The 56,910-nt window shown below is 63.9% G+C and carries 54 protein-coding genes (1 of these 54 only partly in view); 18 read left to right on the top strand and 36 right to left on the bottom strand.

Annotation, left to right across the window (positions count from 1 at the left end):
• The 3 genes from LPA37_RS06620 to edd all read right to left on the bottom strand — a co-directional run.
• On the bottom strand, positions 1–1,016 hold the 5' portion of the coding sequence (locus tag LPA37_RS06620) for a GntP family permease (RefSeq protein ID WP_228975178.1). The gene continues 346 nt to the left of window position 1, outside the view; only the first 1,016 of its 1,362 coding nucleotides appear in the window; it begins with the start codon at positions 1,014–1,016; its stop codon lies beyond the left edge, outside the window.
• Positions 1,017–1,319: 303 nt separating this feature from the next.
• Positions 1,320–1,961: a bifunctional 4-hydroxy-2-oxoglutarate aldolase/2-dehydro-3-deoxy-phosphogluconate aldolase gene (gene eda, locus LPA37_RS06615; protein ID WP_090532900.1), complete on the bottom strand. Its 642-nt coding sequence runs from the start codon at positions 1,959–1,961 to the stop codon at positions 1,320–1,322.
• A 2-nt stretch (positions 1,962–1,963) separates the two neighbouring features.
• Complete coding sequence (gene edd / locus LPA37_RS06610; protein WP_228975180.1) at positions 1,964–3,826, bottom strand: phosphogluconate dehydratase; 1,863 nt, start codon at positions 3,824–3,826, stop codon at positions 1,964–1,966.
• A gap of 295 nt (positions 3,827–4,121) precedes the next feature.
• Here edd and LPA37_RS06605 point away from each other — a divergent pair, with 295 nt between their 5' ends.
• Entirely contained in the window at positions 4,122–5,006 is an 885-nt protein-coding gene (locus tag LPA37_RS06605; protein ID WP_229012102.1) for a MurR/RpiR family transcriptional regulator, read from the top strand.
• Here LPA37_RS06605 and LPA37_RS06600 read toward each other — a convergent pair whose 3' ends face one another.
• The 9 genes from LPA37_RS06600 to LPA37_RS06560 form a co-directional block, all read right to left on the bottom strand.
• Entirely contained in the window at positions 5,007–5,423 is a 417-nt protein-coding gene (locus LPA37_RS06600) for a CopD family protein (protein ID WP_229012101.1), read from the bottom strand.
• An 85-nt stretch (positions 5,424–5,508) separates the two neighbouring features.
• Positions 5,509–6,780, bottom strand: a complete 1,272-nt coding sequence (locus LPA37_RS06595) for a glutamate-5-semialdehyde dehydrogenase (protein WP_229012100.1) — start codon at positions 6,778–6,780, stop codon at positions 5,509–5,511.
• A gap of 151 nt (positions 6,781–6,931) precedes the next feature.
• Positions 6,932–8,056 (bottom strand): DNA polymerase III subunit delta, encoded by a 1,125-nt coding sequence (gene holA / locus LPA37_RS06590; protein WP_229012099.1) that lies wholly within the window; start codon positions 8,054–8,056, stop codon positions 6,932–6,934.
• A 48-nt stretch (positions 8,057–8,104) separates the two neighbouring features.
• On the bottom strand, positions 8,105–8,656 hold the full coding sequence (locus LPA37_RS06585) for an LPS-assembly lipoprotein LptE (RefSeq protein ID WP_228975191.1): 552 nt from the start codon (positions 8,654–8,656) through the stop codon (positions 8,105–8,107).
• Positions 8,657–8,738: 82 nt separating this feature from the next.
• Positions 8,739–11,333: a leucine--tRNA ligase gene (gene leuS / locus LPA37_RS06580; RefSeq protein WP_229012098.1), complete on the bottom strand. Its 2,595-nt coding sequence runs from the start codon at positions 11,331–11,333 to the stop codon at positions 8,739–8,741.
• Between the two features lie 412 nt (positions 11,334–11,745).
• Complete coding sequence (locus tag LPA37_RS06575; RefSeq protein WP_228975323.1) at positions 11,746–12,249, bottom strand: ExbD/TolR family protein; 504 nt, start codon at positions 12,247–12,249, stop codon at positions 11,746–11,748.
• A gap of 24 nt (positions 12,250–12,273) precedes the next feature.
• A complete protein-coding gene (locus LPA37_RS06570; protein ID WP_228975195.1) occupies positions 12,274–12,948 on the bottom strand; it encodes a MotA/TolQ/ExbB proton channel family protein in 675 nt (224 codons plus the stop codon).
• Positions 12,949–13,015: 67 nt separating this feature from the next.
• The gene (gene dapB, locus LPA37_RS06565) at positions 13,016–13,813 is read right to left on the bottom strand and encodes a 4-hydroxy-tetrahydrodipicolinate reductase (protein ID WP_228975198.1); all 798 of its coding nucleotides are present in this window, start codon (positions 13,811–13,813) and stop codon (positions 13,016–13,018) included.
• A 266-nt stretch (positions 13,814–14,079) separates the two neighbouring features.
• Positions 14,080–14,895 (bottom strand): outer membrane protein assembly factor BamE, encoded by an 816-nt coding sequence (locus tag LPA37_RS06560; protein ID WP_228975199.1) that lies wholly within the window; start codon positions 14,893–14,895, stop codon positions 14,080–14,082.
• A 153-nt stretch (positions 14,896–15,048) separates the two neighbouring features.
• Here LPA37_RS06560 and fur point away from each other — a divergent pair, with 153 nt between their 5' ends.
• Positions 15,049–15,477 (top strand): ferric iron uptake transcriptional regulator, encoded by a 429-nt coding sequence (gene fur / locus LPA37_RS06555; protein ID WP_228975201.1) that lies wholly within the window; start codon positions 15,049–15,051, stop codon positions 15,475–15,477.
• A gap of 122 nt (positions 15,478–15,599) precedes the next feature.
• Here the strand turns inward: fur and LPA37_RS06550 are convergent, their stop codons facing one another.
• The 3 genes from LPA37_RS06550 to LPA37_RS06540 form a co-directional block, all read right to left on the bottom strand.
• Positions 15,600–16,118, bottom strand: coding sequence for an ureidoglycolate lyase (locus LPA37_RS06550; RefSeq protein WP_228975203.1), 519 nt, complete (start codon positions 16,116–16,118; stop codon positions 15,600–15,602).
• A 13-nt stretch (positions 16,119–16,131) separates the two neighbouring features.
• Positions 16,132–17,142, bottom strand: coding sequence for an allantoicase (gene alc, locus LPA37_RS06545; RefSeq protein WP_228975205.1), 1,011 nt, complete (start codon positions 17,140–17,142; stop codon positions 16,132–16,134).
• 66 nt (positions 17,143–17,208) lie between these two features.
• Positions 17,209–18,537 (bottom strand): C4-dicarboxylate transporter DctA, encoded by a 1,329-nt coding sequence (locus LPA37_RS06540; RefSeq protein ID WP_228975207.1) that lies wholly within the window; start codon positions 18,535–18,537, stop codon positions 17,209–17,211.
• A 227-nt stretch (positions 18,538–18,764) separates the two neighbouring features.
• On the opposite strand from LPA37_RS06540, the gene LPA37_RS06535 reads away from it, so the two are divergent.
• Entirely contained in the window at positions 18,765–19,454 is a 690-nt protein-coding gene (locus tag LPA37_RS06535) for a FadR/GntR family transcriptional regulator (RefSeq protein WP_228975209.1), read from the top strand.
• A 136-nt stretch (positions 19,455–19,590) separates the two neighbouring features.
• Here the strand turns inward: LPA37_RS06535 and gap are convergent, their stop codons facing one another.
• Together gap and tkt are read right to left on the bottom strand one after the other, a co-directional pair.
• The gene (gap, locus tag LPA37_RS06530; protein ID WP_228975211.1) at positions 19,591–20,601 is read right to left on the bottom strand and encodes a type I glyceraldehyde-3-phosphate dehydrogenase; all 1,011 of its coding nucleotides are present in this window, start codon (positions 20,599–20,601) and stop codon (positions 19,591–19,593) included.
• A gap of 102 nt (positions 20,602–20,703) precedes the next feature.
• Entirely contained in the window at positions 20,704–22,722 is a 2,019-nt protein-coding gene (tkt, locus tag LPA37_RS06525; protein ID WP_228975213.1) for a transketolase, read from the bottom strand.
• A gap of 410 nt (positions 22,723–23,132) precedes the next feature.
• Here tkt and speE point away from each other — a divergent pair, with 410 nt between their 5' ends.
• The 3 genes from speE to LPA37_RS06510 are packed head-to-tail and all read left to right on the top strand — an operon-like array spanning position 23,133 to position 25,244.
• Positions 23,133–24,077 (top strand): polyamine aminopropyltransferase, encoded by a 945-nt coding sequence (speE, locus tag LPA37_RS06520; RefSeq protein ID WP_228975215.1) that lies wholly within the window; start codon positions 23,133–23,135, stop codon positions 24,075–24,077.
• The gene (locus LPA37_RS06515) at positions 24,074–24,487 is read left to right on the top strand and encodes a VOC family protein (RefSeq protein ID WP_090532732.1); all 414 of its coding nucleotides are present in this window, start codon (positions 24,074–24,076) and stop codon (positions 24,485–24,487) included. Before speE ends, LPA37_RS06515 begins: the two co-directional genes overlap by 4 nt.
• Positions 24,488–24,503: 16 nt before the next feature.
• On the top strand, positions 24,504–25,244 hold the full coding sequence (locus tag LPA37_RS06510) for a 16S rRNA (uracil(1498)-N(3))-methyltransferase (protein ID WP_228975217.1): 741 nt from the start codon (positions 24,504–24,506) through the stop codon (positions 25,242–25,244).
• Positions 25,245–25,395: 151 nt separating this feature from the next.
• Here the strand turns inward: LPA37_RS06510 and LPA37_RS06505 are convergent, their stop codons facing one another.
• The 3 genes from LPA37_RS06505 to LPA37_RS06495 all read right to left on the bottom strand — a co-directional run bounded on the left by LPA37_RS06505 (position 25,396) and on the right by LPA37_RS06495 (position 29,010).
• The gene (locus LPA37_RS06505) at positions 25,396–25,968 is read right to left on the bottom strand and encodes a barstar family protein (protein ID WP_228975219.1); all 573 of its coding nucleotides are present in this window, start codon (positions 25,966–25,968) and stop codon (positions 25,396–25,398) included.
• Positions 25,969–25,975: 7 nt separating this feature from the next.
• Entirely contained in the window at positions 25,976–26,386 is a 411-nt protein-coding gene (locus LPA37_RS06500) for a ribonuclease (protein WP_228975220.1), read from the bottom strand.
• A gap of 329 nt (positions 26,387–26,715) precedes the next feature.
• Positions 26,716–29,010 (bottom strand): NADP-dependent malic enzyme, encoded by a 2,295-nt coding sequence (locus LPA37_RS06495; RefSeq protein WP_228975223.1) that lies wholly within the window; start codon positions 29,008–29,010, stop codon positions 26,716–26,718.
• 342 nt (positions 29,011–29,352) lie between these two features.
• Here LPA37_RS06495 and thiL point away from each other — a divergent pair, with 342 nt between their 5' ends.
• Genes thiL through LPA37_RS06475 form a run of 4 tightly spaced genes read left to right on the top strand, consistent with a single transcriptional unit; the run spans position 29,353 to position 31,983 of the window.
• On the top strand, positions 29,353–30,333 hold the full coding sequence (gene thiL / locus LPA37_RS06490) for a thiamine-phosphate kinase (protein WP_228975224.1): 981 nt from the start codon (positions 29,353–29,355) through the stop codon (positions 30,331–30,333).
• Positions 30,323–30,874, top strand: a complete 552-nt coding sequence (locus LPA37_RS06485) for a phosphatidylglycerophosphatase A family protein (RefSeq protein ID WP_228975225.1) — start codon at positions 30,323–30,325, stop codon at positions 30,872–30,874. Before thiL ends, LPA37_RS06485 begins: the two co-directional genes overlap by 11 nt.
• A 25-nt stretch (positions 30,875–30,899) precedes the next feature.
• A complete protein-coding gene (locus LPA37_RS06480; protein WP_229012097.1) occupies positions 30,900–31,400 on the top strand; it encodes a CinA family protein in 501 nt (166 codons plus the stop codon).
• A 55-nt stretch (positions 31,401–31,455) separates the two neighbouring features.
• A complete protein-coding gene (locus tag LPA37_RS06475; protein WP_228975228.1) occupies positions 31,456–31,983 on the top strand; it encodes a cupin domain-containing protein in 528 nt (175 codons plus the stop codon).
• Positions 31,984–32,001: 18 nt separating this feature from the next.
• Here the strand turns inward: LPA37_RS06475 and pyrF are convergent, their stop codons facing one another.
• From pyrF to mpl, 16 genes are all read right to left on the bottom strand, one after another.
• Positions 32,002–32,817 carry an orotidine-5'-phosphate decarboxylase gene (pyrF, locus tag LPA37_RS06470; protein ID WP_228975231.1) on the bottom strand — a complete coding sequence of 272 codons (816 nt, stop codon included), beginning with the start codon at positions 32,815–32,817 and terminating at the stop codon, positions 32,002–32,004.
• 89 nt (positions 32,818–32,906) lie between these two features.
• Positions 32,907–33,959, bottom strand: a complete 1,053-nt coding sequence (locus LPA37_RS06465) for an aldose 1-epimerase (RefSeq protein WP_228975233.1) — start codon at positions 33,957–33,959, stop codon at positions 32,907–32,909.
• A gap of 154 nt (positions 33,960–34,113) precedes the next feature.
• The gene (locus tag LPA37_RS06460; RefSeq protein WP_228975236.1) at positions 34,114–35,061 is read right to left on the bottom strand and encodes an SMP-30/gluconolactonase/LRE family protein; all 948 of its coding nucleotides are present in this window, start codon (positions 35,059–35,061) and stop codon (positions 34,114–34,116) included.
• Positions 35,058–35,858, bottom strand: a complete 801-nt coding sequence (locus tag LPA37_RS06455; RefSeq protein ID WP_228975238.1) for an SDR family NAD(P)-dependent oxidoreductase — start codon at positions 35,856–35,858, stop codon at positions 35,058–35,060. Before LPA37_RS06455 ends, LPA37_RS06460 begins: the two co-directional genes overlap by 4 nt.
• 25 nt (positions 35,859–35,883) lie before the next feature.
• Positions 35,884–36,882, bottom strand: coding sequence for an L-arabinose ABC transporter permease AraH (gene araH, locus LPA37_RS06450; protein WP_228975239.1), 999 nt, complete (start codon positions 36,880–36,882; stop codon positions 35,884–35,886).
• Between the two features lie 66 nt (positions 36,883–36,948).
• The gene (gene araG / locus LPA37_RS06445; protein ID WP_228975241.1) at positions 36,949–38,469 is read right to left on the bottom strand and encodes an L-arabinose ABC transporter ATP-binding protein AraG; all 1,521 of its coding nucleotides are present in this window, start codon (positions 38,467–38,469) and stop codon (positions 36,949–36,951) included.
• Positions 38,470–38,671: 202 nt separating this feature from the next.
• Positions 38,672–39,670: an arabinose ABC transporter substrate-binding protein gene (locus tag LPA37_RS06440; protein ID WP_229012096.1), complete on the bottom strand. Its 999-nt coding sequence runs from the start codon at positions 39,668–39,670 to the stop codon at positions 38,672–38,674.
• A 129-nt stretch (positions 39,671–39,799) separates the two neighbouring features.
• Positions 39,800–40,588 (bottom strand): SDR family oxidoreductase, encoded by a 789-nt coding sequence (locus tag LPA37_RS06435; RefSeq protein ID WP_228975246.1) that lies wholly within the window; start codon positions 40,586–40,588, stop codon positions 39,800–39,802.
• Positions 40,585–41,265 carry a 2-dehydro-3-deoxy-6-phosphogalactonate aldolase gene (locus tag LPA37_RS06430; RefSeq protein WP_228975247.1) on the bottom strand — a complete coding sequence of 227 codons (681 nt, stop codon included), beginning with the start codon at positions 41,263–41,265 and terminating at the stop codon, positions 40,585–40,587. The genes LPA37_RS06435 and LPA37_RS06430 overlap by 4 nt, the downstream gene beginning before the upstream one ends.
• Before the next feature lie 30 nt (positions 41,266–41,295).
• Positions 41,296–42,384 carry a 2-dehydro-3-deoxygalactonokinase gene (locus LPA37_RS06425; RefSeq protein ID WP_229012095.1) on the bottom strand — a complete coding sequence of 363 codons (1,089 nt, stop codon included), beginning with the start codon at positions 42,382–42,384 and terminating at the stop codon, positions 41,296–41,298.
• Entirely contained in the window at positions 42,381–43,340 is a 960-nt protein-coding gene (locus LPA37_RS06420) for an IclR family transcriptional regulator (RefSeq protein WP_228975251.1), read from the bottom strand. Before LPA37_RS06420 ends, LPA37_RS06425 begins: the two co-directional genes overlap by 4 nt.
• Before the next feature lie 351 nt (positions 43,341–43,691).
• Positions 43,692–44,414 (bottom strand): monofunctional biosynthetic peptidoglycan transglycosylase, encoded by a 723-nt coding sequence (mtgA, locus tag LPA37_RS06415; protein ID WP_228975253.1) that lies wholly within the window; start codon positions 44,412–44,414, stop codon positions 43,692–43,694.
• Positions 44,415–44,462: 48 nt separating this feature from the next.
• Entirely contained in the window at positions 44,463–45,347 is an 885-nt protein-coding gene (gene aroE, locus LPA37_RS06410) for a shikimate dehydrogenase (protein WP_228975255.1), read from the bottom strand.
• Positions 45,344–47,452 (bottom strand): ribonuclease catalytic domain-containing protein, encoded by a 2,109-nt coding sequence (locus tag LPA37_RS06405; protein ID WP_228975256.1) that lies wholly within the window; start codon positions 47,450–47,452, stop codon positions 45,344–45,346. The genes aroE and LPA37_RS06405 overlap by 4 nt, the downstream gene beginning before the upstream one ends.
• A gap of 131 nt (positions 47,453–47,583) precedes the next feature.
• A complete protein-coding gene (locus LPA37_RS06400; RefSeq protein WP_228975259.1) occupies positions 47,584–48,171 on the bottom strand; it encodes a YqiA/YcfP family alpha/beta fold hydrolase in 588 nt (195 codons plus the stop codon).
• Positions 48,168–49,607, bottom strand: coding sequence for a UDP-N-acetylmuramate:L-alanyl-gamma-D-glutamyl-meso-diaminopimelate ligase (mpl, locus tag LPA37_RS06395; RefSeq protein ID WP_229012094.1), 1,440 nt, complete (start codon positions 49,605–49,607; stop codon positions 48,168–48,170). Before mpl ends, LPA37_RS06400 begins: the two co-directional genes overlap by 4 nt.
• A 175-nt stretch (positions 49,608–49,782) precedes the next feature.
• On the opposite strand from mpl, the gene LPA37_RS06390 reads away from it, so the two are divergent.
• From LPA37_RS06390 to tpx, 8 genes are all read left to right on the top strand, one after another.
• Positions 49,783–50,463 (top strand): UDP-N-acetylmuramate--alanine ligase, encoded by a 681-nt coding sequence (locus tag LPA37_RS06390; protein ID WP_228975263.1) that lies wholly within the window; start codon positions 49,783–49,785, stop codon positions 50,461–50,463.
• Between the two features lie 14 nt (positions 50,464–50,477).
• The gene (locus LPA37_RS06385) at positions 50,478–51,050 is read left to right on the top strand and encodes a TlpA family protein disulfide reductase (RefSeq protein ID WP_228975265.1); all 573 of its coding nucleotides are present in this window, start codon (positions 50,478–50,480) and stop codon (positions 51,048–51,050) included.
• A gap of 196 nt (positions 51,051–51,246) precedes the next feature.
• The gene (aroQ, locus tag LPA37_RS06380; protein WP_228975267.1) at positions 51,247–51,711 is read left to right on the top strand and encodes a type II 3-dehydroquinate dehydratase; all 465 of its coding nucleotides are present in this window, start codon (positions 51,247–51,249) and stop codon (positions 51,709–51,711) included.
• 71 nt (positions 51,712–51,782) lie between these two features.
• A complete protein-coding gene (gene accB / locus LPA37_RS06375; protein WP_228975269.1) occupies positions 51,783–52,253 on the top strand; it encodes an acetyl-CoA carboxylase biotin carboxyl carrier protein in 471 nt (156 codons plus the stop codon).
• A 127-nt stretch (positions 52,254–52,380) separates the two neighbouring features.
• Positions 52,381–53,748, top strand: coding sequence for an acetyl-CoA carboxylase biotin carboxylase subunit (gene accC / locus LPA37_RS06370; protein WP_228975270.1), 1,368 nt, complete (start codon positions 52,381–52,383; stop codon positions 53,746–53,748).
• Between the two features lie 3 nt (positions 53,749–53,751).
• Positions 53,752–54,654 (top strand): 50S ribosomal protein L11 methyltransferase, encoded by a 903-nt coding sequence (gene prmA / locus LPA37_RS06365; protein ID WP_229012093.1) that lies wholly within the window; start codon positions 53,752–53,754, stop codon positions 54,652–54,654.
• 48 nt (positions 54,655–54,702) lie between these two features.
• Entirely contained in the window at positions 54,703–56,184 is a 1,482-nt protein-coding gene (locus LPA37_RS06360; RefSeq protein WP_229012092.1) for a DUF3426 domain-containing protein, read from the top strand.
• Between the two features lie 152 nt (positions 56,185–56,336).
• On the top strand, positions 56,337–56,837 hold the full coding sequence (gene tpx / locus LPA37_RS06355; protein ID WP_228975277.1) for a thiol peroxidase: 501 nt from the start codon (positions 56,337–56,339) through the stop codon (positions 56,835–56,837).
• The last annotated feature ends 73 nt before the right edge of the window (positions 56,838–56,910 follow it).

Below are 56,910 nucleotides of genomic sequence, written 5' to 3'. Positions count from 1 at the left end.
ACGATCTGCTTCGAGATGCCGCTCTCGATCAGCACCCGGCCAAAGCCGCCACCCGCGCCGACGATCAGCGTAATGCCCGCGATCGGCGCGAGACAGTCGCCGCAGAACTTCTGGATCTGTTCACGGTTGAAGCCGCGCTTCGCACCGAACGTCCAGAAGCTGACGAGCACCGCGATCAGCAGCGCCACATCCGAGTTGCCGACAAAATGCAGCAGGCTGTTCGGCACCGTTTTGGGCGCGAACACGAGATCGGCCCAGCTGCCGATCAGCATCAGGATCACCGGCAGCAGGATCGTGAAGAGCGTGATGCCGAAGCCCGGCAGGTCGCGCTTTTCATCGGCCGATTCGTCGTGGACGAACTGCGCGGCGAGCGGATTGTTCTCCGGCAGCTTGATGTACTTGCTGATCAGCAGCGCGAACAGCGGACCGGCGACGATTGCCGTCGGCACGCCGACGATCAGCCCGTACGCAATGGTCTTGCCGATATCCGCGTGATACGCCTGCACGGCGAGCAACGCGGCGGGGTGCGGCGGAATCAGGCCGTGCACGACCGAAAGGCCCGCGACCATCGGCAGGCCGATCAGCAGCAGCGATTTGCCGGTGCGCTTCGCGACGTTGAACGCGATCGGGATCAGCAGCACGAAGCCGACTTCGAAGAACACCGGCAAGCCGACGATGATCGCGACGACCATCATCGCCCAGTGAATGTTCTTCTCACCGAACTTGTCGATCAGCGTGGTCGCGATGCGTTCCGCGCCGCCCGACTCGGCCATCATCTTGCCGAGCATCGTGCCGAGGCCGACGACGATCGCGATGTGACCCAATGTGTTGCCGTTGCCGGTCTCGAATGCCTTGACGATCGTGTCCATCGGCATGCCGACCGCGAGGCCGAGCAGCAGTGAAACGATGATCAGGACGAGAAACGGATAGACCTTGAAACGCGTGATCATCAGGATCAGTACTGCAATCGCGATCAGCGCGTAAATCAGCAGCATGCTGCCGTGGACCGCTTCCATGAAGCTCCTCCTTGTTGTTTATTCGTATGGATGCAACATGCCGCTGGCACCCGGGTTGATAGCCGGACGCGGCGGCAGTCGAAGCCGTCCGCGCGGACGCTGGATTTTACTGTCAGTTGAAGTTTTCTGTACTGGACTGTAGTAGATGGCGCCCGTGACAGGAAATCCTGAATGCAAAAAAGAAGCCTCAATGTCACGGTCGTCAGACCGTTTCAACGAGGCTTCTCTGGCGAAACCCGTGCGCGCATGCTTCGTGCAAAGTCTTTTGCATGCTGCGGCGTGCGTAAGACGATCCGCTCAGGCTCAGTGCGAAGGCGCGGCCAGCTGGCTTGCCGCACGTGCGAGGCGCGTGACTTCGTCCCAGTTCTGGGCGGCCAGCGCCGACTTCGGCGTGAGCCACGAACCGCCGACGCACACCACGTTCGGCAGCGACAGGAAATGCGTCGCGGTTTCCGCGGTGATACCGCCCGTCGGGCAGAACTTCAGCGTCGGGAACGGACCGCTGAACGCCTGCAGCATCGGCACGCCGCCGGCCTGCTGCGCCGGGAAGAACTTGACGATCTCATAGCCGAGTTCCAGCGCGACGATGATGTCCGTCGGCGTCATCACGCCCGGCAGCAGCGGCAGGCCGGCGTCCTGCGCGGCCTGGTGCATCTCTTTCGTGAGGCCCGGCGAGACGCCGAACGTCGCGCCCGCTTTCTTCGCCTTCGCGCACTGCTCCGGCCGCGTGATCGTACCCACGCCGACGACGATGTCCTCCGCCAGCTGGCTCGCGCGCTCGATCGCCTTCAGGCCGGCATCCGTGCGCAGCGTGATTTCGAGCACCTTGACGCCGCCGGCGTGCAGCGCACGCGACACGTTCTCGCCCTGTTCGACCGAATCGAACGCCAGAACCGGAATGACCGGACCCAGGCGGACGATTTCGCTCACTGTCTTTTGCGTCATGTTCATGCTCCCTGTTTCTGCAATTCGTGGATTTCACCGACCATCGGGCCGAACACCGATGCGCCAAGTTCAGCCGGCGCCGCCGAAGCACGGAAGACGCCGAACAGCTCGCGGCCAAAGCCGACTTCGTTTTCCGCCTGATGCGCCGGCTGCGCGACCGCACGCGCCGCCCATGTGGCTGCATCGATCTCGACGTCGAGCACGCCCGCTTCCGCGTCGATGACGATCGTATCGCCTGTCTGTACCTTGCCGATCGGCCCTTGCAGCAACGCTTCCGGCGATATGTGGATGACCGCCGGGACCTTGCCCGATGCGCCTGACATCCGTCCGTCGGTCACGAGCGCGACGTGGAAACCCTGATCCTGCAACACGCCGAGCAGCGGCGTCAAACGATGCAGTTCGGGCATGCCGTTTGCGCGCGCGCCCTGGAAGCGCACGACGGCCACGAAATCGCGCTTCAGCTCGCCCCGGTCGAACGCTTCCTGCACGGCTTCCTGCGAATCGAACACGATGGCCGGCGCCTTCACCTTGCGATGCTGCGCCGCAACCGCCGAAATCTTGATGACACCGCGACCGAGCCTGCCCTTCATCAGACGCAGGCCGCCATCCGGCTGGAACGGCTCCTTGATGCCGCGCAGCACGTTGGTGTCGTGGCTTTGCGCGGCACCCGGCACCCACGTCAGCTTGCCGTCGATCAGTTTCGGCTCTTCTGTGTAATGCGACAGGCCACGGCCGGCAACGGTATTGACGTCTTCGTGCATCAGACCGTCTTCGAGCAGGTTGCGGATCAGGAACGCCATGCCGCCGGCCGCGTCGAAGTGGTTCACGTCAGCCTTACCGTTCGGGTAGACCCTGGCGAGCAGCGGAACCGCCTGCGACAGCGTGTCGAAGTCGTCCCAGTCGATCACGATGCCTGCGGCACGCGCGATCGCGACCAGATGCAGCGTATGGTTCGTCGAGCCACCGGTTGCCAGCAGACCGACGATCCCGTTGACGATCGCCTTTTCATCGATGACGTGGCCGATCGGCGTGTAGTTGCCGCGTTCGGCCGTGAGGTCGAGCACGCGGCGCGCGGCCTGCGCGGTGAGCGCATCGCGCAGCGGCGTGTGCGGATGCACGAACGCCGAGCCCGGCAGGTGCAGGCCCATCACTTCCATCAGCATCTGGTTGCTGTTCGCCGTGCCGTAGAACGTGCAGGTGCCGTGGCCGTGATACGCGGCCGCCTCCGCTTCGAGCAGCGCATCGCGGCCCACTTCGCCGCAGGCGAATTTCTGGCGGATCTTCGCCTTGTCGTCGTTCGAGAGGCCGCTCGTCATCGGGCCGGCCGGCACGAAGATCGTCGGCAGATGGCCGAACTGCAGTGCGCCGATCAGCAGACCCGGCACGATCTTGTCGCACACGCCGAGGCACAGCGCCGCGTCGAACATGTTGTGCGTGAGCGCGACGGCCGTGCTCATCGCGATCACTTCGCGCGAAAAGAGCGACAGTTCCATGCCCGCGTTGCCTTGCGTCACGCCATCGCACATGGCCGGCACGCCGCCCGCGAACTGCGCGACGCCGCCGTTTTCACGCGCGGCCGCCTTGATGATGTCGGGGAAATTCTTGTACGGCGCGTGCGCCGACAGCATCTCGTTATACGACGAAACGATGCCGATATTCGGCTCGCGGATTGTCTTGATGGCGAGCTTCTCTTTACCCTCGAGGCCGGCGAAGCCGTGAGCGAGGTTCGCGCACGACAGCGCGCCGCGGGCCGGAAACTGCCCCTGCGCGCGGTCGATGCGCGCCAGATAGGCATCACGGCTGGGCTTGCTGCGTTCGATCACGCGTTGCGTGACCTTCGTCAATTGCGGATGCGGGGAAACCATCGAAGCTCCTTCGTCGCTGGCTGCGCGGGGCTCGCACGCGGCGCCAGATTGATATCGCGGGGGACGGCTTTCGCAGCCGACAATGCGATGTTAGTAGAAAAACTACACAATCGCAACGACCTGACGACTCACATTTCAAGATACCCAAATCGCCATGAGAGCCTTTCCATACGGCACTTAAGACAAAATCACACTAAACATAGGGATTACACCTACAGCGGGATATGTAGTTTTTGTACATATCCGCGCGATCGGCTATAGTCCACGCATTCTTCAGCATAGTGCGAGTTTTCCGATGATGCTGTCCCAGGTGGAGGCCATGCGCGACCAGCTGCGTCCGTCCGAGCGCAAGCTGGCCGACTACGTGATCGAGGCGCCTCGCGAGGTGCTCGATCTGTCGATGACGGAAGTAGCGGCGCGCGCGGGCGTGAGCCAGCCGACGATCGCGCGTTTCTGTCGTGCGCTCGGTTTTTCGGGTTTCAGGGAGTTCAAGATCCGGCTGGCACAGGGCATCGCCGCCGAGGTGCCCGCGGTCTACCGCGACGTGCGCGCGGACGAGCCGGCACCGGGCGTCGCCGCCAAGGTGCTCGACCGGACGATCGGCGCGCTGATCCAGGTGCGCAACAACCTGTCGTCGGATAGCGTGGCGGCGGCGATCGCGCTTCTCGCCGACGCGCGACGCATCGAGTTCTACGGCGCGGGCGGCTCGGGCATCGCGGCGCTCGACGTGCAGCACAAGTTTTTCCGCCTCGGCGTGCCGAGCGTCGCGTATTCGGACCCGCATACGTTCCTGATGTCGGCGGCGCTGCTGGGCAAGGGCGACGTCGTGGTCGCGATTTCAAATACCGGGCGCACGCGCGATATCGTCGATGCAGCGCGGTCGGCGCTGGCCGCCGGCGCGAAGGTGATCGCGATCACGCACGGCAATTCGCCGCTCGCGCGCCTTTCCACGATCGGGCTGTACGCGAATGTGGATGAAGACACGGATATCTTTTCGCCGATGACGTCGCGCGTCTCGCATCTCGCGATCGGCGACATTCTGGCGGTGGGGGTGGCGCTCAGGCTTGGGCCGGAACTGCTCGGCAAGCTCGCTGAGGCGAAGGACATATTGCGGCGACGCCGGATCGAGGACGCCGCCGCGGGCACGGATAAATCCGTGGCGAACACCGCGAAACGTTGATCAGAACGGCTTGATCACGACGAGCGCCACAGCGGCGAGCAGGCCGAGGACCGGGAGTTCGTTGAACATCCGGTACCACCGGTCCGAACGTTTGTTCTGGCCGCGCTCGAACGTGCGCAGCAGGACGCCGCAATACAGGTGATAGACGACGAGCAGCACAACCACGCCGACCTTCGCGTGAATCCAGCCCTGCCCGCGCCCGATGCCGACCGCGAGCCACAACCACAACCCGCATGCAAGCGCGGGCACGGCGATCAGCGTCATGAAACGAAACAGCTTGCGCGCCATGATCAGGAGCCGCTTGACCGCTGCGGGCTCCGTTTCCATCGCCAGATTCACGAAGATGCGCGGAAGATAAAACAGCCCGGCAAACCAGGCCGCAACCAGTACGATGTGAAACGTCTTCACCCAGAGCATCGGCGGTCCTTTGCGATTTGTTGTTTGTGATCGTCTTGATGGCGAAGGGGCGAAGCGCGCCTCGGCTGGCGCGCTCAGTGACTATTTACTGACGCCCTTCCCCATGCCCGAACACGACGTATTTCATCGACGTCAGCCCGTCCAGCCCGACCGGTCCGCGTGCGTGCAGCTTGTCGTTCGAGATGCCGATTTCCGCGCCGAGGCCGAACTCGAAGCCATCCGCGAAACGCGTCGACGCGTTGACCATCACGCTCGCCGAATCGACTTCGCGCAGGAAACGCATCGCGCGGTCATGATCTTCGGTGACGATTGCATCCGTGTGAGCCGAGCTGTATTCGTTGATGTGCCCGATCGCCGCATCGATGCCATCGACGACCCTGATCGCCAGCACGGGCGCGAGATATTCGGTGCGCCAGTCTTCCTCGGTAGCGTCGACGAGCGGACCGACGCCCGCCGCCTCCAGCACCGCGCGCGCCTCCGGATCGACGCGCAGCTCGACCTCCTTGCCGCGATACAGCTTGCCGAGCGGCGGCAGCACTTCATTCGCGATGCCGCGCGCGACCACGAGCGTTTCCATTGTGTTGCACGTGCCGTAGCGATGCGTCTTGGCGTTGTCGCAGACGGTCAGCGCTTTCGCGATATCCGCGCGGTCGTCGACGTAGACATGACAGATGCCATCCAGGTGCTTGATCATCGGCACGCGCGCTTCTTCCATCAGGCGCGCGATCAGGCTCTTGCCGCCGCGCGGCACGATCACGTCGACGTATTCCGTCATCGTGATCAGCACGCCGACCGCCGCGCGGTCCGACGTACCCACGACCTGCACCGCGTCCTGCGGCAGGCCGGCCGCTTCCAGCCCTTCGCCGATCAGCTTCGCGAGCGCGGTGTTGCATTCGAGCGCTTCGGAGCCGCCGCGCAGGATCGTGGCGTTGCCGGACTTCAGGCACAACGCGGCGGCGTCGATCGTCACGTTCGGACGCGATTCGTAGATGATGCCGATCACACCCAGCGGTACGCGCATCTGGCCGACCTGAATGCCGCTCGGACGGTACTTGAGATTGCTGATTTCACCGATCGGATCCGGCAGCCCCGCGACCTGGCGCAGGCCGTCGACCATGGTCTTCAGCGCCTTGTCGGAGAGCATGAGGCGGTCGATGAACGCGGCGTCGTGGCCTTTTTCGCGCGCCTTCGCGACGTCACGCGCGTTCGCGGCTTTCAGCGTTGCCGCATCGCGTTCGATGGCGTTCGCCACCGCTTCCAGCGCGGCGTTCTTCGCAGCCGTCGAGGCGCGCGCCATCGCACGCGATGCGTGTCGTGCGCGGCGGCCGAGGTCGGTCATGTACTGGGTGATGTCCATCGTCGTTCTCTTGGTGTCGCGCCTGACTCACGCGCGGCGCGCAGACAGGAATAGCTGGATTGGCGGAAAAGATGCGTCGATTGTAAGTCGGTGGCGGCGGCTTTGCTGAAGGTGCGTCCGTTACCGGACACCCGGACGCTGGCTGGCGATATCAGCGTGGCCGCAAGGCTGGCCGGCCTGGTGCTGGTGTCACCGGCATGGCCGCCGCGCCCGGCGCGGATTTCGCTGGAGAGGCAACCGTCATCGCCAGTTCGAAAAGCCCGCTCCACGGATCAGGCGGCGGATCGTGGCGATGATCGCCTGGCGTGCCGCCGGACAGACCCTTCACCTGACGGTCGAGCCGCGCAGCCAGCGCGAGACCTTTTTCGAGCGCGGCCTCCGTGACACGCGACAGCGCCGGTCCGACGAGCCGCTCGCGCGGCCCCCACACGCGATTTTCGCGCAGCAGGACCGCGAGCGGCTTGCCTGTCTCGACGCCGCGCTTGATGCGCAACAGTGTCCGCACTTCCTCGACGACGGCCCACAGCACGAGCACGGCAGCCTCGCCTTCGCCGCGCAGCCCGTCGAGCATGCGCGAGAGCCGGCTGACGTCGCCCGCGAGCATCGCTTCGTTCAGCTTGAAAACGTCGTAACGTGCGACGTTCAGCACCGCGTCATGGATCTGCTCGAAGCTCAACACGCCTTGCGGATACAGCAGACCAAGCTTCTGGATTTCCTGATGCGCGGCGAGCAGATTGCCCTCGACACGCTCGGCGATAAACTGCAGCGCGCGGCGCCCCTCTTCGCCCGCGGCAACGCGCTGACCCTGCTGTGCGAGCCGCTGTCCGACCCACGCCGGCAACTGGGCGCGCTCGACGGGATCGATCTTCAGCGCGACGCCCGCATCGGCGAGTGCGGTGAACCACGCCGACTTCTGCGTGGCGGCATCGAGACGCGGCAACGTCACCAGCGTCAGGACATCGGAATTCACCGCGGCGGCGAGCGTCTTGAGCGCGTCCGCGCCTTCCTTGCCCGGCTTGCCCGACGGAATGCGCAACTCGACCAGCTGGCGGTCGCCGAACAGCGACATCGACTGGCTCGCGCCCAGCAGCGAACTCCAGTCGAAACCCCGCTCGACGGTGAACACCGAGCGGTCGGTGAAACCGGCCGCTCGCGCCGTCGCGCGAATGCGGTCGCACGCTTCCTGCGCGAGCAGATGCTCGTCGCCATGCACGACATACAGGCCAGCGAGGCCTTTCGCGAGGTGCGGTTCGAGCGCGTCAAGTCGCAGTTGCATAGGGCTGGCTACGGTTGCACAGGGTAGAGACGGGTCACTGGAGACGGATCACAGCGGCGGCGGCGGCAACGGCGCACGCGGCGCGACGGCCGGCGCTTCCTCACCCGGCGCCGGATGCAGCGAGCGGACCACCGCGAGACGACGCGTCAGCTGGTCGACCGCGTCGTTCTGCATGTCGGCGAACAGGATGTCGGCTTCGGCGCCCTTTGCCTGCGAGAACTGGTCGCTATACGTCATCGCGCGATTCAGCGCGATCGAGCTCGGCGGAATCAGCAAGGTGCCGTCCGCGCCAATGAGCGTGTAGTTCAGCGAGTAATTCAGTTGGTACTCTTCGACGACGCCCAGCGAGTTCAGCGTGAGCACGCTGCTGCCACGTCCTTCGGACATCCGCAGCACGGCGTCCGCGCTGGTTGCCGCGTTGACGACCACGGTATCGCTGCCGCCTTCGATCATCCGGGTCAGCCGCGCGCTAATCGCAGCCGGCGCGCCCGTGATGTTGAGGCGCTTGAATGCGTAATTCTGCTGGCCGCGCAGCTGGAAGCCGCATGCGGACAACACCATCACACCACACGCGAGCGTCAAGAACGATCTGCGAGTCACATTGGCTCCCTGAATACCCAGCGACGAACAGGACTGGCGTCTACACGCGTTGCCGGCATCCCGTTCACTCCGCTGCTTTCCGTTAAACGACGACGTTGACGAGACGGCCCGGCACGACGACGATCTTCTTCGGCGGCTTGCCTTCGCCGAATCTCGCGAACATCTCATGTGCGAGCGCCGCCTGTTCGATCGTTTCGCGCGCAGCGTCTTTCGCTACTGTCAGCGCGCCACGCACCTTGCCGTTCACCTGCAGCACGAGTTCGATCTCCGACTGCTCCAGTGCCTGTTCGTCGACCTTCGGCCACGGCGCATCGAGGAGCGTGCCGGCTTCGTCGGCGTAACCGAGTTCCTGCCACAACTGGAACGTCGCGTGCGGCACGACCGGATACAGCACGCGCAGCAGCACGCCGCAGGTTTCGCGCAGCACGGCAGGCGTCGCGCCCTTCGCACTCTCGATGGCGTTGAGCATCTTCATCGCCGCCGACACCACCGTGTTGTACTGCATACGCTGGTAATCGTAGTCCGCCTGCTTCAGCACGCTGTAGATCTCGCGACGCAGCACCTTGTCGGTGTCGGAGAGCTTCGCGACGTCGAACGATGCGCGCCGGGCCAGTGCCGCCTGGTTCGCGTGACCGAACGTCCACAGACGACGCAGAAAGCGGCTCGCGCCTTCCACACCCGAACCCGACCACTCGAGCTGCTGTTCCGGCGGCGCCGCGAACATTACGAAAAGACGGGCCGTATCAGCGCCGTACTGGTCGATCAGCACCTGCGGATCGACGCCGTTGTTCTTCGACTTCGACATCTTCTCGACGCCGCCGAGCACGACCGGCTGGCCGTCGGCGATCAGCACCGCGCCCACCGGACGACCCTTGTCGTCAAACGAGACGATGACGTCGGCCGGGTTGTACCAGGTCTTCTTGCCCGCATCGCTTTCGCGATAGTAGGTTTCGTTCAGTACCATGCCCTGCGTGAGCAGGTTCTTCGCCGGCTCGCCGAACTTCACGAGGCCCATGTCGCGCATCACCTTCGCCCAGAAACGCGAATACAACAGGTGAAGAATCGCGTGCTCGATGCCGCCGATGTACTGGTCCATCGGCATCCAGTAATCGGTGCGCGCGTCGACCATCGTCTTCGCGTCCGGCGCGGCGTAGCGGTAGAAGTACCACGACGAATCGACGAACGTGTCCATCGTGTCGGTTTCGCGCTTCGCGGCCGCGCCGCACGTCGGGCACGTGCAGTTCACGAACGCTTCGCTCTTCGCGAGCGGATTGCCCGTGCCGTCCGGCACGAGGTCTTCGGGCAGCACGACGGGCAGATCCTTTTCCGGCACCGGCACGTCGCCGCAGCTCGGGCAATGGATGATCGGAATCGGCGTGCCCCAGTAACGCTGGCGCGAAATGCCCCAGTCACGCAGACGCCATGTGATCTGCTTGTCGCCGAGGTCGAGCGCTTTCAGGTCGGCCGCAATTGCATCGACGGCGGCAGCGTAATCGAGGCCGTCGTACCTGCCGCTGTTCACGCAGACGCCGCCTTCCTTGTCGCCGTACCACTCTGCCCAGGCTTCGGTGGAGAACGTCTTGCCTTCCGCCGCCACGACCTGCCTGATCGGCAGGCCATATTTGTTCGCGAACGCGAAGTCGCGCTCGTCGTGAGCCGGCACGCCCATCACGGCGCCTTCGCCGTAGCTCATCAGCACGTAGTTGCCGATCCAGACTTCGACCTTCTCCTGCGTCAGCGGATGCGTGACGAAGAAGTCCGTTGCCATGCCTTTCTTTTCCATCGTCGCGACATCGGCTTCCGCCACGCCGCCGCGCTTGCATTCCTCGATGAACGTCTGCAGTTCCGGGCGACCCTGTGCGAGACGCGTTGCGAGCGGATGCTCGGCGGCGACGGCGCAGAACGTGACGCCCATGATCGTGTCGGCGCGCGTCGTGAACACGCGCAGCAGTTTCGCTTCGCCGTCGATCTCGTACGGGAAGCCGAAGTTCACGCCGAAGCTCTTGCCGATCCAGTTCTGCTGCATCACCTTCACGCGCTCGGGCCAGCCGAGGCCTTCGAGGTCGCTCAGAAGTTCATCCGCGTATTGCGTGATGCGCATGTAGTACATCGGGATTTCGCGCTTTTCGACGAGCGCGCCCGAACGCCAGCCGCGACCGTCGATCACCTGCTCGTTCGCGAGCACGGTCTGGTCGACCGGATCCCAGTTCACCGTGCCGGTCTTCTTGTACGCAATGCCCTTTTCGAGCATCTTCAGGAAGAGCCACTGGTTCCACTTGTAGTAGTCCGGGCTGCAGGTGGCGACTTCACGCGACCAGTCGATCGCAAGACCCATCGACTGCATCTGCTTCTTCATGTACGCGATGTTGTCGTACGTCCACTTCGCCGGCGGCACGTTGTTCGCGATCGCCGCGTTTTCGGCGGGCATGCCGAACGCGTCCCAACCCATCGGCATCAGCGTGTTGTAACCGTTCATCCGCAGATAACGGTACATCACGTCGTTGATCGTGTAGTTGCGCACGTGGCCCATGTGCAGCTTGCCCGACGGATACGGCAGCATCGAGACACAGTAGAACTTGGGCTTGTCGGTGGTTTCCGACGTCCGGTAGGCGTCGGAAGCGCGCCATTGCCCTTGCGCGGCGGATTCGACGTCGGAGGGAACGTATTTTTCGTGCATGGTGTGGTGGAGTCGCTGGTTCGGTGCTTTCGCACCGGGCCGGGTGCTTTGCTTGATGGAATCGGTCGCCCCCTTGCGGGGGAAAGGGCTGATTATACCGTCCGGCGGCGCGGTGGCCGGGGCCGCGGCGGTGCGATTTGCGCGGGCGGGTTGGGGCCGTGCGCGGTGCGCGCCGAGCCGGAAGCGCCGGGTTGCCGTTCGGGGTCTGCCCTGGCGCTCGCTGTCGCGTATGCGGTACGCGCGGCGGGAGACGTGTCACGGGCGCCTGCGCGGCGCTTTTGCGTTCGCTCTCACGTTGACTGCCTGCGTGGCGAGTGACGTTTCTGGACGCTGACGCGGTGCGTTTGCGCCTGCCGTCGCGTGTGCGGTGTGCGTGTGGCGGGTAACGTTTCCTGGGCGCGCGCAGCGGGCGCTACTGGCTCGCCGGCCGGGCCGGCGCCTGCGATGGAGCCGGACCGCCCGAACTCGAACTGGCTGTCGCAGCCGGGCTGCCCCGCGTGGCCGGCGGCGGATCGGTCACGAACCCGATCCGCTCAAGGCCGGCCTGCTGTGCCGCGCCCATCACCTGGGCAATCGTTTCGTAGCGCGTCGAGCGGTCGGCGCGCAGATGGATTTCGGGCTGGTCCGCGCGCTTGCCGGCTTCGGCGAATCTCGCGCGTAGCTGGTCGAGCGTGACAGGCGTGCTGTCCCAGTAGAGCTTGCCGGCGGCGTCGATGGAAAGGGAAATGGTCTGCGGCGTCTGCCGCGACGGCGCCGACGCCACTTTCGGCAAATCCAGCTTGATCGCGTGCGTGAACAGCGGCGCGGTGATGATGAAAATGACGAGCAGCACGAGCATCACGTCGATCAGCGGCGTCATGTTGATGTCCGCCATCGGTGCCGCGGTCTGCTTTCTGTCGAGTCCGCCGAACGCCATATCCATGACCTCCGCGAAAGATGTTCAGGCGCCGCTCGCGGCCGGCGCGCACACGTAGGCGTGCAGGTCGTGCGCGAAGCCGTCGAGCTCCTCCGACAACTGGCGCACCATACGTCCGAGCACGTTGTAGGCGAGCACGGCGGGAATCGCGACGACGAGGCCGAACGCCGTCATGATCAGCGCCTCGCCGACCGGCCCGGCGACGTTTTCGATCATGGCCTGCCCGCTTGCGGCAATGCTGCCGAGCGCGTGATAGATGCCCCACACGGTGCCGAGCAGCCCGACGAAAGGCGCCGTGCTGCCGACCGAAGCGAGCAGCACCTGGCCGAATTCCAGACGACGCTGGGACGCGGCGAGCGCCTGACGCAGCGCGCGCAGCACGCGCTCGCTGCGCTCGACCTGACCCAGCAGCGCGCCGGGCATGTCGGCTTCGGCGGCGTGCAGCGCGGCTTCGGCCAGCGGCGCGAAAACGCGTTCGCGATCCGCGATCCGGATTGCCGCGACGCCGTCCGACAACGTCTGCGCCTGCCAGAACAGCGCGATGGCGCGCGGCCCCTGACGCTTCGCGCGGCCGAGCACCCAGCTTTTCACGATCAGGAAACACCAGCTCGCCACCGACATCGCCAGCAACAGCCACGCGACGCCATGTGTAATCGCGTCGCCAGTCTGCAGATAGTGGAGGATGCCGGTGCTTGCCATCGAGCCTCGCTTCAGGACTTTCGAACGTTGAACCGCCGGAAAATACGCGGGTGCTATGACGCAGGTTTTAGCGCAGGCCGAGCACGTCCTGCATGTCGAAGAAACCGCTCGGGTGAGCTTCGAGGAAGCGCACCGCGCGCAGCGCGCCCTGCGCGTACGACAGGCGGCTCGCCGATTTGTGCGTGATCTCGATCCGCTCGCCGATGCCGGCAAAGAGCACCGTGTGGTCGCCGACAATGTCGCCGCCACGGATCGCGGAAAAACCGATCGTCGACGGATCGCGCTCGCCCGTCACACCTTCGCGGCCGTAGACCGCGCACGTGTCGAGATCGCGGCCGAGCGCGCCGGCGATTACCTCGCCCATCATGAGCGCGGTGCCCGACGGCGCGTCGACCTTGTGCCGGTGATGCGCCTCGATGATTTCGATGTCGTAGCCGGTCGCGAAATGACGCGCCGCGAATTCGAGCAGCTTCAGCGTGACGTTCACGCCGACGCTCATGTTCGCCGCGAACACGACGCCCGTCTTCTCGCCGGCGGCACGCAGCTGCGCTTTCTGCGCGTTGTCGAAACCGGTCGTGCCGATCACGAGTTTCACGTTGTGACGCAGCGCGGCTTCGACGTGCGCCATCGTGCCCGCCGGACGCGTGAAGTCGATCAGATAGTCCGCTTCGGCGAAAACGCGGTCGATGTCATCGGTCACCAGCACGCCCGTCGGTTTACCGAGGAACGCGCCGGCATCCTGACCCAGATGCGGGTCGCCGGCTGGCACGAGCGCGCCTGCGAGCGTCGCGCCGGCGTCGTTCAGAACGGTTTCGATGAGCATGCGGCCCATCCGGCCCGACGCTCCAGCAATGGCAATTTTCATCGGCAACTCATGAGCAACAGAACGGCTGACGCATGGAAATCACGGACAAAACCGCCGTCTCCATGCCATCGAACCGCGGAAAAACTGCGAAAAGGCTGGCGGCCCGGCTACGAGCTTGCTTCATTCCCGTGACACCGGCCGCGCGGGACACCGCTGCAAAGCCCTGCATCCGGCAAACCCGGCAAACCCCACACGCGCGCAAGACAAACTCACGCTTACGCAAGCTCACTTCGCGGGCCCGGCCCGCAAAGTGACAGACAGTGTGGCTAGCCGCCCGTTCCCGTCGATGCCGGTGCCGGCGCGTTGCTTTGCGGACCGACCGGACCCACCGGGTTCTCGGACGGCGCGTTCGGGTTGACCGGCGGCGGCGGACGGTGGAACTGGAATTGCGGCGCGGCGGGCGCACCCGTGTTCGGCGGCAGACCTGCCGAAGGCGGCGTGCCCGCGCGCACCGAAGGCGTCGTGTTACCTGTCGGCGCCTGAACGGCTTCGGTCGCGCGGTTCGCGGCTTGCGCGGCCTGCTCGTTCGCAGCTGTCGAAGGCAACGCGGCTGCGGCTGTCGCGTCGGTTGCAGCGGGCGAGCGCGTCGTGTCGACGGTAACCGGCGCCGAAGCGGCGGCCGCCGTGACCGGCGCACTGGCGCCCGTTGCGCCGCTCGCCACGACCGGCGCGACGGCGACCTTCTTGCCGGTGCGGTCGCCATCGATATCGGCGAGCAGTTCAAGGTTAGACGGCAGATCCTCGCCACCCGACCAGCTCGCGACGCGATCATTCGCGAACATCACGATGAAGTCACGCTGCTGCACGATCGAGGTCGAGCCGCGCTTGAAATAGAACAGATAGTCCCAGCGGTCGGCGTGGAACATATCGGTCAGAAGTGGCGTGCCGAGCAGCTGGCGCACTTCCGCGCGCGACATGCCGACCTTCATTTGCGCTGCTGCTTCGCTCGAAACGAAGTTGCCCTGCACGACGGTAATCCGATACGGCGTGATGCTTTGCGCAATACGCTGCGTGAGGCTGTCGTATGTGGAACATCCAGCAAGAACCGCTACAGCCGCAGCAGCGATCAAGGTACCCCGCATGCGGCTCCCCCGGTAGATCAATTGAGATTTTGAAATCATTTCACTCACCGTGCGGGCTTGCTGGCAAGCCGCGCGAGTTTCTGTCGAAGATGACCTGAACAGCAATTCACATTACTATTAGAACCCTGCATTGTACTCTAGGGACTCGCCGTCATGACCAATCCAACCGATCTCAAGAACATCGGGCTTAAGGCGACCCTACCGCGCCTCAAAATTCTTGAAATCTTCCAGCACAGCCCGGTGCGTCACCTGACCGCCGAAGACGTCTATCGCAACCTGCTGCACGAGGAACTCGATATCGGGCTCGCCACGGTGTACCGCGTGCTCACGCAGTTCGAGCAGGCCGGCCTGCTGTCGCGCAGCAATTTCGAATCCGGCAAGGCGGTCTTCGAGCTGAACGAAGGGACGCATCACGATCACCTCGTGTGCCTCGATTGCGGCATCGTCGAGGAGTTTTTCGACCCCGAAATCGAAAGCCGCCAGCAAGCCATCGCGAAAGAGCGCGGCTTCAAGTTGCAGGAGCACGCGCTCGCACTATACGGCGGATGCACAAAGGAAAACTGCCCGCATCGCAAGCACTGATCCGGCAGCAGGCGTCTGGTTCACCGCGCCTGCGACCACAAAGACCGCAAAGATAACGAAAAGCCCGGTTGTGCATGTCTGCCAACCGGGCTTTTTCACGACTACATAACCGCGTGCGATGCTCAGGTTTCAGTCTCCGCGATCCGTTCGCCCTGCATTTCCAGCCGCCATGGCTCCGTGAATGCGATCTCGTCGCAATTGGGCTGTTCGCCGCCGCGATCGATCACCACGAAATCGCTGACGCGTCCGAGCGCCAGCAGCGGATGGTGCCAGACACCTTTCGCGTAGTTGACGCCCTGCCCGCCTTCGGCCCAGAAGGCGCGCATCCGCGCTGCGTCGAACTCGCCCGCCGGCGCGACGACGATCACGTAGCACGCGTCGCTCAACGGAAGGAAGGCCTGACTGCCGAGCGGATGCCGCTCCATCATCGCGATCTCCAGCGGCCACGCCCGCGGCTGCCCGCGAAACACGTTGATCAACGGCCGGCCGCCGTCACCGCAGACGTCGACGGTCGCCAGATCGTGAAAGCGTTCAGTCGTGCCGCCGTTGATCGGGAAATGACGGGCGCCGTCCAGTTCGATCACGTCGCCGAACGGCGCGAAGGCTTCGCGCGTCAGGCGGGTTATTCGCAGTGTCTTCATGACCGCCGCTCCGTTATGCGATCTCGCCCCACAGACGCAGCCGCGACACACCGCCGTCCGGGTAGATGTTGAAACGCACGTGCGTCACGGGCCCGAGCGCGGCGAGCTGTTCGCTGAAAGTGTGGACGTGGTCCATCTTCAGCGATTGCTCAGGTAACAGCACCGGCCAGAACATCGCCTGCGTGACGAGCGAATCGTCGGTGCCGCCCGCCACCGTCGCCGCCTGCAGCGAGCAGCGGTCCGGGAAATTGCCCTTGAAATGCGCGGTATCGACTTCGACGCGGCGGATCGTCCCCGGCCGGGCGAGCGCGACGATGGCCCAGTCGTTACCCGGCTCACGGCGACGACGCGTCTCCCATCCATCGCCCATGTTGACGCCACGCCCGGGCATCAGGATCGTCGACGCGGGCCCGAAATGCTGGTTGTTCGCAGCGACCAGATACGCGCCATTTTCGATCGCGGCGAGATCGATCAGGCCGCCGCGTTCGACGGTGCTCCAGTCGCGCTTCGGTTGACCGTACACACGCAGGCGCGCGAGGCCGCCATCCGGATAGAGATTCACGCGCAGATGCGTGAACGCACGCGCGTCGCTCACCTCGACGTAGTGATGCTGATTGCCCTGCAATGTCATTGCCGGCACGAGTGTCTGCCAGTCGGCGTTATCCGGCGGTGTTTCGCCATCGACGTGACAGGCCTCGATCGAAGCCGCCGGCGGAAAATTGCCCGTGAAGTGGCTCGTATCGAGATCGACGCCATGCACGACACCCGGACGCGCGAGCCGCACCACGCAGTGATCGTGACCGGTGGTGCGCTTGCGGCGCGTCTCCCAGCCGTCCATCCATTTGCCGTTGTCATCATATTTGCCGGGGATGAACACCGCCGGCTGCGGATCGAGCATGCGTTCCTTCGGCGCGAAGAATTCGTCGCTGGCGAAGAGCGCCTTCGCACCCAGACGCGGATCGGCGAGATTCATATAGCGGCGCGTGAAAGCGGGAGCATTAGGGTCGAGAACTGGATTAGCCATGATGGGGTTTGTCTGTCTGCTGGATCGGGTTGTAAAAACCGGCGGCTGCGCAGCGCACCGGCGTTGTCAGATTGCGTGCGCCGGCGCGCCGGTGACGGCGGGTTGGGCACTTTCGTCGCCAGCCGGAACAAACCGCAGTTCGGCGTCCTGATTCAGCACGCGCCGCGCGCGGACCTTGTCGATATCGTTTTCCCACACGGCCACGACAACAGTGGCCACGCAGTTGCCGATCAGATTGGTCAGCGCACGCGCGATCCCGACGAACCAGTCGACTGGCAGAATCAGCACGAGGCCAAGCACCGGAATCGCGGGAATCGCGGAAAGCGTCGCGGCGAGAATCACGATCGCGGAACCCGGAATGCCGTGCGCGCCCTTCGACGTCACCAGCGAAACCAGCACCACGACGATCAGATCGTGGATCGACAGCGGCGTATTCGTCGCCTGCGCAATGAAGATCACCGCGAGCGTCAGATAGATCGAGAAGCCGTCGAGGTTGAACGAATAGCCGGTCGGAATCACGAGACCGACGGTCGAATCCTTCACGCCCATCCATTCGAGCTTGCGCATGACCTGCGGCAGCACCGCATCCGACGAAGCCGTACCCAGCACGATCGACAGTTCCTCGCGCAAATAGCGGATCAGCTTGAACACGTTGAAACCCGCCAGCCGCATCACGATGCCCAGCACGACCGCGACGAACACGATGCAACTCGCGTAGAACACGATCACCAGCATGCCGAGCTGCTTGAGCGACTCGACCCCATAGGTGCCGGTCGTGAATGCAATCGCGCCGAGCACGCCGAGCGGCGCGAGCTTGATGATGAAACCCATCACGCGGAAAAAGACCTGCGCGAGTTCGTCGATCAGGCTGCCCACCCGCTGCGCCTTTTCGCCGAGCAGCGAAAGCGCCGAGCCGAACATCACCGAGAACACGAGGATCTGCAGGATGTCGCCCTTCGCGAACGCATCGGTGGCGGTTTCGGGGATGATTTTCAGCAGGAACGCGGCCGTGTCCTTCAGGCTCTTCGCGTGCTCGGTGTAGGTGGAGAGCGACGCGGCATCGAGCGAATGCAGATCGATGTTCATGCCGACGCCGGGCCTCGTCGCATAAGCCAGCACCGCGCCGATCAGGAGCGCGATCGTCGTCATGAATTCGAAGTAGACCACCGCCTTCAGGCCGACGCGGCCTACTTTCTTCAGGTCGCCCGCATGCGCCATCCCGCCCACGACGACGCAGAACACGATCGGACCGATCACCATCTTGATCAGCTTGAGGAAGCCGTCGCCGAGCGGCCTCAACGACTGCGCGAAATGGGGAAACAACGCGCCGATCACGATGCCCGCCACCAGCGCGATCACCACCCGGCCAAACAGCGAATTGAAAAACTTCAACACGGTTTTCTCCTGGTTCCGGTTCAACTGTTCATACTGGTCCGACCAGTACTGTTATGGCAAATAGTAGGAATTCGATATAGTTGAGTCAAGGAAAGATGTGCAGGTGTTTACCCGTGCGGTCTGGCTGGCTTTTATTGCCTTCCATGTGGAAGTTTTAAATGCGCGCTGCGCCGGTTCTTCGCACGGACTACAATACTGGTCAGACCACGGATACCCTGAAAAATCAGATGAAAAGCGTTCCGCATACTGTTACTGATGCCGCGATTGCCACGATTCGCGAACGGATCGAGGGCGGTGCGTATCCGGTCGGGAGTCTCTTGCCGGCGCAGCGGCAGTTGTCGGAGGAACTGGCGATCAGCCGTGCTTCGCTGCGCGAGGCGTTGTCGACGCTCGAGGCGCTCGGCCTGCTGACGATCAGACCCGGCAAGGGTGTGTACGTCGAAAGCACGCAGGCACAGGCCGGAGGACATCCGTGGCGTTTTGCCGGGCAGTCGTCATTGCCGGACACGTATCAGATGCGTTTCGCGCTCGAAGGCTTTGTCGCGCGCATGGCGGCGCTCGCGGTCAGCGACAGCGACATCGAATGGTTCGAGGACAATATCGCCGCGCTGCAGGGCGCGCTGGCCGCAGCCGAGCTCGACGAGGCAGCGCAACTCGACTTCGAATTCCATATGCGGATGGTCAGCATTGCCGGCAACGCGGCGATCGAATCGATCCTGCGCGATAGCGCGGACATCATGAAGGAAAGCCAGCGCATGCCCTTCTACCGGCGCGAGCTGGTACTGACGACGTATCACGAGCATCGCGCCATTCTCGACGCGCTCAAGGCGCGCGATGCCGACGCAGCCGGCAAGGCCATCGAAATGCATATCGCGAACGCCGCGCGACGTGCCGGCGTGTATTTCCCGACGCCGTGAACGTGGGACGCGAGCGGTGCGCGAATACCCATGAAAAAACCGCTCCGAAGAGCGGTTTTTCGTGTCTGGCCCGGGTAACGCGACAACTGACTTCGCGTTTCGCCTGGCGCTTTGCTTCGCGTTTTACTTCGCCGCTTTACTTCGCGTTAGCCAGCGCCACAGCCGTATCCAGCATGCGGTTCGAGAAGCCCCATTCGTTGTCGTACCAGCTCGACACCTTCACGAGACGGCCCGACACCTTCGTCAGCGTCGAATCGAACGTCGACGAAGCCGGGTTGTGGTTGAAGTCGATCGAAACGAGCGGCGCGGCGTTGTAGCCGAGGATGCCCTTCAGCGCGCCTTCCGACGCTTCCTTCATGATCGCGTTCACTTCCTCGACGGTCGTGTCGCGCTTTGCGATGAACGACAGGTCGACGATCGACACGTTGATCGTCGGCACGCGGATCGCGTAACCATCCAGCTTGCCGTTCAGTTCCGGCAGCACGAGGCCGACCGCCGATGCAGCGCCCGTCTTCGTCGGAATCTGGCTGTGCGTGGCCGAGCGCGCGCGGCGCAGGTCTTCGTGATACACGTCGGTCAGCACCTGGTCGTTCGTGTAGGCGTGGATCGTCGTCATCAGGCCGTTTTCGAGGCCGATTTTATCGTTCAGCGGCTTCACCAGCGGTGCGAGGCAGTTCGTCGTGCACGATGCATTCGAGATGACCGTGTCCGATGCCTTCAGCACGTGGTGGTTCACGCCGTAGACGATCGTCGCGTCGACATCCTTGCCGCCCGGTGCCGAGATGATCACCTTCTTCGCGCCAGCCTTGATGTGCGCGCTGGCCTTTTCCTTCGTCGTGAAAAAGCCCGTGCATTCCATCACGACGTCGACCTTCAGTTCCGCCCACGGCAGTTCAGCCGGGTTGCGGACAGCCAGCACGCGGATCCTGTCGCCGTTCACGACGAGATTTTCGCCGTCGACTTTCACTTCGCCCGGGAACTTGCCGTGTGCCGTGTCGTACTGCGTCAGATGGGCGTTCGTGTTCGCATCGCCCAGATCGTTGATGGCGACGATTTCGAGATCGTGCTTCTTGCCGTTTTCATAGAAGGCGCGCAGCGTGTTGCGGCCGATCCGGCCGTAGCCGTTGATTGCGACGCGAATCGTCATGGTCTATCTCCTGATTCCTGATGGCTAAAAAAATACGTTCGTCGAAGGGGGTTTCGCCGCCGCGCCGAACATGTACGCGTGCGGCGAAACGAAACGCCAGCGTCAGCCGAGAGTCTTCTTCGCCGTTTCCACGACGTGGTCGACGGTGAAGCCAAAGAACGGGAACAGCACGTTGGCCGGTGCGGACTCGCCAAACACGTCGATGCCCACCACGCCGCCTTCGAGACCGACATACTTGCGCCAGAAATCCGTCACACCCGCTTCGATCGCGACACGGCGCACGCCTTGCGGCAGCACGCGTTCACGATATTCGGCGTCCTGCTGGTCGAACACGTTCGTGGACGGCATCGACACCACGCGTGCCCCGATACCGGCCTGTGCCAGCGGCTCGACTGCCTTCAACGCCAACTCGACTTCCGAACCCGTCGCGATCAGGATGATCTTGCGCGCGGGGATCTCGTCGTTCCAGTCGCGCAGCACGTAGCCGCCCTTCGCGATGTTCGCGATCTGCGCATCCGTGCGTTCCGAAAACGCGAGGTTCTGGCGGCTGAAAATCAGGCACGACGGACCGTGATGTTCGACGGCCTGCGTCCACGACACCGCCGTTTCGACGGTATCCGCCGGACGCCACACCTGCAGATGCGGAATCAGGCGCAAGCTCGAAACGTGCTCGATCGACTGGTGCGTCGGGCCGTCTTCGCCGAGGCCGATCGAATCGTGCGTGAACACGAAGATCGACGGCGCTTTCATCAGCGCGGCAACACGCAACGCATTGCGGCTGTAATCGGAGAACGTGAGGAACGTGCCGCCGAACGGCTTGAAGCCGCCGTGCACCGCGATACCGTTGATCGCCGCGCTCATGCCGAATTCGCGCACGCCGTAGTTCACGTAGTTGCCGGCTGCGCCGTTTTCGCCGACGCGCACCGGCTTCGCGGCCTTCCAGTTCGTCAGGTTCGAGCCGGTCAGGTCGGCCGAGCCGCCCAGCAGTTCCGGCAGTACACCCGACAAACCTTCGATGGCCTGCTGCGACGCCTTGCGGGTCGCGACGGTTTCAGCCCGTTCGTTGGCGCCGGCGATGATCGCCTGCGCCTTTTCGGCCCAGTCGGCCGGTAGTTGCTTCGCCATGCGGCGCTCGAAGTCGGCGGCTTCCCGCGGATACTTCGCGCGATAGGCGGCGAACGCCTTGTCCCACTCGCCTTCGATCTTCGCGCCCGATTCCTTCGCGTCCCACGCTGCGTAGACTTCCGGCGGAATCACGAACGGCTCGTAGTTCCAGCCGATCTTCGCGCGCGTGGCCGCGATTTCCTTGTCGCCGAGCGGCGCGCCGTGCGCGTCGTGGCTGCCGGCCTTGGTCGGCGCGCCTTCGCCGATCACGGTCTTGCAGCAGATCAGCGTCGGCCTGTCGGACAGCTTCGCCTTCTTGATGGCTGCATCGACTGCTTCGACGTCGTGGCCGATCACGCCCGGAATCACGTTCCAGCCGTACGCTTCGAAGCGCTTTGGCGTGTCGTCGTGGAACCAGTGGATGACTTCGCCATCGATCGAAATGCCGTTGTCGTCGTAGAACGCAATCAGCTTGTTCAGCTTCAGCACGCCGGCCAGCGAGCACGCTTCGTGCGAGATGCCTTCCATCAGGCAGCCGTCGCCGACGAACACGTACGTATGGTGATCGACGATCTTCGCGTCGGGCTTGTTGAATTCGTTAGCGAGCAGCGATTCAGCGAGCGCCATGCCGACTGCATTCGCCAGACCCTGGCCGAGCGGGCCGGTCGTGGTCTCGACGCCCGGCGTGATGCCGTATTCCGGGTGACCCGGCGTCTTCGAATGCAACTGACGGAAGTTCTTCAGCTCTTCCATCGGCAGATCGTAGCCGGTCAGATGCAGCAGCGAATACAGCAGCATCGAGCCGTGACCGTTCGACAGCACGAAGCGGTCGCGATCGGCCCATTGCGGATTCTTCGGGTTGTGGCGCAGATGGCGCGACCACAGCGCAACGCCGATCTCGGCCATGCCCATCGGCATGCCCGGATGACCGGAATTGGCTTTCTGAACGGCATCCATGGCCAGTGCGCGAATCGCGTTGGCCATCTGGGAAGTGGGTGCGGGAGACGGGGTCGTCATGTCGAGTCCGGAGAACGAGTCCAAAAAACGGGGCGCAGGGGCGGTCCGGAAGCTCGGCGGCCAGAATGCTCCGGCGCACGATGCGGCGCCGGGAGACGCGAAACGGGCAGAGCAAACGGACAAGGCAGCAAAGCGTCACATTCTAGCAGATCGTCACCGTTTACCCGGCCTGAAGGGGCCAGGAGAGGCAAGTTTCGGCTTGGGTTCAACCACAGCGATTGTTTAGGATTCGGAGCCGGAAACCGGCCGTCATCGCGGCGCGCGCGGGCCGTCTGGCACGACTGGATGCGCATCCGCCTGTCCTTCTATAGCGCCACTGGACGGGCATCGGCCTCGCCGCGGGTCCCTGCCTGTCCTTCTATAATCGGGCCATCGAGACCCACCGCGCCCGCGAGGCGCACCTGTCATCCGTGAGCGCCCCGCTTCTCTTCCGTCCTGCACCCGACGCGGTCTACGGCTTTCCTGGCGCGCGCCGCCTCGCCAGCGTGGATTCGCCGTTCCAGCACATCGAGGTGTGGGACACCCCGCAACTCGGCCGGCTTTTCACGCTGGATGGCCGCCCGATGACTTCGACCGGAGACGAATTCATCTATCACGAATGCATGGTTCACCCCGCCGCGCTCACGCACCCGGCGCCACGCGCGGCGCTGGTGCTGGGCGGCGGCGATGGAGGTGCCGCGCGCCAGTTGCTGCGGCACCGGGAAATCGGGCGGATCGTGGTCGCCGAACTGGACGCCGAAGTCGTGCGGCTCACGCGCGTGCACCTGCCCGAAGTGCATGGCGCAGCGTTCGACGACCCGCGCGTCGAACTGGTGATCGGCGACGCCGCCCGTTATGTCGAAACTGCCGGTGAACGCTTCGATCTCGTCGTCTTCGATCTGACGCCGCCCGACTCACCCGCCGCCGGTCTCTACACGACTGCCTTTTACACAGCGCTCAAACGCTTGATGACACCTGACGCGGTGTTGTCGCTCCATCTCGGTTCGCCGTATTTTCACGCACCGCGCATTGCAGCGCTGCTGCGCGACCTGCGTGCCGCATTCAGGGTCGTGCGCACGATGGGCACGTTCGTGCCGCTGTACGGATCGCAGTGGCTGATGGCCACTGCCAGCGACACGCTCGATCCCGCAGCAACCGCCACAATCGAAGCTTGCGGCACACGGCTTGCGGATCGCCAGATCGAACGTCTGCGTTTCTATGACGCAACTGTGCACGCGAGCCTCTTCACCGCAGCCCACGCAGCGCGCGATAAACTGGGGCCATTACTCACATCGTCGTTATGCCGGAGCGAAGCGGAGAGTCTGCCCGGCGCAGCCTGTTCGCCCGACGATCAATCGCCACGGAGAAATCCATGACCGCCCCTCGCCCAGCCGGTGTGCCCTGGTTGACCCCTTATATGACGGTGCGTGACGCGCGCGTCACGATTGCATTTTTCGAAGCCGCGTTCGGCTTCGCCGTGCGTGACAGCGTGAACGACGACGGCGCGATCATGCACGTCGAGATGACGTATCAAGGTCAGCTGATCGTCATGTTTGCGCCCGAAGGCGGATTCGGTTCGACGGCAAGGACGCCGAAAAGCGCGGGCGCCATCGCGCCGCAATCGTTCTACCTCTATGTCGACGATGTCGACGCTGTGTATGCTCGCGCCATCGCTGCTGGAGCGAAGTCGCTGAGCGAGCCGGAAGACCAGTTCTGGGGCGACCGCTTCGCCCAGATCGAGGATCTCGACGGCTACCGCTGGGCGCTCGCGCGCCATCTTTCATAAGGAGACTTCTTTCCCGATGCCCCGTTTTTTCGTCGACATGCCGCTTCGAGCCGGCGACGTCGAACAACTGCCGGATGACGTCGTTCGACATATCCAGGTGCTGCGCCTGCAGACAGGCGATTCGATTGCGCTCTTCAACGGCAAAGGCGGCGAGTACGTCGCGGAACTCGTCGACATCGAGCGTCGCTCGGTTACGGCGAAGATCGCCAACTTTCGCGATATCGACGTCGAGCCGCCCTATCGGCTGACACTCGCGCAAGGCATCGCGGGCGGCGACAAGATGGACTGGCTGATCGAAAAAGCCGTCGAACTGGGCGCATCGGGTTTCGTGCCGCTCACGGCCGCGCGCAGCGTCGTACGCCTTTCAGGTGAGCGAGCTCAACGCCGGAATGCACACTGGCAGGGAATCGTGCGCGCATCGTGCGAGCAATGCGGACGCAATCGCCTGCCCGACGTGGCGCCCGTCAGCGACTTCACGGCGTGGCTTGGGGCGTTGTCCGGAACGCCTGCGCAAGATGAACTCAGGCTGCTGCTTTCGCCGCGCGGCAGCATCGCGTTTTCCGCGCTACCCGTTGAGCCGCCGCAAGGGCACGTCATCGTTTTGATCGGGCCGGAAGGCGGATTATCGATCGATGAAGAGACGGCCGCCGTGGATCAAGGCTTCACGCCTGTCGGCCTCGGCCCGCGCGTGCTGCGCACGGAAACGGCGGGGATTGCCATGCTGGCTGCGCTGGCCGCGCGCTGGGGCGGCTGGTAACGCATTGCGTGCTGCATGGCATGGTAGCGGTTTCGCAAAAAACCCCGCGCCAAAAACAAAGCCCGCCAGATGGCGGGCTTTGTCTTTGTTACCGATGCGCTCAGTTCAAGGTGCGCGGTTCAGCCCTCGGGTTTCATCACCGCACGCAACATCACGCGAATGAGTAGAACACGCGGAATGCCACCTTGCGTTCGGCCCAGAACTCCGCAGCCTCGCGAAACACATCGAGGAGGGTTTCGCGGCCTTCCTTGTCGAATTTCTGCGCAACCGGCAGTGCCTCGAGCACGATCACAAAACCAGGCTGCGGACCCGCCTTCGCGACCAGATCGGTCAGGCAATCATAAAGCGCGTCGTAATTCTTGCCGAAGTGTTTGGGAAACATGAACGAAGTCGCGATCGTTTCCATGACTTCCTGTTTGCTCTGCGCATTGCCGCAGCAGGCATAGAGAAAATGCTGCTCCAGCTGGCTCGCCTCGTCAGCAAGATCCTGCACGCGAAACGCGCGGATCGACTGTACGATGTTCGGTCGTACGGTCTTGAAAAGACTCATGGGGCCCTCGTTCGAAGAAAGCACAGTGCTGATGGCTTCGCTCTGGGTATCCTGGCCGGGCCCGGCGCTGCGCATCTGCATGACGCGCTGGAACAGATTGCCGCTACCGGCCGCGAAAAGATCCGTCGCGACTGTGGAGTCGTGCGCGTAGACGTTGTCGCTCATGCTGTTCATCCCGATGTCATTCAACAATACGTTTAAAACTCGTGTAATGGTCGTCGGAGTAATAACAGTTGTCGGTTCGCTTTAGCGGGCCACCGCAGACAATGCGGCGCGCGCCCCGATTGCGGGCACGAGGCGTGGGAACGGTGTATTCGTGGTAATAACCGCGCTTGTGCGGCGACAGCAACCGCTCGCGATTGCCGAATACGATGCCGTCCTTCTCATACGGGTAAGGCCCGCCTGCTGCAATCAAGTTCAAAGTATTGACTGCTTCCCGCGGCAATTGCGTCACCGCAATGGTGCCCTGCGCCTGATCAGTGGACGGTGTCGCGGTGTCGCGCGCAAAGGCGCCAGAAACGACACTCCCGCACAGGCTGACAACGATCAGGGCGGCTGGGAGCACGCCGTTGCGGAGCCACTTGCGTGCCATGAACCAGAATTCCCGCTGTTAGATCACGAGTTCGACGACCATGAAAGGTGTAAGGGTATCGCTAATGGCCCCTGGAATCAATGCGCGATCGGCCACCCGGAGGCTCCACTGAAGTGCAAACGCCCCACTGGCGCGCCTTCCAGCGGCTTTTGCCGCAGGCAAATTAATCCCGCCTGAATCAGAAACAATCGGGGTGCTATCGGTACCGGCCTGCTCGGGAATGTGCGCCTGGTCTTCTGCCAGGAGGCGCAGACACAGCGCGGAGCCTGCCGTGCACGCCCTGCGGCACGGCGCGTCCATCGCCGACGCGCCGTTTGCAATGGTAAATATTACCGGGTCGCGATAACGTCAGCCACCAGCAGCGCCGCCATGTTGACGATACGCCGCACCGTCGCCGAAGCGGTCAGCACGTGCACCGGTTGTGCTGCGCCGAGCAGTATCGGGCCGATCGCGATGTTGTTGCCCGCAGCTGTCTTCAGCAGGTTGTACGAGATGTTGGCCGCGTCGATGTTCGGCAGGATCAGCAGGTTCGCGTCACCTTCGAGCGTCGAATCGGGCAACACTTCGCGGCGCAGGTTGGCATCGAGCGCGACGTCGCCGTGCATCTCGCCGTCGATCTGCAGATCCGGGGCGCACTCACGCACGAGCGCCAGCACTTCACGCATTTTCTGTGCGGACGGCGCATGGCTCGTACCGAAGTTCGAGTGCGATACCAGCGCGATCTTCGGCTCGATACCGAAACGACGCACTTCCTCGGCGGCCATCACCGTGATTTCGGCGAGCTGTTCGGGCGTAGGGTCGACGTTCACGTGGGTATCGACGATGAAAATCTGCCGGCCCGGCAAGACGAGCGCGTTCATCGCGGCGTAGACCGTGCTGCCGGTCTTCTTGCCGATCACCTGATCGATGAAATGCAGGTGACGGTGCGTCGTGCTGATCGTGCCGCAGATCATGCCGTCCGCCTCGCCCTTCTTCACCAGCATCGAGCCGATCAGCGTCGTGCGGCGGCGCATTTCGAGCTTCGCCATCTGTTCGCTGATGCCCTTGCGCGACATCATCTTGTAGTAGGTCTGCCAGAAATCGCGGTAACGCTCGTCGTGGTCGGTGTTCACCACGGTGTAATCCTGGCCGGCAACAAGGCGCAGGCCATAACGCGCGATGCGCTGCTCGATCACCGCCGGACGGCCGATCAGGATCGGCTTCGCGAGCTTTTCGTCGACGACGATCTGGACCGCGCGCAGCACACGCTCTTCTTCGCCTTCCGCGAACACGATGCGCTTCTTCTCCATCTCGACGCTGCGCGCCGCCTGGAAGATCGGCTTCATCGTCGTGCCGCTGTGATACACGAACTGCTGCAGATGCTGCTCGTACGCGTCCATGTCCTCGATCGGACGGGTTGCGACGCCCGAATCCATCGCGGCCTTCGCCACGGCCGGCGCGATCTTGACGATCAGACGCGGATCGAACGGCTTCGGAATCAGGTATTCCGGACCGAACGAGAGATCCTGGATGCCGTAGGCGGTCGCGACGATGTCGCTCTGCTCCTGCCGCGCCAGTTCAGCAATCGCATTGACCGCGGCGATTTCCATCTCGCGGGTCACCGTCGTCGCGCCTGCGTCGAGCGCACCGCGGAAGATGAACGGGAAGCACAGGACGTTGTTGACCTGGTTCGGGTAATCGGTGCGGCCCGTGCACAGCACCGCATCCGGGCGCACTTCGAGCGCGAGTTCAGGCAGGATTTCCGGTGTCGGATTGGCGAGCGCGAGAATCAGCGGTTTGTCGGCCATGCGCTTGACCATGTCCTGCTTCAGCACGCCACCGGCTGAAAGGCCGAGGAAAATATCCGCGCCTTCGATCGCCTCGCCCAGCGTGCGGGCCTGGGTTTCGCGTGCGAAGCGTTCCTTGTCCGGATCCATCAGCTCGACGCGGCCCTTGTAGACCACGCCGGCCAGATCGGTCACGAGAATGTTTTCGATCGGCAGGCCGAGATCGACGAGCAGATCGAGACACGCGAGCGACGCCGCGCCTGCGCCCGAGGCCACGAGCTTCACCTTCGAGATGTCCTTGCCGACAACTTTCAGCCCGTTCGTGATGGCCGCCGCGACGACGATCGCCGTGCCGTGCTGGTCATCGTGAAACACGGGGATCTTCATGCGCTTGCGGCATTCGCGCTCGACGATAAAGCAGTCGGGCGCCTTGATGTCTTCAAGGTTGATGCCGCCGAAGGTCGGTTCGAGCGCGCAGATCACCTCGACGAGCTTGTGCGGGTCGGATTCGTTGAGTTCGATATCGAACACGTCGATGCCGGCGAACTTCTTGAACAGGACGGCCTTGCCTTCCATCACAGGCTTCGACGCGAGCGGGCCGATGTTGCCGAGACCGAGCACGGCCGTGCCGTTCGTCACGACGCCGACAAGGTTGCTGCGCGCGGTGAAGCGCGCCGCGTTCAGCGGGTTCTCAACGATTTCCTCGCACGCGAACGCAACGCCCGGCGAGTAAGCCAGCGCGAGGTCGCGCTGGTTGATCATCTGTTTGGTCGGCGCGATCGCGATCTTCCCGGGGGTCGGGAACTCGTGATAATCGAGGGCAGCTTCGCGAAGTTTGGTATTGGCGGGAGTCGACATAAGGCGTGCCTGGAAGTGCGGATTAGAATAGAAGTTCGACGCATTGTAGCGCCAATCCCAAAGCCGATTCCTTCAAAAAGGGTACAACTGCCACGACTGAAACAGCGCAAACGCCCGCTGTGCGGTGCAGCAAATGAATTGTCATCGGCCTGATGACCGGGTTTCACTGACCATCAGGCCAGGGTCGTCCGGAGAAAATGCGAGCCGTACAATTCATTCGTTCCCGTCGTGCTTCGCGAGTCTTCGATTTTCGCTTTGCGGTGAAAATCGTCGTGCTTCGGAGCCGCGTCTTACGCTTGCAGGTGGCTTTCGCGGCGCCTTGCTGCTTTACGGATTTTCGCCATGCTTTCCGAGTTTTCACTGATCGACCGTTTCTTCGCGCGCCGCGCGCGCGCCACGCCGCGCGCGCCGCTCGGCATTGGCGACGACTGCGCGCTGCTCACGCCGCGCGCCGATGAAATGCTCGCCATTTCGACGGATATGCTCGTCGAAGGACGCCATTTTCTTCCCGATGTCGATCCTCACGCGCTGGGTCACAAGGCGCTCGCAGTCAATCTGTCCGATCTCGCGGCGATGGGCGCGAAGCCACACGCCTTCACGCTCGCGCTCTCGTTGCCGCAAGCGCGGGAAAACTGGCTCAGCGCGTTCAGCGAAGGCATGTTCGAGATCGCGGAGCGCTTCGATTGCGAACTGGTGGGCGGCGACACCACAAGCGGACCGCTCAACATCTGCATCACCGTGTTCGGTGAAGTCCCCCCCCAACACGCGTTGCGCCGCGACGCCGCGCAACCCGGCGACGACATCTGGATCTCGGGAACGCTCGGCGACGCACGCGCCGGGCTCGGCGTGCTGCGCGGCGAATGGGCCGCCGGCGATGGGGACACCGCAGCATTTCGAAAGGCGCTCGAACAGCCGGAGCCGCGCGTCGCGCTCGGCATCGCACTGCGTGGACACGCGCGCGCGGCGCTCGACATCTCGGATGGACTCGCGGGCGATCTGCGTCATATCCTCGAACGGTCGCGGGTGAGCGCCCGCGTCGACGTCGATGCGATTCCCCGCTCCGCCGCGCTCCGGCGGCTTCCGGCTGAAGTGCAGCGCCGCTGCACACTCGCGGGTGGCGACGACTACGAACTGTGCTTCACCGCGCCGGTGTCCGCGCGCGCGGCAATCGAAGCTGCGGGCAACAGCGTCGCCGTACCCGTGACGCGCATCGGTACAATAAGCGTTCTCCAGACCGGCACACCTGCCATCGCGTGGCACGACGCAGCAGGCACGCCGCTCACCCTGACGTTGCAAGGCTTCGATCATTTCCATGCAGACTGAACCACCGCTCGGCCCCGCCGACGACCTCACTCCCACGCCCGATCCGGGCGCGCCACGGCCGCGCCGCGCGACGGCGCGCTTCATGCTGTCGCATCCGCTGCATCTCATTTCGCTCGGCTTCGGCAGCGGGCTTTCGCCGGTCGCGCCGGGCACGTTCGGCACGCTGTTCGCGTGGGCGTCGTTCGCGGCGTTCAGCCACTATCTGACCGTGATCGAGTGGGGCATCCTGATCGCGGCAGGCTTTTTCGCGGGCATCGGTATTTCGGGTTTCACCGCAAAGCGGCTGGGCATCGAAGACCCGTCGCCCGTCGTGTGGGACGAGATCGTCGCGTTCTGGCTCGTGCTGCTGATGGTTACGCCGGTCACGTTCACCGGCCAGTTGTGGGCGTTCATCGTGTTCCGTTTCTTCGACATGGTGAAGCCGCCGCCCATCAGCTACTTCGATCGCAAACTGAAAGGCGGTTTCGGCATCATGTTCGATGACCTTGTCGCTGCGTTTTTCTCGCTTCTCGTCATCGCGCTCTGGCGCATGTCGGTCTGACCGACGCCTGTTACCGGACATACGCATGGCTACCGATTCCGTCGTCCATCAACTTGCGATCCGCGTGGGCAACCGTTTGCGCGACGAGCGGCTGATGCTCGCTACTGCTGAATCCTGCACGGGCGGCATGGTCGCGACCGCCATGACGGACATCTCCGGCAGCAGCGGCTGGTTCGAGCGCGGCTTCGTCACGTATTCGAATCAGGCGAAGAGCGAGATGATCGGCGTGCCCGCCGAGCTGATCGACAGGCACGGCGCGGTGAGCGAACAGGTGGCGAGCGCGATGGCCGAAGGCGCGTTGCGTAACAGCCGCGCGCAGGTATCGCTGGCGATCACGGGTGTCGCCGGGCCGGGCGGCGGAACGGAAACGAAGCCGGTCGGCATGGTGTCGTTCGGCTGGACCAATCGCCTGCATACGAAAGTCGAGACGGTCGTGTTCAAGGGCGATCGCGACAGAATCCGCGTGCAGGCCGCCGCACACGCATTGCGGGGCGTGCTTCTGCTGCTCGACGAGCAGGAACGCTAGGCCCTTCCGCTCATCGGCAAGTTCGCCCAACCGCATACCCGCTCACACGGTCCCGATGATCACGCCCACTACCGAAAAAGCTGAGTTAATCCGCCGTTTCGATTTGCAGCCGCATCCGGAAGGTGGTTTTTATCGCGAGACGTATCGCTCGACAGCAGAAATAAAGCGACAGGGTTCGGGCGAGACGCGCGCGGCCTCGACCGCGATCTACTATCTGCTCGCGGATGGTGCTCATTCAGCATGGCACCGGATCCGGTCCGACGAGGTCTGGCATTTTTATGCCGGCGAGCCGCTCTACGTTCACGTCCTCGACGATGCCGGCCGTCTGACGTCGCATCGGCTGGGCAACGCACTCACGCACACGGATGCCGTGTTCCAGGTGGTCGTGCCGGCCGGGCAGTGGTTTGCCGCGGAATGCATCGACCCGGCAGGTTACGCGCTGGCCGGCTGCACGGTCGCGCCGGGATTCGAATTCAGCGAATTCGAACTGGCCAGCGTGGATGCGCTGCTGGCGGCTTACCCGGCGCATCGGGACATCGTGATGCGGCTGGGGCCTGTCTCAGACACCTCACGCGACTCGTAATCCCTGCCCGTTTCACGCTCAACGATACTGATTGATCCGGTCTCGCGTCTCGCGCGCGGCGCTCGCCGCGGCATCGGCGAAATCGTCGCCCTTGCCCGCGTAGATGATCGCGCGGGAAGAGTTGATCAGCATGCCGGTATTCGCCGCCGTGCGTCCAGCGCGCACCGTCGCCTCGACGTCGCCGCCCTGTGCGCCGATGCCGGGAATCAGCAGCGGCATGTCGCCGACAATTCCACGCACCACTTCGATTTCCTTCGGGAACGTCGCGCCCACCACGAGCCCGAGCTCGCCGCTTGCGTTCCATTTTTCTGCCGCGAGTCCCGCGACGACCTGATACAGCGGACGTCCGGCCGTCTCCAGAAACTGCAGGTCCGAGCCACCTGGGTTCGACGTGCGGCACAGCACGATCACGCCCTTGCCCGCGTGTTCGAGATACGGCTGGATCGAATCGAAACCCATATACGGGTTCACCGTGACGGCATCCGCGCGATAACGTTCGAACGCTTCGCGCGCGTACTGTTCGGCCGTGCTGCCGATGTCGCCGCGCTTCGCATCGAGGATCACCGGAAGACCCGGATGATGCGCATGGATGTGAGCGATCAGCTGTTCGAGCTGGTCTTCGGCGCGATGCGCGGCGAAGTACGCGATCTGCGGCTTGAACGACGACGCGTACGGCGCAGTCGCATCGACGATCGCGCGGCAAAACTCGAAAATGGCGTCGGGCCGGTTCGCGAGCGCGCCCGGAAACTTCGTGGGCTCGGGGTCGAGGCCGACGCACAGCAGCGAGTTCGTGCGCTGCCACGCATCGTTGAGCGTCTGGGTGAATGAGGACATGGTGAAAACTCGCGACGAGCCATTAGCGGATGAGGCGCGTATTTTACCCGGCGGCGCCGGCCTTCGGGCCCGGCGCCCTCACACGCGACCTACTGCCGCCCGTGCCCGCGCGCACCGGCCGTCGAGCGCATTCCCGTCCGCTCGACCGTGAACGTGAACTGACGCGTCAGACGATCGCCGCGCGCAAGCACCGTCATGCCGTTCGCGGCCGCGCCGCCCGGCAGGTTCATCGCGTTGATCGGATGGTCGACCGGTTCGAAGCAGAAAAAATCTTCCGACGGCGGCGTATAGAGCACGTAGTAATCGGTATCGGCGGCAATGGTGAGCGACAGGCGCCGCTTCGGCCATACCACCGCCGTGCGTCCGCTCCAGCCGGTGAACGCGTGGTTCACGATCGTCTCCGGCAACGGATACGCGACGCCAAACTGCCACGCGGGCGGCGCGGGGACGTGCCGCATGGGCAGCCAGTTGTCGTCGGCGAGCCACAAGCCGCCGGCCGCCGCCGATAGTTCCGTGCCCGCATCACGCGGCAAAAACGGATGAATGCCGAGACCGAACGGCAGCGCTTCTCGCCCCGTGTTTTCGATTTCGAGCGTGATGATCAACGCGGGGCCATCGAGCGTGTACATCTGCATCGCCCGATACGCGTACGGCTTGCCCTCGCTGCGATCGAGCGTCAGGCGCACGCTCTGGTGATCGGTATCGGCGACCTGCCACGGCGCGAGCCAGCCGTCGCCGTGAATCGGCAGCGATTCGCCGTCGCGGTTGAGCGGCACATCGATCGAGCGGCCCGAGAAGCTGAACTGGCCGCCGCCGATCCGGTTCGAATACGGCAGTAGCGGGTAACACGAGAGTTCGTTCGGATCGGTATCGCAGGCAACGTGGCGGCAGCGGCGAAAAATCGGCACGAGGCCGCCATCGCTGCGGTAGTCGAAACGCGTCACGCCGCCGCCTAGCAGCGGGGCAACGTCGAGCCGCAGTTGTGCATTTGAAAGCGTGACGGAAGCGATATCGTCCGCGACAGTCGTACCCGTCGCAACGGCCGACGTACTCGGTCCGGGCAGCACGGGGGTGGCAGCCGCGGCCAGTCTCGCGCGGCGCGACTGCGATGAAGACGAGCCAACGGAATTCGTGACAGTCATGTCAGTCTCCTCGAGAGGCGTCAAACATTGCCGTCGTCATCGACGGGAAATCCTGTGGGCAACTCGGCAAGCCGGTCGCCTCTTTGGCGTCGTACAGCGTGCTGCAACATCTGCGAATGAAGTCCTGCCCTGCATCGCCATTGAAACGAAACGGTCAGCCTGCAGCGTCTCGCGCGAAACCCAATGCGTCGGGCGCCTGACGCCGCGCCGGCGCGCCCTGAAAAAGCGGCTCCGGCAGACCGCGCGCGCCGGGCGTCGCGATGAAAACGCCGCCCGCCCGCGTGTCCTTGCCAAGCGCCCGCGCATCGAGTTCGTCGCGCGCGCTCGTAATGTACAGCGTGCCCAGTTGCGCGCCGCCCAGCGCGACGCAACTCGGTTGCGCGGTCGGCACCGTGACACGCGCCGTTTCGGCGCCGTCGGTGTCGTAACGCACGACACGCGAGCCGCCCCACTGCGCGTTCCACAGGCCGCCGTCGCGATCGACCGTCGAGCCGTCCGGCCCTCCGGTCGCATCGGTCAGCGTCACGAACACACGGTCGCCTGAAATGCCGCCATCGCTGCCGTACGCACAGGTGCGAATCGTGCGGGTCAGCGTATCGCAGTAGTACATCGTCGCGCCGTCCGGGCTGAACGCAATACTGTTCGCAATTGCCGGCGATGGCAATGGCAACCGTTCAAGCGTCAGATCATGATTCAGGCGATAAAAACCGCCGATGGCTTTCACCGACGCCTCGTCTTTCGTTCCGAATACAAAACGACCTTGCCGGTCGCACCGGCCGTCGTTGACGCGCGTGTTCAAGCCGGGTTCGACGTCGACGATATGCTGCGTCTCGCCGGTCGCGAGATCGAAAAACGCGAGATGCGACGCAAGGCCGAGTAGCAGGTAATGCGGGTCGGCGCACAGCGCGAACGTCGCGAGCCGCCCGGGCATCGGCCAGAACGTGCTGCGGCCGTCGGCCGGATCGTAGCGCCACAGACGCGCGCCCTCGATATCCGTCCAGTAGAAGCGCCCGGTGCGCGCGCACCACGTCGCATTCTCACCGAGCCTGCACTTGGCGTCGATGAGGAGCGCCGCCTGCTGTTCGCGCGCCGCCACGCTCATGCCCAGCCTCCGTCCACGATCACGTCCTGCGCGGTGATCATGCGGCTGTCGTCGGAGGCAAGGAAGAGTGCCATGCGCGCCAGATCCTCGGGCATCAATTCGCGGTCGATGCACTGACCCTGTTTGATCGCTTCGCGGCCGGCGTCGTCGAGCCACAGACGTTTCTGCTTTTCGGTCATCACCCAGCCCGGCACGAGCGTATTGACGCGGATACCGAACGGCCCAAGGTCGCGCGCGAGACCGCGCGTGAGCCCCTGCACCGCCGCTTTCGATGTCACGTACACCGGATAGCCGCCGTTTTTCAGCATCCAGCTGATCGAGCCGAGATTGATGATCGAGCCGCCGCCGGCAGCCTTCATGTCGTCGACCACGGCCTGCGCCGCGAAAAACTGGTGACGGATGTTGACCGCGATACCCTTGTCGAAAAACTCGGGCGTGACTTCGGCGATCGTGTGGCGCTTGTCGTTGGCCGCGTTGTTGACGAGCACGGTGATCGGGCCGAGCGCCGCGCGCACGTCGGCGATCGCCTTCTTCAACGCGTCGAGATCGGTGAGATCGCACGGCAGGAAGAGCGGCTTGTGACGCGAGTCGCCAAGTTCGTCGGCGTGGGCTTCACCGGCGCTCGCATCGATATCGAAGAACGCCACGCGCGCGCCCTGCGCCGCGAAGTGTTCGACGAACGATGCGCCGATGCCCGTTGCACCGCCAGTGATCAGCACCGTGCGATCGATAAGACTCGGATAACGGGCAAACGCGCTATCCGCCTGACGTTCATTCACATTGACCGGAGACGACATCGTTCGATTCCTTCAGGAACAGGGATTAATCACGCGAACCGCGGTTCTTCAACTGGTCGAGCATCACGGCGGCCAGCAGGATCGCACCGCGCACGAGATATTGATAGAACGCATCGATGTTGAGCAGGTTCATCACGTTTTCGACCGTGCCCATGATCAGCACGCCGATCACCACGCCCGAGATCGTCGCGCGACCGCCGAGCAGCGATACGCCGCCGAGCACGCACGCCGAGATCACGTTCAGCTCGAAGCCTTCGGCGGCGTTCGGCTGACCCGACGTGATACGCGATGCCAGAATCACGCCGGCCAGCGCCGTCACCGCACCCTGGATCAGGAAGATCCAGACGCGCGTGCGTTCCACGTTGATACCGGCGAGACGCGACGCTTCCGGGTTGCCGCCGATCGCGAGCGTGTTACGGCCGTAGACGGTCTGGTTCAGCATCACGCCGAACACGATGAAGCACAGCAGCGTGACCCAGATCGGCAGCGAAACGCCGAAGAACGACAGGCCGCCCAGCGCGATGAACGTATCCGACGACACGCCCACGGCCTGACCGTGCGACACGATGAAGCCGAGGCCGCGGACGATTTCCATCGTCGCGAGCGTGGTGATCAGCGCGTTGATGCGCAGATACGCGATGACCGCGCCGTTCACGAAACCGATCGCACCGCCCGCCACCACCGCCGCGACGATCGCGATGAACGTGTTGCCGGTGGCGTTCAACACCATCGCGCAGAGCACGCCGGCGAACGCGACGATCGAGCCGACCGAAAGATCGAAGTCGCGCGACGCGAGACAGAACATCATCGTGCACGCGACCATGCCGATCTGCGAAATCGACAGCGCGAGACCGAGCATGTTTTCGATCGAGAAGAAGTGATCGACGGTCAGCGACATCGTCAGGAACATCACGACGAAGATCACGATCAGGCTGTACTCGGTGACGTGCTGCCACCATTTCTGCTTGTCGCTGGTTTGTGGAATCAACGCATCAGCGGCGTTGAGGTTTTCTCTGGCTTGCATTTGATCACTCCTCCCGTTCCCAACGGGTTGTCGGACAGGTATTTAAACAATCTCGTCCGGTGAAATTCACGCCGCCTGCGCGGCGGGTTCTGTCGAGCTTTGCGGCAGTGCAAGGCTCAGTACTGTCTGTTCGGTAGCTTCGCCGCGCTTCAGCTCGCCGGAGATCCGGCCCTGTCTCATGACAACGATGCGGTCGGACACGCCCAGCACTTCCGGCAGTTCCGACGAAATCATCACGATCGCGCAGCCGCGCTCGGCGAGCTGATAGATCACGTTATAGATCTCGTGCTTCGCACCGACGTCGATACCGCGCGTCGGTTCGTCGAGAATCACCACCTTCAGGTCCGGCTCGGCCAGCCAGCGCGACAGGATTGTCTTCTGCTGGTTGCCGCCGGAAAGAAAACGGATCTTCTGGCGACGGCTCGGCGTCTTGATCTTCAGCAGCTGGATAAAACGGTCGGCGGTTTGCGCCTCTTTCTTGCGGTCGAGGAACAGGCCTCCACGCAGATAGTGGCGGCGGCAGCTGATGTTGATGTTTTCCGACACGCTCGCCATCGCGACGATGCCTTCTTCCTTGCGGTCTTCCGGGCACAGCACGATGCCGTGTTTGATCGCTTCGCCCGCACTGCGCACCTTGATCGTCTTGCCGTCGAGCGCGATCTCGCCCGCCTTTTTGTGGTCCGCGCCATAGACGAGATGCATCAGTTCGCTGCGGCCCGCGCCCACCAGCCCGAAGAAGCCGACGATCTCGCCGCGGCGCACTTCGAACGTTGCCGGCTCTTTCAGCGCGTGGCCTTCGATCGCCTTCGCCGCAAAGCGCACTTCGCCTAGCGGACGCGGCCTGTAATTCCAGATGTCGCTGATTTCGCGGCCCACCATCTCGCTCACGATCGTGTCGCGGCTCACGCCTTCGAGTGTCGGATGCGAGGCGACCTTGCGGCCGTCGCGGAAAATCGTGCAGGCGTCGCACAGCTGATAGATCTCGTCCATGCGGTGCGAGATGTAGATCAGTGCGCGATTGTCGGCGCGCAGATCGCGCACGAGCTTGAACAGCACTTCGGTTTCGCGGTGCGACAGCGAGCTCGTCGGTTCGTCCAGTGCAATGACGCGCGCGTTACGCATGAGCGCCTTGCAGATTTCGACCATCTGCCGTTGCGCGATCGACAGCTTGCCCAGCTTCGCGTTCGGGTCGAGATCGACGCCCATCGCGGCGAGACGCTCGCGCACGAAGCGCTTCGCCTCGCGCTTGTTCACCCAGCCAAGTGAATTTGGCAACTGGCCGAGCAGCAGATTTTCCGCGACGGTCAGATCGGGCACATATTGCAGTTCCTGGTGAATCACCGCGATACCCGCGCCGATCGAAGCAGCCGCGCTCGCAAAGCGCACGTCGTTGCCGTCGATCAGGATCTGGCCGGAATCCGGTTGATATTCACCGCCGAGAATCTTGAGCAGGGTCGATTTCCCCGCGCCGTTCTCGCCCATCAGGCCATGCACCTGGCCCGCGTTCACGTCGAAGGACACACCGTCGAGCGCGCGCACGCCTGGAAACACCTTGCCGATATTGTCAAAACGCAGCGTCGCTGACACTTCGCTTCCCCTCACATTGCGGACGTCTCGCGTGCACACGTCGTCTGACATCACGTTCACGCAAAAAGTCCTGTCGTCCCTGATTTTCAGGCGCCCTTCGACACATCGTGTCCGCCGGGCGCCATCTGATGCCCGGCGCGACAACCGGATGCTTCGTGCATCCAGTTGCCGCGCCGTTCTACTGCCTGGTACTACCTGCTGCTTACTTCGATGCGAGACCCATCTTTTCGCGCACTTCGCCGACGTTGTCACGCGTGGCGAGCATACCGGTCGTCAGCGTGAGCTTCGGCGGTTCCTTGCCGTCCTTGATCCAGTCGTACATCAGCGTCGAGGTTTCTTCGCCGTGGCGCTTCGGGCTGATGATCACCGTGCCGTAGAAGCCCGTCGGGTTCGGCTTCTTGAATTCGTTCAGTGCCGAATCCGAACCGCCGATACCGATACCGATCATGTTGTCCGCCTTGAAGCCGCGGCCTTCTGCTGCGCGCACCGCGCCGAGCACGCCTTCGTCGTTCAGCGCATAGGCAACCCAGTGCTTGAACTGCGGGTTCTTGGTGAGCGCGATGTTCGCTGCGTTGAAAGCGTTTTCCGTGTCGGTCTTCGCTTGCGGCGCCGCGACAATGTTGGCCTTCGGGAAACCTGCGGCGACCAGTGCGTCGGTCGCGCCCGACGTGCGGTCATGCGCGGTCGGCAGCTGTTCGTAGGTCACGTCGATCGCGCCGACGTCCTTCATGTCCCAGCCGCGCTTCTTGATTTCAGCAGCCAGACCGTCGCCGACCTGCTTGCCGATGTTGTAAGCCGAAATGCCCATGTGCGGCACGGATTCGATCGGCTTGCCCGCGCCGTCGACGAGGCGGTCATCGACCGTCATCATCTTCAGGCCGTCGGCCTTCGCCTTCGCGACGATGCCCGGTCCGAGCTTCACGTCCGGCGTGCAGATGATGAAACCCTGAGCCTTCTGTGCGGCGAGGTTGTCAATTGCGCTCATCACCTTTTCGCCCGACGGCGCGCCGATCTTCACGAGCGTGAAGCCCTTTTGCTTCGCAGCGATTTCCGCGAACTTCCACTCGTCCTGGAACCACGGCTCTTCGGGCTGCTTCACCAGAAAACCGATCTTCACCGGATCGGCTGCCTGAGCGACCGTTGCGTTGAAGAACACGCCCGCCGCTGCAGCTGCCAGCGTGAGGAAAATTCTACGTTTCATAATGCTGTCTCCTGACTATTGGTAACGAGAAGGTGATTGGCCGCATCTTCTTTTATCGGTTGTCGCGACACACGCGGCCAGTGCGTCGCCCGACTGAAAACCCTGTTCCTGCCCTGCCTTGTCTCTTTGCTAGTCGTGGTAAAGCGCCGAGCGCCCGCCATCGACCGTGATACAGCTCGCGTTGATGAACGGCGCTTCATCCGACGCAAGAAAAACCGCGGTCATCGCCACTTCTTCCGGACGGCCGATACGTTTCATCGGTTGCAGATCCAGTGTTGCCTGCTGCGCGGCGGCGGGATCCGGCTGACCGTCCCACCAGTCGCGCGTCAACTGCGTCTCGACATAGCCTGGCGCGATCGCGTTGACACGCACGTTGCGCGGCGCGTATTCGATGCCGAGCGCGCGCGTGAGACCGATCACGCCGTGCTTCGCGACCGGATACGGAAAACATCCCGGAATGATCTTGAAAGCATGCGTCGACGCAATGTTCACGATGCTGCCCGCGCCGCGTTCGACCATGCCCGGCAATACCGCGCGACAGCCGTTCCACACGCCATCGAGATCGACTGCGAAACAACGGCGCCAGTCATCATCGGTCATCGTCAGCGGGTCGCAGAATACGTTGATACCCGCATTGTTGATGAGCACGTTCAGCGGCCCGAACGCCTTTTCCGCTTCGCTTACCGCGTGCTGCACCGAGGTCGATTGAGTCACGTCCGTCCGCACCGCGAGCACTTTCGCACCGGGTTGCAGACCGCATTGCGCCTCGATCGCGCGCGCGGTGTGCTGTGCGGTTTCCAGATCGAGTTCAGCCAGTACGACCGCGGCGCCTTCGCGAGCGAAGGCATGCGCAATCGCCGCACCGATGCCGCGACCGGCGCCGGTGATCAACGCGACCTTGTCGGCGAGGCGATTCATTTCTGTACACCTGCCTTCGCGATGCGCAGACCGTTGATGTACGCCTTCGCATGCGAAGCCGTCACGGCCGCGCTCTGGCCCGGCTTGTAGAGTGCGGAGCCCAGGCCAAAGCCGTTTGCACCCGCACTCAGGAACGGACCCATGTTGTCCGGCGTGATACCGCCGACCGGCACGAGCGGCACTTCCGCCGCGATCACCGCGCGCCACGCCTTCACGACGTGCGCGCCGAGCTGCTCCGCGGGGAACATCTTGAGGACGTCCGCGCCGTTCTTGAGCGCGAGGAACGCTTCATTCGGCGTGGCCACACCCGGCGAGCAGGCGAGTCCCAACGCCTTCGCGGCGATCACGACCTCGGCATCGCTGTGCGGCATCACGATCAGTTCGCCGCCCGCGGCTTTCACATCGTTGACGAAGCCCGGATGCAGCACCGTGCCCGCGCCGACGATCGCATCGGCCGGCAATGCCTGGCGGATTGCGGCGATGCTGTCGAACGGCTGCGGCGAATTGAGCGGCACTTCGACGATGCGAAACCCGGCTTCATACAGCGCGCGACCGTGATCGGCAGCATCGGCGGGTGTGACGCCGCGCATGATCGCGATCAACGGGCACGCCTCGAAAGCCGCGATCAGCCCTGCGTGCGGCATGTACGGTGCGGGCAGATTGATGTGGGGTTGCATGTCGATTCCTTGTGCGTTCGTTGGCGTCGGTCAGCGGGCCGCGCGGGAAGTCGCGCCGGCGCTGGCCTTCGTTTCTGCAGCCGCGACGAAGCCGGCCTGCGTCGCGATGCGCCACAGTCCATGTTCCGTCGCGTGCTGCACGAGAGCGGCCTGGGTACAACCGAACTGGGCGAGTGCGAGACGGTAGCGTTCGCACAGCGCGTCGTTGCCGATCAGCAGCAGCGACTTACCGGCGAGCGAACCCTGTTGCCGCACGAGCACCGCTTCGAGGCCCGCGAGTTCGTGGCCGATCAGGAGACCCGACAGATAATCGGGCTGTTCATTCGATGCGAGCTGTCCAGTGAGACCGAGCGTGCGCGTGCTGAAGATCGTCGCGAGTACGCCGGCCGTGCCGCTGTTACGCGCGACGCTGACACCACGCAAAAACGCTTCCGTGTCGGGCGATGCGGGCGCGGTCATCGTGCGGCCGAGGATCGTGTGATCGCGCAGCGCGCCGAACACTTCGCCCGTCATGAACGTATGAAAGCGTTCGATGCGCCCGTTGCGCACCACCGTCCATTTCGCATGCGTGCCGGGCAGGCCAATCAGTTCGCCTGCGTCGTCCGCGGTATTGGCGACAGATGCTTTTCCGGCGAGCGCGCCGAAAATCTGCGTTTCCTCGCCGCGCATCACGTTCGGCAGGTCGCCGCGTTGCAGGACGCCCGGAACGATGTGGATCGTGAGACCGCGCGCGGTCTTGACGCGCACGATGCCGGCGACGAGCGAATCCGCGTCGGCGGGTGCTTCGACGTACGGCGCTTCGAGCCAGCCCTGCGCGCTGCCGACCATGCCGGCCGCCACCACCGGAAGATCCGGGTGCGCGTCGAGCCACGCGCCGCAGGCCGCGTCGAAGGCCGCATCGAAGCCGCCTTCCGCTGCCGGGCGCGGCAGGTTCATGATGCCGGCCGACGAAGTGTGCGCTGCCAGCACGTTGCCCGCCGCGTCAAAGAGATACGCGCGCAGCGACGTCGTGCCCCAGTCGAGCGCGATCAGTGCGGCGTCGTTCGTCGCGATGGTGTTGGTTGCATTTGCGGCCCGAGCTTGAGATGCGGCTGCGCTCGAGGTGCTCGACTGGCTCATCGTTTGATCCTGCGGGTGGTCGGTTGCGGCACACGCCAGCCCAGTTCTTCCGAGATCGCGCGCGCTTCGCGCTGCACGACCGGGATCAGTTCATCCATGCGTTCAAGCGACATATAGGGAATCGTGCTCGCCACCGAAAGCGCCGCGACGACGGCGCCCGACGCATCGCGCACGGGCGCTGCGACACAGCGGATCGAGGCTTCGTTTTCTTCGAGGTCGAACGTGTAGCCGCCCGTCGAATAGTTGGTCATGCGCTGCATGAAGGTCAGCGAATCGGGACGGTTGTCCGGCTTGAAGCTGACGCCGGCGAGTGCGCGACGCGACGCGTCGAAGAGCGAACGCCAGGCGTCGGGCGGCAGGTCGAGCATCATGGCCTTGCCGATACCCGTCGACGCGAGGGGCATGCGGTGACCGACGCGCGAGCGCATTTCGAGGCCACGGGTGCCGGGGATCTTGTCGATATAGAGGACATCGTCGCCGTCGCGCACGCCGAGGTGGATCGTATCGAGGGTCTGTTCGGCGAGTGCTTCGAGATGCGGACGTGCGACGGCCGTCAGCGGCATCTGTTCGAGCGCGATGGTACCGAGTTCGATCAGCTTCGGGCCGAGCAGATAGCCGCCCTGAACCTGGCGCAGATAGCGCGCCTGGACGAGGCTGCTGACGAGTCGATGCGTGGTGCTGCGGGTCGTGCCGAGCGCGGCGCCGAAGGTGCGCAGATCGCGCACGCCGGCGGCGGCGGCTTCGAGGATCGCGAGACCACGCAGGAGCGTCTGCGTGCCGGCTTGCTGGGGCGTGACGTCGAGCAGCGTGCTGGGGACAGCTATCGAGTCCGCCTGCGCTGCGGCCGGTATGCCGGCGGCACCGTTGGAACGGGATGCTGCCTGAGCCGTCGGGGGCGTTTGTGATCTGGACGCGTCGGCTTCGCGTGTTGCTTCTCGCCGGTCAACCACGGACATAAGTTGCTCGTCTCCGGTATTGTCTTTGCGCTTGTGTTTTTTGCTGCGACGCAGCAAGGTCGGCGCTTTTTGCCGCTCTCGCGGCTCGTTGATCCGGATTGTAGGGCGGTTTTTCTTCTATCTCCAATATGTGAGTGTTGTGGTCATATAGTGGGATTGCTTCTTGCGGCGCGGGTTTTGTTTTGTTGTTCTGGCTTTTTGGCCTTTCCTTGCATTCATATCGGTCTATTAGCGTCGCCCCTGTGCGGGGCGACCGACATGAATTCAAGAAAAGGCCAAAAAGCCGGAACAAGGAAAGGCCAAAAACCCAGAACAAACAAAAAACCAAAAACCAGGCGCCGCAAGAAGCCCTCAATCGGGTAATTCAGCCGCCCCCATCCGACGGGCAATCACTCTCGCCCGCTGGGCCAGATACCCCGATCCTCGATGTTCATCGAAATACTTCGGCCGCGGCAGCATCACAGCCAGCCGCGCAGACTGCCCGCCCGATAACTGCATCGCGGAAGTCTTGTAGTAATACCGCGCTGCGGCCTCAGCGCCATAAACCCCATTGCCCCACTCGACGGAATTCAGATAAATCTCGAAGATCCGCTCCTTGTCCATCAGCGTCTCGAGCATCCACGTGATAATCAGCTCCTGCCCCTTGCGGATATAACTCTTCTCACGCGAAAGAAACAGGTTGCGCGCCAGTTGCTGGGTAATCGTCGAACCGCCGGCAACGATCTTCCCGCGTGCCTTGTTCTTCTCCCAGGCCTGAAGAATCGCGTCCGTCTCGTAACCGTTGTTATTGACGAAGTTCGCATCCTCGGAAGCAATGATCGCCCGCTTCAGATTCCGCGAAATCCGGTCGTACGGTACCCACGTATGCTGGATGGAAAGATCCGGCCGGTCCTGCGAAAGCCGCCATGCGTCCGAGCGCATGAACGCAGTCGACTGTGGATTGACGACATTCCAGATCGCGATCTGCGCAAAATAATAGACCTGGGTCGCAAGCCACGCGCACGCGAACACCACCAGCACGTAGAACAGCCATCGGACCATGCCCGGCCGGCTCGCGCGCCTCGCTCCTGTCATCGTCGAAAGTCCCCCGTTCGATTGATACCGAAACGCGCTCTGGCGAAATCAGGCCGCCGGCGTTTTCATCATGGCACGCAGTGCAGCCAGTACCGGCGCGCCATCCGGCCGCACGCCGCGCCAGATGTAGAACGATTCCGCAGCCTGCTCGACAAGCATGCCGAGCCCGTCCGCCGCGCGCGCGCCCAGCGTCTGCGCGTGCCGCATGAATACGGTCGGCTGCGCGCTGTACATCATGTCGTAGGCAAGCGTGCCAGGGCCGAACGCCGCGTCGTCACACTCCGGAAGCGCGGCGTCGAGGCTGCCCGCTGTCGCGTTCACGATCACGTCGTACGTGTGCGGCTGGATCGCCTTCGCGCTACCGCCCGTCAGTTCGCAGTCGACTTCCCGCGCCGCCGCGGCGAACTGCGCAACCAGTTCGTCCGCCTTCGCCGACGTGCGGTTGACGATCGTCAACGTTCGCGGCAGCCGGTCGAGCATCGGCAGCACGACGCCGCGCGCGGCTCCGCCCGCGCCCAGCAACAGAATGCGCGCACCCTTCAGCGCAAAGCCGAGATTCACCTCGATGTCACGCACGAGACCGACGCCGTCAGTGTTGTCGCCATGGATGCCGTCTTCGCGAAAACTCAACGTGTTCACGGCGCCAGCCGCAGCCGCGCGCGGCGACAGCCTGTCGGCAAGCGCGTGCGCATCGAGCTTGAACGGTACGGTCACGTTCATGCCCCGGCCGCCCGCATCGATGAACGCGCGCACCTGCGCCACAAATCCATCGACCGGCGCGAGCAGATGCGTGTACTCGACCGGCTCACCCGTCTGCTCAGCGAATCGCGCGTGGATATACGGTGACTTGCTGTGTGCAACCGGATTGCCGATCACCGCATATCGGTCGCGTGCCACGCCCACATTGGCGTTCACGTTGACGTCGGCGCTCATCGTCCCGGCTCCGTTGTCTGAGGCTCTGAAGATGCAGCCGCATCGCCCGCAACCCCGCCTTCGCCCTCTCCATCCTCCGCGCCCTCGGCTTCAGCCTGCGCTTCAGCTTCGCTTTCCGCCGGATCGTCGGCGGCGTCGATCAGTTCTTCTTCACCTTCATCGGCCTCGTCGGCTTCGGCGGTGTCGGTGCCGCTCGTCACCTGCGGCGCATCGAGCACGTGCAGCAGACGCACCGACGCCTCGACCGTCAGCTCATCGAGCGACATCACTTCCATCAGCAGCCGCGTGCCGCGTGCATGTACGCCAAGCCCCGGCACATGCAGCAGCAGCGGGATTTCCTCGAGGCGCACGAGGTCACCCTTCACCACCGATGCCACCACCTGCTTCTTTTCTTCCTGACGCAGCCAGCGCAGGCACCAGAAGTACTCCATCCGGCGCTGATGATCAGCGTACGCGGTGTACGTGTCGTCGAAGCCCTGCACGACGGCGAAGAGATCGGCGTCCTTCGGCTTGAACGGCGCCGCGAGCTTCGCGGTCACGCCGTGCTGCACGCACGCGAGCAGTTGCCACTGATTCACCAGGTCGACGTAGCGGCGCAGCGGTGACGTGCTCCACGCATACTGCGCGACGCCGAGCCCCTCGTGCGGCGCGGCGGATGTCTGCATGCGCGTGCGCTTCGGGCCGCTCGGCGCGCCGAACGCACGCTGTGAGCGATAGATGCCGGGCACACCGTGATCGTGCAGGAACGCGCCCCACGACGAGTTCGCGAGAATCGCCAGTTCGGCGACGATCGTATCCAGCGGTGAGCCGCGACGGCGCGGCGTGATCGTGACGTGCTCGCCTTCCACGTAGAAGTTGAAGTCCGTATTGCGCTGCACTTCGCGCTTCAGGCCGTACCCGGCGCGCGCCTGCTGGCGCTTTTCGAACAGCGCCTGCGCGAACGGCCAGAGCACCGCGATGTCGTCCTTGTGCGGATACTCGCCCGTGCCCGCGGCAAGCGACGCTTCGTTGACGAGCTCATCGAGCGTGTTGTGCCGCAGGTTGCTTTTCACGAACACGCGCTCGGCACGCGTCTCGCTCGCGACGATATCCTGCGTCTCGCGATTCACGATCACATACAGCGACAACGCCGGACGCAACCCGCCTTCCTTCAGCGTAAACGCCTCCACTACGTCGTCGGGCAGCATCGTGATCTTGTCGCCCGGCATATAGACGGTCGACAGACGCCCGCGTGCAATCGCATCGACCGCGTCGCCGCGCTCGATGCCGAGCGCCGGCGCCGCGATGTGCACGCCAATGCGCACGCGGCCATCCGACAGATGCTCGACCGAAAACGCATCGTCGATTTCCGTGGTGGTGATGTCGTCGATCGAGAACGCTTCGACTTCGGCTTCCGGCAGGTCGTCGGGCACCGCGCCGACGGTCACGGGCGGAAAACCCGTGCCATGCGGGAAAAACTCGGAGAGAAAGCGTGCCTCGTGCAGCGCGCGCGCCGACGGAATGCCGCCGCAGTCGAGCATCAGACGCGCCATCGAAATACCACGCGCCGCCGCCGCGGCTTCAAGCGCCTTGTATTCGATCGTGTTCTTGTCGGGCTTCGTCAGGAGACCCAGTGCCTTGCCCGCGAGCGATTCCGGCAGACGCCCCGCCTTCAGTTCTTCCTCGATCCCGGCCTGCACCAGCGCCTGCTGGCGCTTGCGCTCGAGACCGGCCAGCGCCATCTGCAACTGCTCCTGCGGCGCGCGCTGATATTGCCCGCGCCCCTTGCGGCGAAAGTACACCGGCGCGCCGTGCATGCGCAGCACGAGCGCGGCGCGCTCGATCGCGCCGAACGTGTCGCCGTAGTACTCCTTCGCGAGCACCGCGAAGGCAAATTCGTCCTCCGGCGCGCATTCCCACAGGAAATCGAGATCGATTTCCTGTGCGGCGGCATCGGCCTGATGCATCAGTTCGCCGGCGGCCGGCTTCTCGAATTCGATCAGGACGTCCTTCGCGCGCACCTTCGCGCGCCGGCCGCCTGGCAACTCGACCTGAAACGCATCGCCCTGGCGCGACAGCACGCTGCCCGCCTTGAAACTGCCCGATTCCTCAAAGAAAACGTTCACTCAGTACTCTCGTTCAGACTTCAACCGGTCGACACGCATCGCTTCCGCGCGTCCGGCTTCATGTTCGTGGTAGTGGTCCGCGGCTCGCGCTTCACGCTTCGCTGCGCGAAAGGCGTCCGTGGATCAGGAAATCATGCCGCTTCGCGCGGCGCCGGCGGACGTGCGTCGCAAAATGCGAGCACCTCGTCGACATAGCGGGGAAACTCGCTGATCGCGTGGTCACTGCCTTCTATCAGTGTGGTTCTCGCGCCGGGATAATGTGCAAGCATTTCGCGGTAATCGAGCACTTCGTCGCCCGTCGCGGCAATCAGATAATAGCGTTCGGGACGCGTGACCGACGCGACACTGAGCGCGCGCAATTCATCCAGATGGCGCGATTCGACGACGATACTGCCGCCGCCGTGCCACAGCGGCTGTTCGCCGAGGTAGTGGCTCAGGTCGCGCTGCGGCACGACCGCCGGGTTGAGCAGCACTGCCGGCCAGCCATGCTTTTCGGCGAGGTACGTCGCGAAAAAACCGCCGAGCGAACTGCCGACCACGGTCACATTCCGCGCGTCCCGCACAAGCGACTCCACCAGCGCCACCGTGCCGAGTGGCGAGACCGGCAGCATTGGACAGCACCATTCGTCGCCACGCCCGAGTTCGACGAGACGCGCCGCCATCACGCGCGCCTTGAACGAATTGGGCGACGAACGGAAGCCGTGCAGATAGAGAATCACGCTGCGCCCCGCTCGCCGCCGGCCGCGACTTCCGTCGACGTCGCTGTCTGCGCCGGACGCGCCGACAGCGCGTCGAGCAGCTTTTGATGCACGCCGCCAAAACCGCCGTTGCTCATCACGAGGACCTGGTCGCCCGGCTGGGCCACCGCGGCGACGGCCTTGACCAGCGCATCGATATTGTTGAAGGCCCGCGCCTTGTCGCCGAGCGGCGCGAGCGCATCGGCGAGATCCCAGCCGAGCGCGTCGCGGCCAGACGGCGCGCCGTAGCCGAAAACCAGATCCGCGTCGGCGAGGCTCGCCGGCAATTGCGCCTTCATGACGCCAAGCTTCATCGTGTTCGAACGCGGTTCGAGCACCGCGAGAATCCGCGTGCGCTCACGGCCGACGCGCGTACGCAGCCCGGCAACCGTGGTCCCGATCGCGGTCGGATGATGCGCGAAGTCGTCGTAGACCGTCACGCCGTCGACGCTGCCGCGCACTTCCATGCGCCGCTTCACGTTGCGGAACGTCGCGAGCGAACGCGCGGCCTGCGCCGGCGGCACGCCGATGTGGCGCGCGGCGGCGATCGCGGCGATCGCGTTCATGCGGTTGTGGTCGCCCTGCACCATCCAGTCGACGACGCCAGCGCGTGCGCCGTTGTGATAAACCGCGAAGCGTTCGTCGACCGGCACGCCTTCTTCTGCAGGCAGCGCCTGCCAGCCGCCCTCGACGCCGAAGCGCTCCACTTCGCTCCAGCAACCGCGCGTAAGCACGCGTTCTAGCGCGTCTTCACGACCGTTCGTGACAATCCGGCCGATGCCCGGCACCGTGCGCACGAGATGGTGAAACTGCGTTTCGATCGCGGCGAGATCGGGGAAGATGTCCGCGTGATCGAATTCGAGGTTATTCAGGATCGCGGTTTTCGGCCGGTAGTGAACGAACTTCGAGCGCTTGTCGAAGAACGCGGTGTCGTACTCGTCGGCCTCGATCACGAAGAAGCTCGAATTCGTCAGCCGCGCCGACACGCCGAAGTTCAGCGGCACGCCGCCGATCAGAAAGCCCGGGTTCATGCCGGCGTCCTCGAGCAGCCAGGTCAGCATCGAAGACGTGGTCGTCTTGCCGTGCGTACCTGCCACGGCCAGCACCCATTTGCCGTTCAGCACATGCTCGCCCAGCCATTGCGGACCGGATGTATACGGCAGGCCGCGATCGAGGATTGCTTCCATCAGCGGATTGCCACGCGAAACGACGTTGCCGATCACGAACAGGTCGGGCTGCAGGTCGACCTGCTCCGCGCCGTATCCTTCTATCAGATCGATACCCAGCGCCTCGAGCTGCGTGCTCATCGGCGGATAGACGCCGGCGTCGCAGCCGGTCACCTTGTGGCCCGCGCCGCGCGCGAGCGCGGCGAGACCGCCCATGAACGTGCCGCAGATGCCGAGGATGTGGATGTGCATAAGCCTGTCGTGCCGCGCGGGCGTACTTTTTGCGTGGGAAAGGAGTGCGCAGGACGGTCTTTCGCGATCGCCCGCAAGGGACGCTATTGTAACCGACGCCCCTCTCGCCGCCGCGCGGCGGTGTCGTCCCGGGTGGCCGGAAAGGCCGTCATATATTCTCTAGTATGATTGTGAGATGGTTCGCAAATCACATTTCGATCCGCAGCGCGTGCGCGAGGAAATCGCCATCGCGGCTGCAAGAATGATCGCCGAAGACGGGCTGGATTATTCGACGGCCAAACGCAAGGCTGCGCGGCAGGTCGTCGGGGAAACACGTGTAGCCGGCGAATGGCTTCCGGATAACGACCAGATCGAAGAAGAAATCCGCGAGTACCAGTCGCTTTTCCAGGGCGACAGCCAGCCGGCGGTGCTGCGGCGGCTGCGCGAAGTCGCGCTCGAATGGATGGACCGTCTCGAGCCGTTCAATCCGTATCTGACGGGTGCCGTGCTCGGCGGCACCGCAGGCGAGCATTCGGACGTGCATCTGCAGGCGTTCTGCGACAACCCGAAGGAAGTCGCCATCTATCTGCTGAACGCCGACATCCAGTACGACGTCTCCGAAACGCGCCACTTTGCAGGGCGCGGCTATGTCGAGACGCTCAGCTTCCTGTGGCGTCCGGCGAACGGGCGGCACGAAACGGAGCCGGTCGGCATCCACGTCGCCCTCTATGATTCGGACGACCTGCGCGGCGCGGTGCGCGCCGACGCGCGCGGCCGCACGGCGCGCGCGAACCGGCAGGCGGTGCGGATGCTGCTCGCTGAAAGCAGCGCGACGGCCTCGGCGGTGACTTCTTCCATTACTCCATCCACTACCTGAGCAGACCCACGACAATGAAGCGGATTCTGGCAGCACTGGCAGTAGCAGTTGTGGCAGCGGGCGGCGGCGCCGCAGCCGGCTACTGGTTCCTCAATGGCAACGCGACACAGGCGGCACAATCCGCACAATCCGCGCAGCCCGGCGCCACGGCCGCAACCAGGCCGCAGGACGCCGTGAATGCGCTCTGGGCACAAAGCGTGACCAACGCCGACGGCAAGCCGCAATCGCTTTCGATGTTCAAGGGCCATCCGGTCGTCGTGAACTTCTGGGCGTCCTGGTGCGGACCGTGCGTCGAGGAGATGCCGGCGCTTTCGCAACTCCATCGCGACTACTCGAAGAAGGGCATCCAGTTCATCGGACTCGGCGTCGATTCCGAAAAGAACGTGAAGACTTTCCTGCAGAAGGTGAAGGTCGACTACCCGGTCTTTGTCACCGGCTTCGGCGGCGCGGACCTCGCGCGCGAGTTTGGGAACAACGCGGGCGGCCTTCCCTATACGGTGGTTATTGACGCCAAAGGCAACGTTCTTTCGACAAAACTGGGCGAAGTCCAGCCGGCCGAGCTGAAACGCACGCTCGACGCGCTTTGATCTCACGATTCGTGAACGACCCGGATTATTCGCCAAACACCACTTTTTACACGCGAATTAGGCGAAATTGACAAAAAATCGGGGTGCACACCTGCATGCATACCCCGATTCACACGGTGCGAAGACCCTGTGAAACTAGACAAGTTTCTCTAATCAGCGCTAAAGTTCGCGCAATTCCACGGAAATAGAAGCCACCATGACGCGACTGCTGGTTCTGCACGGCCCCAACCTCAACCTTCTCGGCACACGGGAACCCGAGGTCTATGGGCACGTGACCTTACCGCAGATCGATCAGGCTCTGGTTGACCGTGCCGTCGACGCCGGCGTCGAACTCGCTACCTTCCAGAGCAATCACGAAGGCGCGATCGTCGACCGGATCCACGCGGCACGAACCGAACAAACCAGTTTCATTCTGATCAATCCCGCCGCGTACACGCACACCAGCGTGGCCATTCGGGATGCACTGGCGGGGGTTTGCATCCCGTTCGTCGAGATTCATCTGTCGAACGTGCATCGTCGCGAACCGTTCCGGCATCACTCGTATCTCTCCGACCAGGCCGAAGGCGTCATCTGCGGTCTTGGCTGGAAGGGATATCTGTACGCACTCGAATTCGCACTCGACCGGCTGTCCACGGGACAGTCCGGCGCAGCGCGCGGCTGACTCAAACACAACCAGTTCAGCGCCGGACGTCATCGAACGCCGGCACTTCACGCATTGAAAGGGGATGCCCAATGGATCTACGTAAACTCAAGACTCTGATCGACCTCGTTTCCGAGTCCGGTATTTCGGAACTGGAAGTGACCGAGGGCGAAGGCAAGGTCCGCATCGTCAAGAATGCGCCGCCGGTTTACGTGCAGCCATCCACTTCGTACGCGCCGCAATACGCTGGCCCGGCACCGTTCCAGGGCGCGGCGCCCGACGCGTCTGCCGCGGGCGCACCGGCCACGCCGGCTCCGGCCGCGCCGCAAGGCCACGTGGTGACGTCGCCGATGGTCGGCACGTTCTACCGCGCGCCGTCGCCGGGCTCCGATCCGTTCGTCCAGGTAGGCGACACGGTGAAGGAAGGCCAGACGATCTGCATCATCGAAGCCATGAAGCTGCTGAACGAAATCGAGTCCGACCAGTCGGGCGTGATCAAGGAAATCCTCGTCGAGAACGGCCAGGCGGTCGAATACGGCCAGCCGCTCTTCGTGGTCGGCTAACCCGGCGTATTTTCCGTATCAGCCGTCGGCGCGCGCCTCTACCGCGTGCGCAACCGATCCTCTGAGGTAGCCGCTGAGTCGTGGTCGACCCATGCCGCGGCGCCCATTGATGAGTCGAAAATCCGCTATGTTTGAAAAAATCCTCATTGCCAATCGCGGCGAAATCGCGCTCCGTATCCAGCGCGCGTGCCGCGAGCTCGGCGTCAAGACGGTCGTCGTCTATTCGGAAGCCGACAAGGAAGCCAAGTACGTCAAGCTCGCCGACGAAGCCGTCTGTATCGGCCCGGCGCCTTCGAACCTGAGCTACCTGAACATGCCGGCGCTCATCAGCGCGGCGGAAGTCACCGACGCCGAAGCGATTCACCCCGGCTACGGTTTCCTGTCGGAAAACGCGGACTTCGCGGAGCGCGTCGAGCAGTCGGGCTTCGTGTTCATCGGCCCGCGTCCGGAAACGATCCGTCTGATGGGCGACAAGGTCTCGGCCAAGCAGACGATGATCAAGACCGGCGTGCCGTGCGTCCCCGGTTCTGAAGGCGCGTTGCCGGAAGATCCGAAGGAGATCGTGAAAATTGCGCGCGCGGTCGGCTATCCGGTGATCATCAAGGCGGCGGGCGGCGGCGGCGGACGTGGCATGCGCGTCGTCCACACGGAAGCTGCGCTCGTGAACGCGGTCAACATGACGCGCGAGGAAGCGGGCCGGGCGTTCGGCAACCCGCAGGTCTACATGGAAAAATTCCTGGAGAACCCGCGGCACATCGAAATCCAGATCTTGTCCGATTCGTTCAAGAACGCGATCTGGCTCGGCGAGCGCGACTGTTCGATGCAGCGTCGCCACCAGAAGGTGATCGAGGAAGCGCCAGCGCCGGGCATCGCGCGCCGCCTGATCGAGCGCATCGGCGACCGTTGCGCGGACGCCTGCAAGAAGATGGGCTACCTCGGCGCGGGCACCTTCGAATTCCTGTATGAAAACGGCGAGTTCTATTTCATCGAAATGAACACGCGCGTGCAGGTCGAGCATCCGGTGACCGAGCTGATCACGGGCATCGATATCGTGCAGGAACAGATCCGCATCGCGGCTGGCGAGAAGCTGGCGCTGCGTCAGCGCGACATCCAGTTCCGCGGCCACGCGATCGAATGCCGGATCAACGCTGAAGACCCGTTCAAATTCATCCCGTCTCCGGGGCGCCTCACCTCCTGGCATATGCCGGGTGGCCCGGGCATCCGCGTCGACTCGCATGCGTACAACGGCTATTTCGTGCCGCCGAACTATGATTCGATGATCGGCAAGCTGATCGCTTACGGCGCGACGCGCGACCAGGCAATCAGGCGCATGCGCATCGCGCTGTCGGAAATGGTGGTCGAAGGCATCCAGACCAACATTCCGCTGCATCGCGAACTGATGCTCGACGCGAAGTTCGTCGAGGGCGGCACGAGCATCCATTACCTCGAAAACCGGCTGGCCGCGAAGCTGCAGGCCGCACCGGAAGAAGCGTAAGCAATGAGTTACCGGGAACTGATCGTCGAGCTGGAACGCGAGCACGCGGAGGATCTCTCCGACGCGCTGCTCGACCTCGGTGCGCTGTCCGTGTCGGTCGAAGACGCGGACGCCGACACGCCCGACGAGCAGCCGCTTTTCGGCGAGCCCGGTCTCACGCCTGAACGCACCGCGTGGCAGCGCTCGCGCGTGATCGCGCTGCTCGCGGCCGAACACGACCCGGCGGTGCTGCTCGCCGCCGCGTCGAACCAGCTGGGTCTTGCCGCGATGCCGTCGTTCACCGTGCGCGACGTCGAGGATCAGGACTGGGTGCGGCTCACGCAATCGCAGTTCGACCCGATCTCAATCGGCGAACGGATCTGGGTCGTGCCGTCATGGCACGACGCGCCGGACCCGGACGCACTCGTGCTTGAACTCGATCCGGGGCTCGCGTTCGGCACCGGCAGCCATCCGACGACGCGTCTTTGCATGGAATGGCTCGAACAGAACGTTCAGCAGGATCAATCCGTGCTCGATTACGGCTGCGGCTCCGGCATTCTCGCGATTCTCGCGAGGAAGTGCGGCGCGAGCCCGGTGTTCGGCATCGATATCGACCCGCAGGCAGTCGAATCGGCCCGTCAGAACAGCGAGCGCAACCGCGCGGAAGTCACGTACGGCCTGCCCGATGCGTGCCCGGCTGGCGAGTTCGATATCGTCGTCGCGAATATCCTGTCGAACCCGCTGAAGCTGATGGCGTCGATGCTCGTGTCGAAGGTAAAACCCGGCGGCAGCATTGCACTATCGGGCATTCTCGCGCGGCAGGCGGACGAAGTAGCGCGTGTCTACGAGCGCTGGATCGACATCTCCGTCTGGCGTGAACACGAGGGCTGGGTCTGCCTCACGGGAACCCGACGCGAAAGCCATTAGAATAGGCCGTATCGTCCACTTCAACGCCCTCAGGGTTCCCGGCTCACTATGCTCCTGGCGACGCGCTGTCCCTTCTGCGAAACAGTTTTCCGACTCCAGCCGACGCATCTTTCGCTGCGGCGCGGACTTGTGCGCTGCGGACATTGTCACGAAGTTTTTGACGCGTCCAGCAGCCTGTACGAAACCAGCGACGGCGATCTGACCAACGCGACGCCGGTCAGCCCCGATGTCGTGGCGGCATTGATTGCCGGCTCAGAGCCGAAGCGGGAAACAGTTGCCGCTCCCGCGCTGGAGCCCATTCAGGAACCCGAGGCGCAACGCCACGCCACGGCTGTCGAAGCGAACGCACTTCCGCGCACCGGAACGCCTTCTGAAACGGCGATGAAGTCATCGCCCGCCGCGGTGGGTGAATCGCAGATCCCTTTCGAAACGCCGGAGCCGGTCGAGCCGCATACGCTGTTCGACACGGCCGCCCACGTCGAAACGCCCACGCCGGTCGAGCCTCATGCACCCGCGTCCACGTTCGGGAATGAGGATGCTCATCAACACCCTGGCGGCCCCCCGAACTTCCGCACCGATGCATGGAACCCGTGGGCGCCCGCACCGGACGCGCTGATCGACGACAGTCTGCGTCACAGCACGAAGAATCTCCCGTATCGCCCGCTGTCCGAAGCCGCGATGGCAAAGCTGAAGCTCGCCATCGAACGTGAAGCGGCCGAACGCGCGGCTCACGAAGGATCGGCGAGGTCGCCCGCACACGACTTCCCGGCGACGCACGAGCCGGTGCATGAGTCGATCGACGGACATCAGACGGCCGGTGATCGCGACGCAACGCGCGGACGCCCGGGCGAACCGGTGATCGAGGAGCAGGCCGAGCCGGCGTTCGCGACCGCGCCGGCCGCCGGTGCGATCTATCCGGAGACGCGCGACAGCGAACCGCGTTTCACCTCACCCTCGCCCGCGGCCGCACCGTTTGCCACGCCGCTCGATCACGACGAAGACGCGGAACCGTTCGCCGTCGTCCGCGAGACGCGCGAGGCGGAGCCACGCGGCATCGGCTGGATCATTTTCGGCTCGCTCGTCGCCCTTGTCCTGTTCGTCGCGCTGGTCGCGCAACTTGCGTGGTGGCAGCGTGAAACCGTGATGGTCTACTGGCCGGGTTCGCAGCCGTTTTACGCGCGGGCGTGCGTGCAGCTCGACTGCACCGTCGCGCCGCCGCGGGATATCGACGGCCTGCAGGTCGAGCCGTCCGATCTGCGTCAGGTGGACGGCCCGCACAAGCTTGAACTGAAAATGCCGCTGCGAAACCGTTTCGGGGTCGCGCTGGCGTATCCGGCAATCGAGCTCACGCTGCTCGATGCGCAGAACAACATCGCGATTCGTCGCGTGCTCTGGCCGCAGGACTATGTGACGCCGGGCACATCGATCGCTGCAGGCCTGCCGGGTCACTCGACGCAGACGATGATCGTGCGTCTCAATACCGGCGACGCCGTCGCATCGAATTTCCGTGTGCAGATTTTTTACCCCTGACGTTTCCGGCGCCGCCGGCGCTCGCCGATCGCGCGACGCCGCCGGTTCCGCCAACGTCTTCGACGCGGTGAAGGCAGTACTCACGCATCTCTCGCGCGTCCGGCGAACCGGGCGCATTTAACGTCAACGATGACGCATTTCCGGAGCACAACATGAGTCAAGTCACGCTGGGTGGTAACCCGATCGAAGTAGGCGGTACATTCCCGTCGGCAGGCCAGAAGGCGCCCGCTTTCTCGCTCGTCGGCAAGGATCTGAAACCGGTCACGCTCGCCGATTTCGCCGGCAGGCGCAAGGTGCTCAATATCGTCCCGAGCCTCGACACGCCGACCTGCGCCACGTCGACGCGCAAATTCAACGAAGCCGCCGGCAAGCTCGCGAACACGGCGGTCATCGTCGTGTCGGGCGACCTGCCGTTCGCGGCATCGCGCTTCTGCACGACCGAAGGCATCGAGAACGTCGTCACGGCCTCGACGTTTCGCGGCCATGACTTCGCGAAGGCGTACGGCGTCGACGTGACGAGCGGCCCGCTGACCGGCCTGACGGCGCGCGCGGTGGTCGTGATCGACGAAAACGACACCGTCGTACACGCGGAACTCGTCGGCGAGATCAAGAACGAGCCGAACTACGACGCAGCGCTGGGCGCGCTGAAGTAAAACCCTGCCGCACAGGGGTCCGGGGGGGGGGCCGCCGCGGGGCCGCGGCCCCACACCCCCCCCCCCCCGCCCC

The sequence above is a fragment of the Paraburkholderia gardini genome (assembly GCF_907164545.1).
In the GTDB taxonomy this organism is placed as follows: Bacteria; Pseudomonadota; Gammaproteobacteria; order Burkholderiales; family Burkholderiaceae; genus Paraburkholderia; species Paraburkholderia gardini.
The sequence above is the reverse complement of the archived record's forward strand: the minus strand, read 5'-3'. Positions and strand labels throughout refer to the sequence as shown.

Bases quoted from the DNA above. Each gene is read 5' to 3' on its own strand.
- edd (WP_228975180.1), bottom strand. From the start codon at position 3,826: ATGGTTTCCCCGCATCCGCAATTGACGAAGGTCACGCAACGCGTGATC.
- LPA37_RS06455 (WP_228975238.1), bottom strand. From the start codon at position 35,858: ATGTCGTCTCCGGTCAATGTGAATGAACGTCAGGCGGATAGCGCGTTT.
- LPA37_RS06475 (WP_228975228.1), top strand. From the start codon at position 31,456: ATGATCACGCCCACTACCGAAAAAGCTGAGTTAATCCGCCGTTTCGAT.
- holA (WP_229012099.1), bottom strand. From the start codon at position 8,056: ATGCAACTGCGACTTGACGCGCTCGAACCGCACCTCGCGAAAGGCCTC.
- LPA37_RS06605 (WP_229012102.1), top strand. From the start codon at position 4,122: ATGATGCTGTCCCAGGTGGAGGCCATGCGCGACCAGCTGCGTCCGTCC.
- LPA37_RS06460 (WP_228975236.1), bottom strand. From the start codon at position 35,061: ATGAGCGTGGCGGCGCGCGAACAGCAGGCGGCGCTCCTCATCGACGCC.
- gap (WP_228975211.1), bottom strand. From the start codon at position 20,601: ATGACGATTCGCGTCGCAATCAACGGCTACGGCCGGATCGGCCGCAAC.
- leuS (WP_229012098.1), bottom strand. From the start codon at position 11,333: ATGCACGAAAAATACGTTCCCTCCGACGTCGAATCCGCCGCGCAAGGG.
- LPA37_RS06575 (WP_228975323.1), bottom strand. From the start codon at position 12,249: ATGGCGTTCGGCGGACTCGACAGAAAGCAGACCGCGGCACCGATGGCG.
- LPA37_RS06465 (WP_228975233.1), bottom strand. From the start codon at position 33,959: ATGACTGTCACGAATTCCGTTGGCTCGTCTTCATCGCAGTCGCGCCGC.
- LPA37_RS06595 (WP_229012100.1), bottom strand. From the start codon at position 6,780: ATGGACATCACCCAGTACATGACCGACCTCGGCCGCCGCGCACGACAC.
- LPA37_RS06440 (WP_229012096.1), bottom strand. From the start codon at position 39,670: ATGAAACGTAGAATTTTCCTCACGCTGGCAGCTGCAGCGGCGGGCGTG.
- LPA37_RS06420 (WP_228975251.1), bottom strand. From the start codon at position 43,340: ATGTCCGTGGTTGACCGGCGAGAAGCAACACGCGAAGCCGACGCGTCC.
- prmA (WP_229012093.1), top strand. From the start codon at position 53,752: ATGAGTTACCGGGAACTGATCGTCGAGCTGGAACGCGAGCACGCGGAG.
- LPA37_RS06435 (WP_228975246.1), bottom strand. From the start codon at position 40,588: ATGAATCGCCTCGCCGACAAGGTCGCGTTGATCACCGGCGCCGGTCGC.
- LPA37_RS06550 (WP_228975203.1), bottom strand. From the start codon at position 16,118: ATGAAGACACTGCGAATAACCCGCCTGACGCGCGAAGCCTTCGCGCCG.
- fur (WP_228975201.1), top strand. From the start codon at position 15,049: ATGACCAATCCAACCGATCTCAAGAACATCGGGCTTAAGGCGACCCTA.
- LPA37_RS06505 (WP_228975219.1), bottom strand. From the start codon at position 25,968: ATGAACAGCATGAGCGACAACGTCTACGCGCACGACTCCACAGTCGCG.
- LPA37_RS06515 (WP_090532732.1), top strand. From the start codon at position 24,074: ATGACCGCCCCTCGCCCAGCCGGTGTGCCCTGGTTGACCCCTTATATG.
- aroE (WP_228975255.1), bottom strand. From the start codon at position 45,347: ATGAGCGCCGACGTCAACGTGAACGCCAATGTGGGCGTGGCACGCGAC.
- LPA37_RS06560 (WP_228975199.1), bottom strand. From the start codon at position 14,895: ATGCGGGGTACCTTGATCGCTGCTGCGGCTGTAGCGGTTCTTGCTGGA.
- pyrF (WP_228975231.1), bottom strand. From the start codon at position 32,817: ATGTCCTCATTCACCCAGACGCTCAACGATGCGTGGCAGCGCACGAAC.
- alc (WP_228975205.1), bottom strand. From the start codon at position 17,142: ATGGCTAATCCAGTTCTCGACCCTAATGCTCCCGCTTTCACGCGCCGC.
- LPA37_RS06500 (WP_228975220.1), bottom strand. From the start codon at position 26,386: ATGGCACGCAAGTGGCTCCGCAACGGCGTGCTCCCAGCCGCCCTGATC.
- araH (WP_228975239.1), bottom strand. From the start codon at position 36,882: ATGCAAGCCAGAGAAAACCTCAACGCCGCTGATGCGTTGATTCCACAA.
- eda (WP_090532900.1), bottom strand. From the start codon at position 1,961: ATGACGCAAAAGACAGTGAGCGAAATCGTCCGCCTGGGTCCGGTCATT.
- aroQ (WP_228975267.1), top strand. From the start codon at position 51,247: ATGACGCGACTGCTGGTTCTGCACGGCCCCAACCTCAACCTTCTCGGC.
- mtgA (WP_228975253.1), bottom strand. From the start codon at position 44,414: ATGACAGGAGCGAGGCGCGCGAGCCGGCCGGGCATGGTCCGATGGCTG.
- LPA37_RS06480 (WP_229012097.1), top strand. From the start codon at position 30,900: ATGGCTACCGATTCCGTCGTCCATCAACTTGCGATCCGCGTGGGCAAC.
- mpl (WP_229012094.1), bottom strand. From the start codon at position 49,607: ATGCACATCCACATCCTCGGCATCTGCGGCACGTTCATGGGCGGTCTC.
- LPA37_RS06385 (WP_228975265.1), top strand. From the start codon at position 50,478: ATGAAGCGGATTCTGGCAGCACTGGCAGTAGCAGTTGTGGCAGCGGGC.
- LPA37_RS06390 (WP_228975263.1), top strand. From the start codon at position 49,783: ATGGTTCGCAAATCACATTTCGATCCGCAGCGCGTGCGCGAGGAAATC.
- LPA37_RS06510 (WP_228975217.1), top strand. From the start codon at position 24,504: ATGCCCCGTTTTTTCGTCGACATGCCGCTTCGAGCCGGCGACGTCGAA.
- tkt (WP_228975213.1), bottom strand. From the start codon at position 22,722: ATGACGACCCCGTCTCCCGCACCCACTTCCCAGATGGCCAACGCGATT.
- LPA37_RS06600 (WP_229012101.1), bottom strand. From the start codon at position 5,423: ATGCTCTGGGTGAAGACGTTTCACATCGTACTGGTTGCGGCCTGGTTT.
- LPA37_RS06535 (WP_228975209.1), top strand. From the start codon at position 18,765: ATGAAAAGCGTTCCGCATACTGTTACTGATGCCGCGATTGCCACGATT.
- thiL (WP_228975224.1), top strand. From the start codon at position 29,353: ATGCTTTCCGAGTTTTCACTGATCGACCGTTTCTTCGCGCGCCGCGCG.
- dapB (WP_228975198.1), bottom strand. From the start codon at position 13,813: ATGAAAATTGCCATTGCTGGAGCGTCGGGCCGGATGGGCCGCATGCTC.
- LPA37_RS06570 (WP_228975195.1), bottom strand. From the start codon at position 12,948: ATGGCAAGCACCGGCATCCTCCACTATCTGCAGACTGGCGACGCGATT.
- accB (WP_228975269.1), top strand. From the start codon at position 51,783: ATGGATCTACGTAAACTCAAGACTCTGATCGACCTCGTTTCCGAGTCC.
- LPA37_RS06425 (WP_229012095.1), bottom strand. From the start codon at position 42,384: ATGAGCCAGTCGAGCACCTCGAGCGCAGCCGCATCTCAAGCTCGGGCC.
- LPA37_RS06485 (WP_228975225.1), top strand. From the start codon at position 30,323: ATGCAGACTGAACCACCGCTCGGCCCCGCCGACGACCTCACTCCCACG.
- accC (WP_228975270.1), top strand. From the start codon at position 52,381: ATGTTTGAAAAAATCCTCATTGCCAATCGCGGCGAAATCGCGCTCCGT.
- LPA37_RS06430 (WP_228975247.1), bottom strand. From the start codon at position 41,265: ATGCAACCCCACATCAATCTGCCCGCACCGTACATGCCGCACGCAGGG.
- LPA37_RS06360 (WP_229012092.1), top strand. From the start codon at position 54,703: ATGCTCCTGGCGACGCGCTGTCCCTTCTGCGAAACAGTTTTCCGACTC.
- LPA37_RS06495 (WP_228975223.1), bottom strand. From the start codon at position 29,010: ATGTCGACTCCCGCCAATACCAAACTTCGCGAAGCTGCCCTCGATTAT.
- tpx (WP_228975277.1), top strand. From the start codon at position 56,337: ATGAGTCAAGTCACGCTGGGTGGTAACCCGATCGAAGTAGGCGGTACA.